This is a genomic window from Staphylococcus pseudintermedius (genome assembly GCF_001792775.2).
Lineage (GTDB): Bacteria > Bacillota > Bacilli > Staphylococcales > Staphylococcaceae > Staphylococcus > Staphylococcus pseudintermedius.
In genome coordinates this window covers 1-57,671 of record NZ_MLGE02000004.1, presented here as the reverse complement: position 1 = coordinate 57,671, position 57,671 = coordinate 1, and the positions used below count along the sequence as shown (strand labels likewise).

Annotated in this window: 49 protein-coding genes (1 of these 49 running past the window's edge); 44 read left to right on the top strand and 5 right to left on the bottom strand. The window is 38.5% G+C overall.

Annotated features, from left to right (window positions below):
* The 24 genes from BJK46_RS04290 to rny form a co-directional block, all read left to right on the top strand.
* Positions 1-2,074, top strand: partial view of a PolC-type DNA polymerase III gene (locus tag BJK46_RS04290; protein WP_103263434.1) — the final stretch only. It extends 2,234 nt beyond the left edge of the window; the window shows 2,074 of its 4,308 coding nt (coding positions 2,235-4,308); the start codon falls outside the window, past its left edge; its stop codon occupies positions 2,072-2,074.
* Positions 2,075-2,198: 124 nt separating this feature from the next.
* Positions 2,199-2,666, top strand: coding sequence for a ribosome maturation factor RimP (gene rimP, locus BJK46_RS04285; RefSeq protein ID WP_014614071.1), 468 nt, complete (start codon positions 2,199-2,201; stop codon positions 2,664-2,666).
* 20 nt (positions 2,667-2,686) lie between these two features.
* On the top strand, positions 2,687-3,865 hold the full coding sequence (gene nusA, locus BJK46_RS04280; RefSeq protein ID WP_014614070.1) for a transcription termination factor NusA: 1,179 nt from the start codon (positions 2,687-2,689) through the stop codon (positions 3,863-3,865).
* An 11-nt stretch (positions 3,866-3,876) separates the two neighbouring features.
* Complete coding sequence (rnpM, locus tag BJK46_RS04275) at positions 3,877-4,164, top strand: RNase P modulator RnpM (protein ID WP_014614069.1); 288 nt, start codon at positions 3,877-3,879, stop codon at positions 4,162-4,164.
* A complete protein-coding gene (locus BJK46_RS04270; protein WP_014614068.1) occupies positions 4,161-4,466 on the top strand; it encodes a YlxQ family RNA-binding protein in 306 nt (101 codons plus the stop codon). Before rnpM ends, BJK46_RS04270 begins: the two co-directional genes overlap by 4 nt.
* Positions 4,467-4,482: 16 nt before the next feature.
* Positions 4,483-6,621, top strand: a complete 2,139-nt coding sequence (infB, locus tag BJK46_RS04265) for a translation initiation factor IF-2 (RefSeq protein ID WP_014614067.1) — start codon at positions 4,483-4,485, stop codon at positions 6,619-6,621.
* Between the two features lie 214 nt (positions 6,622-6,835).
* Positions 6,836-7,075 (top strand): hypothetical protein, encoded by a 240-nt coding sequence (locus BJK46_RS04260; protein ID WP_014614066.1) that lies wholly within the window; start codon positions 6,836-6,838, stop codon positions 7,073-7,075.
* A gap of 744 nt (positions 7,076-7,819) precedes the next feature.
* Positions 7,820-8,164 carry a 30S ribosome-binding factor RbfA gene (gene rbfA, locus BJK46_RS04255; RefSeq protein WP_014614065.1) on the top strand — a complete coding sequence of 115 codons (345 nt, stop codon included), beginning with the start codon at positions 7,820-7,822 and terminating at the stop codon, positions 8,162-8,164.
* An 84-nt stretch (positions 8,165-8,248) separates the two neighbouring features.
* A complete protein-coding gene (gene truB / locus BJK46_RS04250) occupies positions 8,249-9,166 on the top strand; it encodes a tRNA pseudouridine(55) synthase TruB (RefSeq protein WP_014614064.1) in 918 nt (305 codons plus the stop codon).
* 14 nt (positions 9,167-9,180) lie between these two features.
* A complete protein-coding gene (locus BJK46_RS04245; RefSeq protein WP_014614063.1) occupies positions 9,181-10,152 on the top strand; it encodes a bifunctional riboflavin kinase/FAD synthetase in 972 nt (323 codons plus the stop codon).
* A gap of 100 nt (positions 10,153-10,252) precedes the next feature.
* Positions 10,253-10,522, top strand: a complete 270-nt coding sequence (gene rpsO, locus BJK46_RS04240) for a 30S ribosomal protein S15 (RefSeq protein ID WP_014614062.1) — start codon at positions 10,253-10,255, stop codon at positions 10,520-10,522.
* 158 nt (positions 10,523-10,680) lie between these two features.
* On the top strand, positions 10,681-12,774 hold the full coding sequence (pnp, locus tag BJK46_RS04235; protein ID WP_015729052.1) for a polyribonucleotide nucleotidyltransferase: 2,094 nt from the start codon (positions 10,681-10,683) through the stop codon (positions 12,772-12,774).
* Positions 12,775-13,283: 509 nt separating this feature from the next.
* Positions 13,284-14,957, top strand: coding sequence for a ribonuclease J2 (gene rnjB / locus BJK46_RS04225; RefSeq protein ID WP_014614059.1), 1,674 nt, complete (start codon positions 13,284-13,286; stop codon positions 14,955-14,957).
* A 138-nt stretch (positions 14,958-15,095) separates the two neighbouring features.
* Positions 15,096-17,459 (top strand): DNA translocase FtsK, encoded by a 2,364-nt coding sequence (locus BJK46_RS04220; RefSeq protein ID WP_015729054.1) that lies wholly within the window; start codon positions 15,096-15,098, stop codon positions 17,457-17,459.
* Positions 17,460-17,464: 5 nt separating this feature from the next.
* Positions 17,465-18,181 (top strand): GntR family transcriptional regulator, encoded by a 717-nt coding sequence (locus BJK46_RS04215; RefSeq protein WP_014614057.1) that lies wholly within the window; start codon positions 17,465-17,467, stop codon positions 18,179-18,181.
* Between the two features lie 33 nt (positions 18,182-18,214).
* Positions 18,215-19,489, top strand: coding sequence for an EF-P 5-aminopentanol modification-associated protein YfmF (gene yfmF / locus BJK46_RS04210; RefSeq protein ID WP_015729055.1), 1,275 nt, complete (start codon positions 18,215-18,217; stop codon positions 19,487-19,489).
* Positions 19,482-20,771: an EF-P 5-aminopentanol modification-associated protein YfmH gene (yfmH, locus tag BJK46_RS04205; protein ID WP_015729056.1), complete on the top strand. Its 1,290-nt coding sequence runs from the start codon at positions 19,482-19,484 to the stop codon at positions 20,769-20,771. The genes yfmF and yfmH overlap by 8 nt, the downstream gene beginning before the upstream one ends.
* Complete coding sequence (gene ymfI / locus BJK46_RS04200; protein ID WP_015729057.1) at positions 20,768-21,472, top strand: elongation factor P 5-aminopentanone reductase; 705 nt, start codon at positions 20,768-20,770, stop codon at positions 21,470-21,472. Before yfmH ends, ymfI begins: the two co-directional genes overlap by 4 nt.
* Before the next feature lie 56 nt (positions 21,473-21,528).
* A complete protein-coding gene (locus BJK46_RS04195; protein ID WP_014614053.1) occupies positions 21,529-22,374 on the top strand; it encodes a DUF3388 domain-containing protein in 846 nt (281 codons plus the stop codon).
* An 18-nt stretch (positions 22,375-22,392) separates the two neighbouring features.
* Complete coding sequence (locus BJK46_RS04190; protein ID WP_014614052.1) at positions 22,393-22,788, top strand: helix-turn-helix domain-containing protein; 396 nt, start codon at positions 22,393-22,395, stop codon at positions 22,786-22,788.
* A 41-nt stretch (positions 22,789-22,829) separates the two neighbouring features.
* Positions 22,830-23,414: a CDP-diacylglycerol--glycerol-3-phosphate 3-phosphatidyltransferase gene (gene pgsA / locus BJK46_RS04185; RefSeq protein WP_014614051.1), complete on the top strand. Its 585-nt coding sequence runs from the start codon at positions 22,830-22,832 to the stop codon at positions 23,412-23,414.
* Positions 23,415-23,633: 219 nt separating this feature from the next.
* Entirely contained in the window at positions 23,634-24,809 is a 1,176-nt protein-coding gene (locus BJK46_RS04180; protein WP_103263435.1) for a CinA family nicotinamide mononucleotide deamidase-related protein, read from the top strand.
* A 138-nt stretch (positions 24,810-24,947) separates the two neighbouring features.
* A complete protein-coding gene (recA, locus tag BJK46_RS04175; RefSeq protein WP_014614049.1) occupies positions 24,948-25,991 on the top strand; it encodes a recombinase RecA in 1,044 nt (347 codons plus the stop codon).
* Between the two features lie 226 nt (positions 25,992-26,217).
* Entirely contained in the window at positions 26,218-27,777 is a 1,560-nt protein-coding gene (rny, locus tag BJK46_RS04170; protein WP_014614047.1) for a ribonuclease Y, read from the top strand.
* A gap of 122 nt (positions 27,778-27,899) precedes the next feature.
* Here the strand turns inward: rny and BJK46_RS04165 are convergent, their stop codons facing one another.
* Positions 27,900-28,118: a hypothetical protein gene (locus tag BJK46_RS04165; RefSeq protein ID WP_014614046.1), complete on the bottom strand. Its 219-nt coding sequence runs from the start codon at positions 28,116-28,118 to the stop codon at positions 27,900-27,902.
* A 197-nt stretch (positions 28,119-28,315) separates the two neighbouring features.
* Between BJK46_RS04165 and BJK46_RS04160 the strand changes: the two genes are divergently transcribed.
* From BJK46_RS04160 to BJK46_RS04085, 16 genes are all read left to right on the top strand, one after another.
* Positions 28,316-28,696, top strand: coding sequence for an ArsR/SmtB family transcription factor (locus BJK46_RS04160; RefSeq protein ID WP_014614045.1), 381 nt, complete (start codon positions 28,316-28,318; stop codon positions 28,694-28,696).
* Entirely contained in the window at positions 28,680-30,854 is a 2,175-nt protein-coding gene (locus BJK46_RS04155; protein ID WP_015729059.1) for a heavy metal translocating P-type ATPase, read from the top strand. The genes BJK46_RS04160 and BJK46_RS04155 overlap by 17 nt, the downstream gene beginning before the upstream one ends.
* A 329-nt stretch (positions 30,855-31,183) precedes the next feature.
* Positions 31,184-31,978 carry a TIGR00282 family metallophosphoesterase gene (locus BJK46_RS04150; RefSeq protein WP_014614042.1) on the top strand — a complete coding sequence of 265 codons (795 nt, stop codon included), beginning with the start codon at positions 31,184-31,186 and terminating at the stop codon, positions 31,976-31,978.
* Between the two features lie 152 nt (positions 31,979-32,130).
* Positions 32,131-33,891: a 2-oxoacid:acceptor oxidoreductase subunit alpha gene (locus tag BJK46_RS04145; RefSeq protein WP_014614041.1), complete on the top strand. Its 1,761-nt coding sequence runs from the start codon at positions 32,131-32,133 to the stop codon at positions 33,889-33,891.
* Positions 33,892-34,758, top strand: a complete 867-nt coding sequence (locus BJK46_RS04140) for a 2-oxoacid:ferredoxin oxidoreductase subunit beta (protein WP_014614040.1) — start codon at positions 33,892-33,894, stop codon at positions 34,756-34,758.
* Between the two features lie 258 nt (positions 34,759-35,016).
* A complete protein-coding gene (locus BJK46_RS04135) occupies positions 35,017-35,316 on the top strand; it encodes a thiamine-binding protein (protein ID WP_014614039.1) in 300 nt (99 codons plus the stop codon).
* 103 nt (positions 35,317-35,419) lie between these two features.
* Positions 35,420-36,970, top strand: coding sequence for a tRNA (N6-isopentenyl adenosine(37)-C2)-methylthiotransferase MiaB (miaB, locus tag BJK46_RS04130; protein WP_014614038.1), 1,551 nt, complete (start codon positions 35,420-35,422; stop codon positions 36,968-36,970).
* Positions 36,971-37,348 (top strand): YlbF family regulator, encoded by a 378-nt coding sequence (locus BJK46_RS04125; RefSeq protein ID WP_063284345.1) that lies wholly within the window; start codon positions 36,971-36,973, stop codon positions 37,346-37,348.
* A 54-nt stretch (positions 37,349-37,402) separates the two neighbouring features.
* Complete coding sequence (thiW, locus tag BJK46_RS04120; RefSeq protein WP_014614036.1) at positions 37,403-37,912, top strand: energy coupling factor transporter S component ThiW; 510 nt, start codon at positions 37,403-37,405, stop codon at positions 37,910-37,912.
* Positions 37,913-38,566: 654 nt separating this feature from the next.
* Positions 38,567-41,164, top strand: a complete 2,598-nt coding sequence (gene mutS, locus BJK46_RS04115; RefSeq protein ID WP_099997416.1) for a DNA mismatch repair protein MutS — start codon at positions 38,567-38,569, stop codon at positions 41,162-41,164.
* Positions 41,165-41,178: 14 nt separating this feature from the next.
* The gene (mutL, locus tag BJK46_RS04110; RefSeq protein ID WP_065520512.1) at positions 41,179-43,119 is read left to right on the top strand and encodes a DNA mismatch repair endonuclease MutL; all 1,941 of its coding nucleotides are present in this window, start codon (positions 41,179-41,181) and stop codon (positions 43,117-43,119) included.
* An 11-nt stretch (positions 43,120-43,130) separates the two neighbouring features.
* Positions 43,131-43,664 (top strand): glycerol-3-phosphate responsive antiterminator, encoded by a 534-nt coding sequence (locus tag BJK46_RS04105; protein ID WP_103263436.1) that lies wholly within the window; start codon positions 43,131-43,133, stop codon positions 43,662-43,664.
* Positions 43,665-43,691: 27 nt separating this feature from the next.
* Positions 43,692-44,720: a S66 family peptidase gene (locus BJK46_RS04100; protein ID WP_103263437.1), complete on the top strand. Its 1,029-nt coding sequence runs from the start codon at positions 43,692-43,694 to the stop codon at positions 44,718-44,720.
* A 238-nt stretch (positions 44,721-44,958) separates the two neighbouring features.
* Positions 44,959-45,774 (top strand): MIP/aquaporin family protein, encoded by an 816-nt coding sequence (locus BJK46_RS04095; RefSeq protein WP_014614031.1) that lies wholly within the window; start codon positions 44,959-44,961, stop codon positions 45,772-45,774.
* 295 nt (positions 45,775-46,069) lie between these two features.
* Positions 46,070-47,572, top strand: a complete 1,503-nt coding sequence (gene glpK, locus BJK46_RS04090; protein ID WP_014614030.1) for a glycerol kinase GlpK — start codon at positions 46,070-46,072, stop codon at positions 47,570-47,572.
* Positions 47,573-47,698: 126 nt separating this feature from the next.
* Positions 47,699-49,369 (top strand): glycerol-3-phosphate dehydrogenase/oxidase, encoded by a 1,671-nt coding sequence (locus BJK46_RS04085; protein WP_015729065.1) that lies wholly within the window; start codon positions 47,699-47,701, stop codon positions 49,367-49,369.
* A 292-nt stretch (positions 49,370-49,661) separates the two neighbouring features.
* Here the strand turns inward: BJK46_RS04085 and hfq are convergent, their stop codons facing one another.
* The 4 genes from hfq to BJK46_RS04065 form a co-directional block, all read right to left on the bottom strand.
* Positions 49,662-49,868: an RNA chaperone Hfq gene (gene hfq, locus BJK46_RS04080; protein ID WP_014614028.1), complete on the bottom strand. Its 207-nt coding sequence runs from the start codon at positions 49,866-49,868 to the stop codon at positions 49,662-49,664.
* The gene (gene miaA, locus BJK46_RS04075; protein ID WP_014614027.1) at positions 49,861-50,817 is read right to left on the bottom strand and encodes a tRNA (adenosine(37)-N6)-dimethylallyltransferase MiaA; all 957 of its coding nucleotides are present in this window, start codon (positions 50,815-50,817) and stop codon (positions 49,861-49,863) included. The genes hfq and miaA overlap by 8 nt, the downstream gene beginning before the upstream one ends.
* Entirely contained in the window at positions 50,804-51,757 is a 954-nt protein-coding gene (locus BJK46_RS04070) for an alpha/beta hydrolase (RefSeq protein WP_015729067.1), read from the bottom strand. Before BJK46_RS04070 ends, miaA begins: the two co-directional genes overlap by 14 nt.
* Before the next feature lie 757 nt (positions 51,758-52,514).
* Positions 52,515-52,988, bottom strand: a complete 474-nt coding sequence (locus tag BJK46_RS04065) for a glutathione peroxidase (RefSeq protein ID WP_103263438.1) — start codon at positions 52,986-52,988, stop codon at positions 52,515-52,517.
* Positions 52,989-53,093: 105 nt separating this feature from the next.
* Here BJK46_RS04065 and hflX point away from each other — a divergent pair, with 105 nt between their 5' ends.
* From hflX to glnA, 4 genes are all read left to right on the top strand, one after another.
* Entirely contained in the window at positions 53,094-54,326 is a 1,233-nt protein-coding gene (hflX, locus tag BJK46_RS04060; RefSeq protein ID WP_063279113.1) for a GTPase HflX, read from the top strand.
* 17 nt (positions 54,327-54,343) lie between these two features.
* A complete protein-coding gene (locus BJK46_RS04055) occupies positions 54,344-55,591 on the top strand; it encodes a methionine gamma-lyase family protein (RefSeq protein WP_103263439.1) in 1,248 nt (415 codons plus the stop codon).
* A 175-nt stretch (positions 55,592-55,766) separates the two neighbouring features.
* Positions 55,767-56,135: a MerR family transcriptional regulator gene (locus BJK46_RS04050; RefSeq protein ID WP_014614020.1), complete on the top strand. Its 369-nt coding sequence runs from the start codon at positions 55,767-55,769 to the stop codon at positions 56,133-56,135.
* Positions 56,136-56,158: 23 nt separating this feature from the next.
* Entirely contained in the window at positions 56,159-57,499 is a 1,341-nt protein-coding gene (glnA, locus tag BJK46_RS04045) for a type I glutamate--ammonia ligase (RefSeq protein ID WP_014614019.1), read from the top strand.
* Positions 57,500-57,671: the final 172 nt, after the last annotated feature.

The window sequence follows — 57,671 nt, the reverse complement described above, 5'->3', positions numbered from 1 at the left end:
ACGTCGTATTTTAATTGCCGCTCAACCTGGTAACCCGTTGAACCGTTCGACGTTACCAGAAGCACATTTTAGAACGACGGATGAAATGTTAGATGCTTTTCATTTCTTAGGTGAAGAACGTGCGCACCAAATCGTCGTTGAAAATACGCGTGCGTTGGCAGAGCGCATTGAAAAGGTCGTTCCAATTAAAGATAAACTGTATACGCCCAATATGGAAGGCGCAAATGAAGAAATTCGTGAAATGAGTTATCGTCATGCGAAACAGTTGTACGGTGAAGAATTACCACAGATTGTGATTGACCGTCTAGAGAAAGAGCTAGAAAGTATTATCGGTAACGGATTTGCGGTTATTTATTTAATTTCGCAAAGACTCGTTAAAAAGTCATTAGAAGATGGCTATTTAGTAGGTTCTCGTGGTTCGGTCGGGTCAAGCTTTGTTGCGACAATGACGGAAATTACAGAAGTGAACCCACTGCCACCGCATTACATTTGTCCAAGTTGTAAAAAGAGTGAGTTTTTCGATGATGGTTCAGTCGGTTCAGGCTTTGACTTACCTGATAAAACGTGTGAATGTGGCACAGAGATGATCAAAGAAGGACAAGATATTCCGTTCGAAACGTTCTTAGGCTTTAAAGGGGATAAAGTCCCCGATATCGACCTGAACTTTAGTGGTGAATATCAACCGAAAGCACATAACTATACAAAAGTCTTGTTCGGTGAAGAATATGTTTATCGTGCCGGAACAATTGGTACTGTCGCTGAAAAAACGGCATTTGGTTTCGTGAAAGGGTATTTAAATGATCAAGGCATTCATAAACGTGGTGCTGAAGTGGATCGTCTCGTGAAAGGTTGCACAGGTGTTAAACGTACAACTGGTCAGCACCCAGGTGGGATTATCGTCGTTCCAGATTATATGGACATTTTTGACTTTACACCGATTCAATATCCAGCAGACGATCAAAGTTCAAGTTGGATGACGACGCACTTTGACTTCCATTCGATTCATGATAACGTTCTGAAACTTGATATTCTCGGGCACGATGATCCAACGATGATTCGGATGTTGCAAGACTTGTCAGGTATCGATCCAAAAACGATTCCTGTTGACGATCAACAAACGATGCGGATTTTCAGTTCTCCAGAAGCGCTTGGTGTAACAGAAGAGGAAATTTTAGCGAAAACCGGAACGTTCGGTGTGCCAGAATTTGGGACAGGTTTCGTACGTCAAATGTTAGAAGACACGAAACCGACGACATTTTCAGAGCTTGTACAAATTTCAGGACTGTCACATGGTACCGATGTATGGTTGGGTAATGCACAAGAACTGATTCGTAGTGGAACTTGTACGTTATCGAGCTGTATCGGTTGTCGTGACGATATTATGGTGTACTTAATGTACGCTGGTTTAGAACCGTCACTCGCCTTTAAAATTATGGAAGCAGTACGTAAAGGTAAAGGCTTAACAGAGGAATTTGAACAAGTGATGAAAGAAAATAACGTGCCAGATTGGTATATGGATTCATGTAAGAAAATTAAATACATGTTCCCGAAAGCGCACGCAGCAGCTTATGTGCTAATGGCTGTACGTATCGCTTATTTCAAAGTGCATCATCCACTTTATTATTATGCAAGTTACTTTACTGTCCGTGCGTCAGACTTTGATTTAATTACGATGGTGAAAGACAAAGACAGTATTCGTCAAACTGTAAAAGATATGTATGCACGTTACATGGATTTAGGTAAAAAAGAAAAAGATGTATTGACCGTGCTAGAAATTATGAATGAAATGGCGCATCGTGGTTACCGGATGCAACCTGTCAACTTAGAGAAAAGTCAGGCATATGAGTTCATTATTGAAGGTGATACATTAATTCCGCCATTCGTTGCTGTGCCGGGTCTTGGTGAAAACGTAGCGAAACGTATTGTTGAAACGCGTGAAGAAGGACCGTTCTTATCGAAAGAAGATTTGAACAAAAAAGCTGGTGTGTCACAAAAAATCATTGAATACCTCGATAGTTTAGGCTCATTACCGAATATGCCTGACAAAGCACAGTTGTCCATCTTTGATATGTAGAGATAAATTTGTCGGAAGATGCAATCTATGGTATAATGATGTTGCTTATAAAATTAGACTCAAGTGGGAAGAGTGGGTGTTACCCGCTCTTTTCTATTTGTTTGTCAGTCATAAGGGGGCTCGTATGAGTAAAGTTACAGAGCAAGTTGAAACCATAATACAACCTGTCCTTGACGAATTGAACTTTGAATTAGTAGACGTTGAGTTTGCTAAAGAAGGTCGCGATCATTATTTGCGTATCGCCATTGATAAACCGGGTGGCGTCGATTTGAATGATTGTACACTCGCATCAGAACGCATTAGTGAAGTGATGGATGAACAAGATCCGATTCCACAAGCGTATTATTTAGACGTGTCATCACCAGGTGCAGAACGTCCAATTAAAAATGAAAAAGGCTTTCAAAATGCGATTGAACAACCGATCTTTGTATCGTTATATGCACCGATTGAAGGTGACAAAGAATGGTTAGGTCATTTGAAATCAGTCACTGAAGATGCCATTACTATGGAAGTGAAAGTCAAAGCAAAGACGAAAACCATCACGATTCCACGTGATAAAATCGCTAAAGCACGTCACGCAGTTATGCTTTAAAGACGTAAGGAGGAAAATGAGTGGAAAGTAACGAATTATTATTAGCAACGGAATATTTAGAAAAAGAGAAAAAAATTCCTAGAGAAGTTTTAGTTGATGCAATTGAAGCAGCTTTAATTACGGCATATAAGAAAAACTACGACAGCGCACGTAATGTCCGTGTTGAATTAAATTTAGACAGCGGGACATTCCGAGTGATTTCTCGTAAAGAGGTTGTCGAAGAAGTGTTTGATCACCGTGAAGAAATTGATTTATCGACAGCATTAGTAAAGAACCCAGCGTACGAAATTGGGGATATTTATGAAGAAGATGTGACACCGAAAGACTTTGGTCGTGTCGGTGCACAAGCAGCTAAACAAGCTGTCATGCAACGTTTACGTGATGCAGAACGTGAAATTTTATACGAAGAGTTCATCGATAAAGAAGATGACATTATGACAGGTGTGATCGACCGTGTGGACCATCGTTATGTTTATGTGAATTTAGGACGTACAGAAGCAGTATTATCTGAAGCAGAACGTAGCCCGAATGAAACGTATCTTCCAAATGAACGCATCAAAGTGTATGTGAATAAAGTGGAACAAACGACAAAAGGGCCTCAAATTTTTGTATCACGTAGCCATCCAGGTTTATTAAAACGCCTTTTTGAACAAGAAGTGCCTGAAATTTTTGAAGGTACTGTGGAAGTGAAATCTGTTGCGCGTGAAGCGGGAGACCGTTCGAAAATTAGTGTGTACTCAGAAAATCCAGATATTGATGCAGTTGGCGCATGTGTGGGTGCGAAAGGTGCACGTGTAGAAGCGGTTGTGGCTGAATTAGGTGGCGAAAAAATCGATATCGTTCAATGGAGTGAAGATCCGAAAGTATTCGTACGTAATGCATTGAGCCCGTCACAAGTGATTGATGTGATTGTAGACGAAGAAAATCAATCGACGACTGTAATCGTTCCAGATTATCAACTGTCATTAGCAATCGGCAAACGTGGTCAAAACGCACGTCTTGCTGCAAAATTAACAGGTTGGAAAATCGATATTAAATCAGAAACAGATGCAAAAGCGTTAGGTATCGGTGAAAAAGAAACAACAACTGTTGAAACTGAACCTGTAGCGATGACAGCTGAAGAGCTGGATTTAGAAGCAACGACGGATGAACACATTGAAGACAATGCAAGCTTAGAGGATGAAAGTAAAGAGAATTAGGAGGGATTTTTATGAAAAAGAAAAAAATTCCTATGCGAAAATGTATTTTATCTAATGAGATGAAACCTAAAAAAGAGATGATTCGTGTTGTCAAAAATAAAGAAGGCGAAATTTCAGCTGACGTAACAGGAAAGATGCCGGGACGCGGGGCTTACGTTTCAAAAGACATCGCTTTAATTGAAAGGGCACAACAGGCGCACAAATTAGAGGATTATTTTAAAGCGTCAGAAGAATCACTTGAACCTGTTTACAAAGAAATTATACGTCTGATCTATAGAGAAGAGATTCCGACAAAATGAATGAACAACAATTTTTAAACTTTTTAGGTTTGGCGATGCGTGCGGGAAAAGTGAAGACAGGCGAATCTGTCATCCTTACTGAAGTGAAAAAGCGTCGTTTAAAACTTGTGCTCATCGCAAGTGACGCGTCTGAGAGTACGAAAAATAATATCATCAATAAATGTAACAGTTATCAAACACCTTATCGCATTGTTAGTAACCGTAACGATTTAGGAGATGCATTAGGTAAAGGTGCACGCGTCAATGTCGGTATTACTGATCAAGGGTTTGCAAAAAAGTTGATGTCAATGATAGATGAATAATGTTAGGAGTGGTTTAATGAGTAAACAAAGAATTTATGAGTATGCCAAAGATTTAAATATTAAAAGTAAAGATGTAATTGATGAGTTAAAGAAAACGGGAATCGAAGTGTCCAACCACATGCAAACTTTAGAAGATGACCAAGTGAAAGCGTTGGATAAAGTATTCAAAAAAAACCAAGCTCCGAAACAACAAAAAGAGCAAAAAAATACTCAATCAAATCACAAAAACCAAAAACAAGGTAAAAACCAAAAACAAGGTAACAACCAAAAACAAGGCAACAATCAGCAACAAAAGGGTAAAAATAACGGCCCTAAACAAAACAAGAAAAACAACAAAGGCAATAAAAACAAAAAGCAAAACAAGAAAAATGCACCACAACAACCAAGTGAACCTAAAGAACTGCCATCAAAAATCACTTACACTGAAGGTATTACAGTGGGTGAATTATCAGACAAACTCGGCGTAGATTCATCAGAAATTATTAAAAAGTTATTCTTGCTTGGCATTATGGCGAACATCAACCAATCTTTAGATATTGAAGCACTTGAATTAGTTGCATCTGATTACGGTGTGGAACTTGAAGAAGAAGTGGTCATTGATGATAACGACTTGTCAATTTATTTTGAAGACGTTGAAGAAGATGAAGACGCGATCGTACGTCCAGCAGTTGTGACTATCATGGGACACGTTGACCATGGTAAAACGACATTGCTTGACTCAATTCGTAATACACGTGTTACTGAAGGAGAAGCAGGCGGTATCACACAACATATCGGTGCTTACCAAATTACGAACAATGGCAAAAAAATCACGTTCTTAGATACGCCAGGACACGCCGCTTTTACAACAATGCGTGCGCGTGGTGCTCAAGTGACGGACATTACCATTTTAGTTGTCGCTGCTGATGATGGTGTGATGCCTCAAACAATTGAAGCAATCAACCATGCGAAAGAAGCAGATGTGCCAATTATCGTTGCAGTCAACAAAATTGATAAACCAACAGCGAACCCTGACCGTGTGATGCAAGAACTAGCGGAATACAATCTCATCCCTGAAGACTGGGGTGGCGATACGATTTTCGTACCACTATCAGCGTTAAGTGGTGAAGGTATTGACGATTTACTTGAAATGCTTATCTTAGTTTCTGAAGTACAAGAATTAAAAGCGAACCCGAATAAAGCAGCAGTCGGTACAGTCATCGAAGCTGAATTAGACAAATCACGTGGTCCTGCCGCTTCATTACTTGTGCAAAACGGTACATTAAATGTCGGCGATGCACTTGTAGTCGGTAACACACATGGTAAAGTCCGAGCAATGGTGAACGACCTCGGTAAACGTATTAAAACTGCAGGTCCATCAACACCAGTTGAAATCACTGGTTTAAGCGACGTACCTCAAGCAGGTGACCGCTTCGTCGTATTCAAAGACGAGAAAAAAGCACGTCGTATCGGTGAAGCACGTGAACAAGAAAATATTATTCAACAACGTCAAGAAAGCAAAAACGTAACATTGGATAACTTGTTCGAACAAATGAAACAAGGTGAAATGAAAGACTTGAATGTCATCATCAAAGGTGACGTACAAGGTTCAGTGGAAGCATTAGCCGCGTCATTAATGAAAATTGATGTTGAGGGCGTAAACGTGCGTATTATTCATACAGCAACAGGTGCAATCAACGAATCTGACGTGACATTAGCACATGCGTCAAACGGTATCATTATCGGCTTTAACGTCCGTCCAGATGCAGGGGCAAAACGTGCAGCAGACGCTGAAAATGTCGATATGCGTTTACACCGTGTCATTTATAACGTGATTGAAGAAATCGAATCCGCAATGAAAGGCATGCTTGATCCTGAATTTGAAGAAAAAGTCATCGGTCAAGCAGAAGTACGTCAAACATTCAAAGTATCGAAAGTCGGTACAATCGCCGGTAGTTATGTCACTGAAGGTAAAATCACACGTGACGCAGGTGTCCGTGTTATCCGTGATGGTGTCGTATTATTTGAAGGCGAATTAGATACATTGAAACGTTTCAAAGACGATGTGAAAGAAGTTGCACAAGGTTACGAATGTGGTATCACAGTAGCGAAATTCAATGATATTAAAGAAGGCGATATTATTGAAGCATTTGTCATGGTAGAAGTAGAAAGATAATGAACTGAATGAAACCTCCTTGAGTCTATGATGGGTTGAAGGAGGTTTTGTTATGTAAAAAATGGCGCATGAATTTTAAATTGTTTTTCATTCACTTGCTTATTGTTGTTACTTTAGCGTTTATATGCACCTTTTAAAAGTAGCAAAAAACTAAAACTTTATTCCTTTAAATTTTAAACTTTTGTATAATAAAGACAAACAAAGGAGGACGTTGATGGAAAAGTTATTAAAAGATTTTTTCATCACTTTTATCATCGGTGTGGCTGGCATATTATTAATGTACTGGATCGGTTACGTGCCACCGAATCCGCGCATATTCAATGTTGTAGATAAGATTACTGTAACGCATTTCTTTGAGAATCGCATTTATGACAATTGGCTCATGATTGCATTTTTATTTGCCCTTGTTGTCACTGTGTTTGATGTAGGGAGTTCAAAGAAAGAGGATAAGTAAATAAAGCGTCAGGATCCGGTAATGACTTTACATATGTAGAATGAGTTAGAAGGTGTAGAAATACATCTGTTTTGATAGTACGTTGCAAAACTGACAAAGATTCGAGACTTGGATATTAAGTGATCCGAGTCTTTTAATGGTTATTGTATATATAAAATTACACTGTGGCCCTCAATATACTTTCAAAATAAATGCAATGCGCGTATAATACATCTATAAAAACATAGGAGCCTATGAGTCATATGTTTTCACCTACAGCTTGCTAAATTTGTAATAGTAGGGGGTGATACATATGGTGACGATAATTATACACTTAGATATATCTATCTGTTTAAGTATCATTGTCTATTTTTTGGTAAGATATCATCATAAAAAGACAAAAAAACAACCCCCGTTACCGCAATTAACGAGGGTACCCTAATAATAGGCTGTAATAGTAAAACATATGTTGAGCTCGAACTCACTTATATGTTGCTATGTTTTTAGCTCCTAATCTACTCTCATAAAGACGGTTAGGAGTTTTTTCTTTTTTTAATCATAGCATGTGCTTGACATAAATACAAGCACCACGCAGGTAGAATTACAATTGACAACAATCAAAAATAATTTCAACCACGTCTTTTGAAAATAAATGAAAACCAATCATCTTTTCTACTCTGTTTCATTGACGCCTCTTCCTACTCTCCTTTATAATGATTTATTGAGGATAACGCTACGATATTTTATCGAAAGGAGGCACTTTTTATGAATATGCGTGCAGAACGTGTTGGCGAACAAATGAAAAAAGAATTAATGGATATTATTAATAACAAATTAAAAGATCCAAGAGTCGGTTTTCTAACGATTACAGATGTACAGCCAACAAACGATTTATCATTAGCAAAGGTTTATTTAACAGTACTTGGTAGTGATAAAGAACGCGAAAATACATTCAAAGGTCTTGAAAAGGCAAAAGGATTCATTAAATCAGAAATTGGTCAGCGTATGCGACTTAGAATTGTCCCTGATTTGCAATTTGAATATGATGAATCGATTGAATATGGCAACCGTATTGAACGATTGATTCAAGATTTAAATCATAATGACTAACAATGTGCGCTAGAGTGCGTGAGATGATCTGCAATTGTGGAGTCCACGTAGTCTAGCTTATTTTATGAAAAGGAGTGTTGGTGGATGTATCATGGTATTTTACCGGTCTATAAAGAACGAGGGTTGACAAGTCACGATGTCGTTTTTAAATTGCGCAAAATTTTAAAGACGAAAAAAGTCGGCCATACCGGGACATTAGATCCTGAAGTAGATGGCGTCCTTCCTATTTGTATCGGTCAAGCGACAAAAGTGAGCGATTATGTGATGGAAATGGGAAAAACGTATCGCGCTGAAGTGACATTAGGTTTTTCAACGACGACAGAGGATCAAACGGGTGACGTCTTGGCACGTGAAATCGTTACGGTTGACCAATTCGATGCCAATCAAGTTGATGCAGTGTTACACTCATTTAAAGGGTGGACGACACAAATTCCACCAATGTATTCGTCTGTGAAAGTAAATGGCAAAAAATTGTATGAATACGCACGCAATGGTGAAACGGTAGAGCGCCCTAAACGTCAAATTCATATTTCGCATATTGCACGGATTTCGGACTTAATTTTTGAAAATGACATCGTACGTTTTTCAATAGAAGTGACTTGTGGCAAAGGGACATATATTCGAACACTCGCAACGGATATTGGTCGAGCACTCCATGTACCAGCGCATATGTCATTGTTGACACGGACGATGAGTGGTGGCTTCAGTTTAGACCAAGCACTCACTTTAGCATTGATTGAACAGTCGCATCATGACGACACACTCCAAAATCAATTATTACCACTTGCATACGGCTTGAAAGGACTTCCATCTTTCCATGTTCAAAATGAAAGTGATAAAATGAAGATAAAGAATGGACAAAAGTTTGCTAAAGGTTATTTTAATGTGCCATTTGAGCAGCAACTTGTCATGGTTGATAGTGACAATGATGATGTATTAGCAATTTATGAAGTGCATCCATCACGACAAGATGAAATTAAACCGAAAAAGGTATTTAATTAAAAGGAGACTTGGTTATGGAAGTTATTGAGATTACACATCCTATTCAAGCTGAACAATATATTCAAGAGGATGTAGCAATGGCGCTTGGCTTTTTCGATGGGCTACACAGAGGGCATCAAGCATTATTTGATGAATTAGATCGTGTGGCAAAGGAAAAGGATCTGAAGAAAGCGGTCATGACTTTTGATCCACATCCGTCAGTCGTTTTAAATCCTAAACAAAAACGCACGACTTATATTACGCCGTTAGATGATAAAATTGAATTATTAGGCGAACAAAATATTGATTATTGTCTTGTTGTGAATTTTTCTTCACGATTTGCGGAAGTGACACCTGATGAATTTGTTCAAGACTATTTAGTGAAAAATCATGCTCGTGTTATTATTGCTGGATTTGATTTTACATTTGGTAAGTATGGTAAAGGGAATATGGCGATGCTTCAAGAATATCAAGCGCAATTTGAAAGTATTACAATTGGTAAGCAAGATTTGAACCGTGAAAAAATTTCAACGACAGCGATTCGTGAAGCATTGAAAACGGGTCATCTTGCGAAGGCGAATGAGCAATTAGGTTACCGTTATCGAATGAAAGGAACCGTCGTGCAAGGTGAAAAGCGCGGCCGTACGATTGGTTTCCCAACAGCGAATATTGAACCAAGTGATGACTATGTTTGGCCAACGCTCGGTGTTTATGCGGTCAGTATGACGATTGGTTCAAGTGATCAAATTTACCGTGGTGTTGCTAACATTGGTGTGAAGCCGACGTTCCACGATGATTTACCTCAAGCTGTCATTGAAGTGAATATTTTTGATTTTACGGAAAACATTTATGGCGAACGTGTTACGATTTATTGGCACCACTACATCCGACCAGAGTTGAAATTCGATGGGATTGACCCACTCGTTGCGCAAATGAACGATGACAAAGCACGTGCCAAACATTTATTAGCGGTTGATTTTGGTGACGATGTATCATATAATGTATAAGTCTAATAAAGATTAGCACACGACCTTTATCTTGGTAGGTTGAAACTCCGACGCCTGACTCAGATAAAGGCACGAAAAATTTAAAGGAGGAAATTGACAAATGGCAATTTCACAAGAACGTAAAAACGAATTAATCAAAGAATACCGTACACACGAAACAGACACTGGTTCACCAGAAGTTCAAATCGCTGTGTTAACTGCAGAAATCACTGCATTAAACGATCACTTACGTATTCACAAAAAAGACCACCATTCACGTCGTGGTTTATTAAAAATGGTAGGACGTCGTCGTCACTTATTAAACTACTTACGTGACAAAGACATCCAACGTTACCGTGAATTAATCAAGTCATTAGGTATCCGTCGTTAATTTTAATCATTGCGCACGTGCTAGTGGCATTACAGGAAGGAGCTGGGACATTTATCGTATCCGGCTCCTTTTTTAACTATTAAAAGATGTTTATGTAAGATATAATTGAAATGTAAAAGGCTACGAAATGTTTAAAGAGGTAGGAGAGGAGATTTATAATGTCTCAAGAAAAGAAGGTTTTTAAGACGGAATGGGCAAACCAGCCGTTAACAATAGAAACAGGACAACTCGCAAAACAAGCGAATGGTGCTGTACTCGTACGCTACGGGGACACAGTTGTTTTGTCTACAGCGACAGCATCAAAAGAACCACGCGATGGCGACTTTTTCCCATTAACTGTCAATTATGAGGAAAAAATGTATGCCGCGGGTAAAATTCCAGGTGGCTTCAAAAAGCGTGAAGGACGTCCAGGTGACGAAGCGACATTGACTGCACGTTTAATCGACCGTCCTATCCGTCCATTATTCCCAGATGGCTATCGTCATGATGTCCAAATCATTAATACTGTATTGAGTGCGGATCCTAACTGTTCACCTGAAATGGCAGCGATGATCGGATCGTCAATGGCGTTAAGTGTATCAGATATTCCATTCCAAGGCCCAATTGCGGGTGTGAATGTAGGCTATGTTGATGGCGAATATGTCATTAACCCGAATTTAGAACAACGCGAAAAGTCACGTCTTGATCTAGAAGTAGCCGGTCATAAAGACGCGGTGAACATGGTTGAAGCGGGTGCGAGTGAAATTACTGAAGCAGAAATGTTAGAAGCAATTTTATTTGGCCATGAAGAAATCAAACGTTTATGTGCATTCCAAGAAGAAATTATTGCGCATTTACAACCTGAAAAACGTGAATTTATTCCTGAAGAGAAAAATCAAACGCTCATCGATTCAGTGACGCAAATGACAAAAGATGAGAATTTAAATGGTGCGATTCAAACGTTCGACAAACAAGAGCGTGACGCGAATCTTGATGCAATTAAAGAACGTATTTTAGCGAACTTTGAAAACGAAGAAGATCCTGAAAATGAAGCATTATTAAAAGAAGTTGGCACAATTATTAATACTTTAATTAAAGATGAAGTACGCCGTTTAATTGCAGATGAAAAAATTCGTCCAGACGGTCGTAAACCTGACGAAATCCGTCCATTATCATCAGAAGTGGGCTTATTACCACGTGCACATGGTTCAGGATTATTTACACGTGGACAAACGCAAGCATTGTCAGTGTTAACGTTAGGCTCTATTTCTGAATATCAAATTATCGATGGTTTAGGTGAAGAAGAGCACAAACGTTTTATGCACCACTACAACTTCCCGAACTTCTCGGTAGGTGAGACAGGTCCAGTACGTGCACCAGGGCGTCGTGAAATTGGTCATGGTGCGTTAGGTGAACGTGCATTAAGATATATTATTCCAGATGAGAAGACGTTCCCTTATACAGTGCGTATCGTAAGTGAAGTGTTAGAGTCTAACGGTTCTTCATCACAAGCGTCTATCTGTGGTTCAACTTTAGCGTTAATGGACGCGGGTGTGCCGATTAAAGCACCAGTTGCAGGGATTGCGATGGGTCTTGTTACGCGCGAAGAAAGCTACACGATTTTAACGGATATTCAAGGTATGGAAGACGCACTGGGTGATATGGACTTCAAAGTTGCAGGTACGACTGAAGGGATTACTGCGATTCAAATGGACATTAAAATCGACGGCTTAACGAAAGAGGTCATTGAAGAAGCGTTAGAACAAGCGCGTAAAGGTCGTTTAGCCATTTTAGAGCATATGATGCAAACGATTGACCAACCAAGAAAAGAATTAAGTGCTTATGCGCCTAAAGTAGAAATCATGCAAATTAAACCTGAAAAAATCCGTGATGTCATCGGACCAGGTGGTAAACAAATCAACGAAATTATTGATGCGACGGGTGTTAAACTTGATATCGAACAAGATGGTACAGTTTTCATCGGTTCAACTGAGCAAGACATGATCAATCAAGCACGTGCATGGATTGAAAGTATCGTGCGTGAAGCAGAAGTCGGTCAAGTGTATGATGCAAAAGTAAAGCGCATTGAAAAATTCGGTGCGTTTGTGGAACTGTTCCCAGGTAAAGATGCATTAGTTCATATTTCACAAATTTCGAACGAACGCATTAACAAAGTGGAAGATGTATTGAACATGGGTGATACACTGAAAGTGAAAGTGACTGAGATTGACAAACAAGGTCGTGTGAACGCTTCTCATAAAGTGTTGCTTTAAAATTAACAAAGCATGACATTTAAATAGATGAACTTAAAAAACAGAAGTAGATGTGACATATGAGCATTGACTTCTGTTTTTTGCATAGTGAGAGACAATTCTAAGGAGTGCGGTATATTTGAGGAAAATAAACATTTTGTCAGGTATAATCATTCTTGTACTATTACTCGGTGGGATTTTGCTGGATTTTTTACACCACTCTGAACTGATTGTGGTGATGTATAACCTGATTGCCTTTGTCATTATGATGTTACTTTTTTTAAATGCATCTCGGAATTGAGGATTGTTTAGAAATAGTTACCAATGCTTAAGACTAATTATAATACGTTGATACATATTTTTTAATGTAGGAGGATCATTTGTAAAGCAACATCAATCATTTATTGTGTATACAAAATCCTCAACCTGTCGTCCGAGAAACACTTTAATAGTGTACAGAGTTTCCATTATCCACTATAATAAAATATGAATGTAAAATGGACGGGCTATATTTATTAGGAGGTAAAATTTTGAATTTAGTAAAGAAGAAAAATAAAGACATACGCATTATCCCTCTCGGTGGCGTAGGAGAAATCGCCAAAAACATGTATATCGTCGAAGTAGATGATGAAATGTTTATGCTTGATGCAGGGTTAAAGTTCCCTGAAGATGAAATGTTAGGGATTGATATCGTTATTCCTGACATCCAATACGTATTAGAAAACAAACATAAATTAAAAGGGATTTTCTTAACACACGGTCATGAACATGCGATTGGTGCAGTTTCATACATTTTAGAACAAGTTGAAGCGCCGGTTTATGGTTCTAAATTAACGATTGGTTTAGTGAAAGAAAACTTAAAAGCACGTCAAATTAATAAGAAAATCCGTTATTATGTGGTCAATAACGAATCTGTCATGCGTTTTAAAGGTGTGAATATTACATTCTTTAATACGACGCACAGTATTCCTGATAGTTTAGGTGTATGTATTCATACGTCATATGGTGCCATCGTTTATACAGGTGAGTTTAAATTCGACCAAAGTTTACACGGTCATTATGCACCTGACATGAAGAAGATGGCTGAATTAGGCGAGGAAGGTGTGTTCGCATTATTAAGTGATTCCACTGAAGCTGAAAAACCAGGCTACAACACACCTGAAAACGTCATTGAAAGTCATATGTTTGATGCGTTTGCGAAGGTGACTGGACGTCTTATCGTGTCATGTTATGCATCGAACTTTATTCGCATTCAACAAGTGTTAAATATCGCAAATAGACTAAATAGAAAAGTATCATTTTTAGGCCGTTCATTAGAAAGTTCATTTAGTATTGCACGTAAGATGGGCTATTTCAACATTCCAAAAGATCTATTAATTCCTATGAGCGAAGTTGAAAATTATCCGAAAAATGAAGTGATTATCATTGCGACAGGGATGCAAGGTGAACCTGTTGAAGCATTAAGCCAAATGGCACGTCAAAAACATAAAATTATGAACATCCAAAAAGGGGATTCTGTATTTCTTGCGATTACCGCTTCAGCCAATATGGAAGTCATTATTGGTAATACTTTGAATGAACTTGTACGTGCGGGTGCCCATATTATACCAAACAACAAAAAAATTCATGCATCAAGTCATGGTTGTATGGAAGAGTTGAAATTAATGCTCAATATGATGAAACCTGAATACTTCATTCCAATTCAAGGTGAGTTTAAGATGCAAATCGCGCATGCAAAACTTGCGAGTGAAGCAGGTGTAAATCCTGAAAAAATCTTCTTAGCTGAAGCAGGCGACGTTATTCATTACGATGGTGAAGATATGAGCTTGAATGAAAAAGTGAATGCAGGGAATGTGCTGATCGATGGTATTGGTGTCGGTGATGTCGGTAATATTGTATTACGTGATCGTCATTTACTTGCAGAAGATGGTATTTTTATCGCTGTCGTTACGCTTGATCCAAAGAACAGAAGAATTGCGGCGGGTCCTGAAATTCAATCAAGAGGCTTTGTTTACGTACGTGAAAGTGAAGCGTTATTGAAAGAAGCTGAGGAGAAAGTCCGTGAAATTGTAGAAGCTGGTTTACAAGAAAAGCGTATTGAATGGTCTGAAATGAAACAAAATATGCGTGATCAAGTGAGTAAATTACTCTTTGAAAGTACACGTAGACGACCAATGATTATTCCAGTGATTTCAGAAATATAGTTTTAAAATCAGTGTGAAGTTCAAACAAGAAAACGAATCTTACTCTTTGAAAGCCACGCCATTTTTAAAGAGGAGATTCGCTTTTTTCATCATACAGGTTAATGACATCATTTTTTAGAAAGTAGAAGGTGACGAAGCATGGCGCAAACCAAGAAACGGAAATCCCAAACGACGCGCAATAGAAAGCGTACTTCGAAAAAGAAACAAAATGATACGCCTATGCGATTTACACTCGTTATTGTGATGGCGATTGTCATCATGTTAGGCGTGTTTCAACTCGGACTCGTTGGAATTGCCATTGATAGCTTTTTTAATTACTTATTTGGTTTAACACGTTATCTTACATACTTTTTACTCTTAATAGCGCTTGGTTTTATCGCATATAACGGCAAATTACCTAAAACGCGTCGATTGACTGGTTCGATTGTCTTACAAATTGCGCTGTTATTTGTTGCGCAATTATACTTCATGGCAACTGGCGGTATGAGAGCGAAACGTGAGCCTGTGTTATCTTATGTGTTCCAAAGTTATGATGCGGCTGAGCATATGCAATTTGGCGGCGGGTTATTCGGTTTTTATTTGATGCATGTGGTGTTGCCACTCATTTCGCTTGCTGGTGTCGTTTTACTTACACTTGTGTTACTCGTTTCAAGTGGCATTTTATTACTGAAAAAGCGCCATCGTGATGTGGCAAAAGTGTGGTTGGAACAATTTAAACAATCAACAGCCTCGTCATATGAAAAGGTGAAGGCACATCAATCTGAACGACGTGTGACAAGAAAAGAAAAAAAAGAACAGAAGCGACTCGAGCGCGAACAACAACGTGCAGCAGAGCCGAAAGATGTGTCGGATTTTCCTGAAGTCGACATTCCAGAAGAGGAACCGACTGATTATCCTTCGATTCCTATTTTCGGTCATCATTCTGTAGAAGTGGATGCACCAAGTCAGCCAGTGCAAAATGAGATGACACCACCGACGCAACCCGATATACCAAAGCGTCATAAAGCTGAGACAGAAACACACAGTGAAGTAGAGAGAAGCGGCTCAGAAGGTAGTATTACTGAAGCGGGTGCAGCAGAAAATCTACAATACGAAATCCCACCACTGTCGCTACTAAAAGAACCGAAACGTCAACAAACGACTTCTAAAACTGAAGTTCAACGTAAAGGAAAGTTACTCGAAACGACATTAAAAAACTTTGGTGTCGATGCGAAAGTGACGCAAATTAAAATTGGACCGGCAGTGACGCAATATGAAGTTCAACCGGCACAAGGTGTTAAAGTAAGTCGTATCGTCAATTTACATAACGATATTGCACTCGCACTTGCCGCTAAAGATATTCGAATTGAAGCGCCTATTCCAGGTAAATCGGCTGTAGGGATTGAAGTGCCTAATCAAAAAGTAGCGATTGTTACGTTAAAAGAAGTATTGGATGAAAAATTCCCAGCTAAAAATAAATTAGAAGTGGCATTAGGTCGAGATATTTCAGGTGAACCGATTACAGCAGAACTGAATAAAATGCCGCACTTATTAGTCGCAGGTTCGACGGGGAGTGGTAAATCAGTTTGTATTAACGGTATCATTACGAGTATTTTGTTGAATGCCAAGCCACATGAAGTCAAGCTCATGATGATTGACCCTAAAATGGTAGAATTAAATGTGTACAACGGTATTCCGCACTTATTAACACCAGTTGTCACAAATCCACATAAAGCTGCACAAGCACTTGAAAAAGTTGTGGCAGAAATGGAAAGACGCTATGATTTATTCCAACATTCTGGTACGCGAAATATCGAAGGGTATAATGACTTTATTACGCGAAAAAATAAAGAGCTTGAAGAAAAAGAGGCGTTATTACCGTATATTGTCGTCATTGTCGATGAGTTAGCTGACTTAATGATGGTAGCAGGTAAAGATGTTGAAACTGCCATTACACGTATTACACAAATGGCACGTGCTGCAGGGATTCATTTGATTATCGCAACACAACGTCCGTCAGTCGATGTCATTACCGGCTTGATTAAAAATAATATCCCATCTCGTATCGCATTTGCGGTGAGTTCGCAAACAGACTCTCGTACAATCATTGATAGTGGTGGTGCTGAGAAACTGTTAGGTAAAGGGGACATGCTCTTTATTAAAAATGGCGGTTCGACGAGAACACGTGTCCAAGGTGCCTTTTTAAGTGACCAAGAAGTACAAACGATCGTTGATTACGTCGTGGCACAACAAAAAGCGAACTATGTAAAAGAGATGGAACCAGATGCGGTAACAGAAGGTAGTACAGCAAGCGAAAGTGATGATCCGCTTTACAAAGAAGCTTATTTATTCGTACTTGAACAACAAAAGGCGAGTACGTCACTGCTTCAACGCCAGTTTAGAATTGGTTATAATCGTGCATCAAGAATTATGGATGATTTAGAACGTAATCAAGTGATTGGCCCGCAAAAAGGTAGTAAACCGAGACAGATTTTAGTTGATTTAAATGGTGGAGAGGTGTAACGCATATGTCTGTAAATCCTGATGTGAATATTGTAAAAGAATGGATTCTTAAAGAAATAGAGGCAGAAAACATTAAACCTGGCGAATCGTTACCAGGTTTATTGGCCATTGCACGTCAACTCGATGTCACAACGGATAATGTACAAGTAGCCATTCATGAGCTTGTGACCGAACAAATTATTACACAAAATTTTGAAGAGGGTGCACGTGTTAAAATTCCGCAACCGTTTTTCTACCCTTTAGATGAATTGATGAGCATTGGCCGGATGATTTCTGATAAAGGTTATGAAAGCGGAACGGTATTTTTAAGTCTTGATGAAGAAATCGCTTCTCTCGACGACTGTAAAGTGATGCAATTAGAACCGAATTCACCGATTACAGTGATTGAACGTATACGCACAGCTAATAGTCAGCCTGTTGTATATTGTTTGGATAAGGTGACAACAAACGTATTGGCTCATTTTGGGACACATAATCAACAAACGTCCATTTTAAAAGCGATTGAAGCTGAGAGTCACCAAACGATTGCTTATGCTGAAACTGAAATGGAAGCCATTAGTTATGAACCTTATATTTCAGACGCACTAGAAGCTGACCCCCAAGACGGGCTCATGTTATTGAGACAAGTCCATTACACAGAAGATGGCACGCCGATACTCTATTCTTTAAATTATTTTAAAAGTAGCCTAGTGAAGTTTCGAACAATTCGAAAACGTCTATAACTATATCAAAACCATTGTTAAAGGAGGAGTTGCATGAAACAACTTCAAGATTACCCGGATCAACGTATATCCGTTTTATCAACAAACAAATTTAAAACGACGACGATGACATTTAAATTCATGGCCCCATTAGATAAAAAAACGATGACTCAACGTTCTTTGTTAAGTAAATTACTCGTCCGTGCCACACAACAATTTCCAACAGATAAAGTATTCAATCAATATCTCTCTGAATTGTATGGTGCTTATGTTAATAGTTACGTGTCGAAGTACAAAGACCGCCACGTCATTACTGTTACACTTGAAATTGTAAATGAACGTTATTTGTTAGATGATGAATCATTGTTTGACAAAGGGATCGCATTATTAAAAGAGGTCATTCTGAATCCACTTGTTAAAAATGGTGCCTTTGATGAAACGTTTGTTGCACAAGAGAAAAGTTTATTGAAGAAAAAACTGACAGCGATTGAAGATAATAAATCACAAATTGCGTATTTACGTTTACTTAAGCATATGTTTGGTGAGCATCCTTACCGTTATATGGCAGCAGGCGACCTAGATGAAATTGATAGCATTACAGCGACAGACTTATATGATACATATCGTTCGATGTTAAATGATGACTACTGTTCAGTATACGTGGTAGGCAATGTTGAGGAAGAAGCTACAATTCAACATATACAATCAGAATTTAATATTCAACCTTTTACATATCAAGCGACACAATTCGGTCAACATATTCAGCATGATGCACCTGTTAATGAAGTGATTGAACAAGACAGTGTAGATCAGGCAAAATTAAACATGGGTTTTCGTTTTCCTACCCAATATGGTGAAAAAGATTTTTATGCATTTCTTGTGTTCAATATGATGTTTGGTGGAGATCCTTCATCAGTGTTATTCAATGAAGTCCGAGAACAAAAGAGTCTTGCTTACTCAATTCATTCACAAATTGATGGCAAAAATGGTTTCCTATTCGTCATGAGCGGCGTTTCAGCCAAAGATTACCAATTAGCCAAAGAAACGATTATTGAGGCATTTAACCGTTTTAAATCAGGTGACTTTACAGAGGACAAAATGGCATTAGCGAAGAAAATCATTTTATCGGGACGTAAGGAATCGAAAGACCGTCCGAAAAATATGATTGAAATGATGCATAATCAATTGTTGCTCGAAGTTCCAGAAACGGATGACCAATATGAAGCACGTATACAAGCCGTTAAACATGAAGACATTCAACGTCTCTGTCAAAATGCGCATCTTGATACGATTTATATTTTGACAAAGGAGGATGATACAGATGAATAAAACATACTATCAACAAATTGATGAAACGGTCTATCATTCTACTTTGGCGAACGGCTTGAACATGTTCATTATTCCAAAGAAGGATTTTCAAAAAACGTTTGTGACATATACAACGCAGTTTGGTTCATTAGACCATCGTTTTAAACCACATGGTGCAGATGAATTCGTTTCAGTCCCAGATGGTGTTGCTCATTTCTTAGAGCACAAGTTGTTTGAAAAGGAAGAAGGCGACTTATTTACAGAATTTGCCGAACATGATGCGCAAGTGAACGCATTTACAAGCTTCGACCGTACGAGTTATTTATTTAGCGCAACAAACCATATTGACGACAACATTTTACGTTTATTAAAAATGGTAGAGTCACCTTATTTTTCAGAAGCATCAGTAGAAAAAGAAAAAGGCATTATTGCAGAAGAAATTAAAATGTATCAAGAGCAGCCGGGATACCGTTTGATGTTTAATACGTTACGTGCGATGTATCAAGATCATCCCGTACGTGTCGATATTGCAGGGTCAGTTGAGAGCATTTATGAAATTACGAAAGACGATTTATATTTATGCTATGAAACGTTTTACCACCCTTCTAATATGGTGCTATTTGTTGTTGGTGATGTTGATCCTGAGCATATTGAAAATTTAGTTCGTACACATGAAGATGCACGCGGAATCGTGGCACAACCAGAGATTGAACGTGATCCACTCAATGAACCTATCGAAGTGATTGAGCACCAAGTCGTTGAATCGATGGCCCTTCAATCGCCAAGAATCATGCTCGGCTTGAAACATCCGGTCTATGATTTGTCTCGCCGTCAAGGTGTCAAAGAAGATATCGAAATGTCATTTTTCTTTGAGATGATCTATGGTGAAGAAACGAATTTTTATCAGTCGTTATTGAGCCAAGATTTAATTGATGATACGTTCAGCTATCAAACAGTCATTGAGCCGACATACAGTTTTTCATTAATCACATCGGCAACGACAGAACCTGAAGAGTTAAAAACGTTACTATTAGACGAATTACGTGCACGAATCGGTACCTTAGATGACCAACACGCGTTCGATTTGTTAAAACGTCAATTTATTGGTGAATATATCTCGAGCTTAAATGCACCAGAATATATCGCGAATCAATCCACGAAGTTTTATTTTGATGGTGTGAGTTTATTTGAATTATTGAATGTGATCGATAGTATTACGTTAGATACGATGAATGAAACCGTTCGCCGTCGTATCGATATGAATGCACTTGTCGATAGTCGTTTGGAGATTAAAAAGCCATGAAAGCAATCGTCATCGGTGGTTCTGGAACAATAGGTCGTGCAATAACGCATGATCTTCTTTCAAATGGTTATGAAGTGATTGTGACATATCATCACACTCCGTTAGCAACTTTGATGGATGAATTTCAAGGGCAACCTGTGCAATTTGTGCAACTGGATTTGTCTCAACCTGTAAAACTCGAGGAAAAATTAGGTTTTGTGCGCAATTTAGATGCACTCATTTATGCGAGTGGTCATAGTTTATTTGGCATGCTACAAGATATGACAGATACCGATATTCATGAAGCGTATCAAGTCCATGTTTTTCATTTCATTAAAATGACACAATATTTTGTTAGCCAACTCATTCAAAGTCCACACGGCAGAATTGTAGCGATTTCGTCTATTTGGGGTGAAACGGGGGCTAGCTTTGAAACGATTTATTCTAGTATGAAAGCGGCACAAATTGGTTTTGTAAAATCGTTGGCCAAAGAATTAGCTCGTACATCAGTGACCGTCAATGCGATTGCCCCTGGTGTCGTCGCGGGTTCAATGACGGATGGTCTCGATCATGCAGCACGTACAGCATTGTTAGAGGAAGTGCCTCAAAATCGTTGGGTTGACCCAAATGAAATTGCACACGCCACGCGCTTTTTATTATCGCCATTATCGCAAAGTGTAACCGGTACAGTTCAACGTATCAATGGTGGTTGGTATTGCTAGTTTGATATAATGGGGATTAAAGATAAAAGCCACTGTTGACATTAAGGGGGATTTTAATGATTACACGAGAAAAACGCGAATGGTACTTAGAATATCAAATTAATGTGAATCGTGCAGGGTTATTAGGTGACGTTTCGAGTTTATTAGGGATGATGGGCATAAATATCGGAACGATTAACGGTATCGATCAGTCCATTCGTGCCTTTATTATTAAATCAGATAGCGAAGAAAAGATTAAACGTTTTGAGACATTGTTAAAAGAAATTGATGACATTTCGTTAAGAGTGTTACGCGAGCCTGAATTGAAAGATAGACTTGCAGTAAGACACGGACGATATGTAAAACAAGACGAACATGACAAAAAAATATTCCGTTTTGAAAGAGATGATTTAGGGTTACTCGTTGACTTTATGGCAGAGTTATTTAAAGAAGAAGGACACAAATTGATCGGTATTCGAGGCATGCCACGTGTCGGTAAAACAGAATCTATCGTTGCGGGCAGTGTTTCAGCGCATAAAAAATGGTTGTTTATCAGTTCGACACTTATTAAACAAACGGTGCGAAGTTCTTTAATTAAAGGTGAATACGATAAAGATCATGTGTACATTATCGATGGTGCTGTGACAGCAAGAGAAACGAATCCGAAACATCAGGAACTCGTGAAAGAAGTCATGACCTTACCATCTGTCAAAGTAGTGGAACATCCGGATTTATTTGTTGAAGCGAGTGACTATATTATGGATGATTTTGATTATATTATCGAATTGCGTGCCGAAGAAAACCAAGAAATTGAATATGAAGAAATGAAAAAGAAAACAGTCAGAAGTAAAAATAATTTAGATTTTGGTGATACTTTTGGTGGCTTTGGTGACGGTTTTGGTGATGGATTCGGTTCATTGTAACGATGGAGGGAATAACAGATGCGGACCATTGGAGAAGTATTACAAAGCAAAAGAGAACGTTTAGGTATGACGTTAACTGAACTAGAAAAAAGAACGCAAATTCAACGAGAGACCCTCGTGGATATCGAACAAAATCGTTTTGATCAGTTCAAACATCCGAACCACATTCGTGGGTTTATTCAAAAATATGCACAATCTGTCAATATCGATGGACGTATACTCATGGAAAAACATCATGAAGAACTCCCTGCAGTCCAACATCAAGCCCACGTGATATTAGAACAAATCGCCCAGCAAAAAGAGGTGCTAACTTTTACACAAACAGATCAACAACCTAAAAAAGTGGCGATTTTAATCGGTTTATTGACAGCTGTTACAGCGGTACTTTGGGTGCTCATGACCCTTATGTTATAATAAGCGTATCAGATATAGATTGAGTGAAAAGAGGAGCAAACATGAATATACCGAATCAGATTACCGTCTTTCGTGTTATTTTAATCCCTATTTTTATGTTATTTGCACTTGTAGATTTTGGGATGGGGCAAGTGACATTTTTGGGAGGACAGCCGATTCGTATTGAATTTTTAATTAGTGGAATCATCTTTATTTTGGCGTCGTTAAGTGACTTTTTAGATGGTTATTTAGCACGTAAATGGCAAATTGTTACGAATATGGGGAAATTTTTAGACCCACTTGCAGACAAACTACTCGTTTCTGCTGCACTGATTGTTCTCGTCGAACTTGGTTTAACGAATTCAGTCGTTGCAGTCATTATTATTGCCCGTGAATTTGCAGTGACAGGATTACGTTTATTGCAAATTGAACAAGGTTTTGTCAGTGCTGCGGGTCAATTAGGCAAGATTAAAACGGCAGTGACGATGGTTGCATTGATTTTAATTTTATTAGGAGAACCTTTCAGCCAGTGGATTGGTTTCAGCTTAGGACAGGTGTTATTATACATCGGTGTCTTTTTCACAGTACTTTCTGGTATTGAGTATTTTTACAAAGGCCGCGACGTATTTTTACAAGATAAAAAATAAGCAATGCACCTATTTAAAAATGATGATGACAATGAAGCAACCATCATTTTTTGTAACAATATTTCATTGATTAATAACAAACATGAATGGCTAGGGTCAGTTTCCTAGTCATTTTTTATTCTTTTTAGCGTTTTTCTTTTTTATAAAATAGTGATGTAAGATAAAATGAAATGTAATGAATACGACAATCCACACGAACGAGATATGGGAGACGAAAATATGAAAGTATGTATTATCGCAGTGGGATCAGAACTGCTACTAGGCCAAATTGTGAATACGAATGCGCAATTCGTATCGCAAAAATTTAATGAAGTGGGACATCATGTGTTAGAACATATTGTAGTTGGAGATAATGCGCAACGTCTTGAAAATGTGACAAGACGTGCTTTACAACAATATGATGTGCTCATATTTACAGGGGGACTTGGTCCGACGAAAGATGATTTAACGAAACAAACAGTAGCAGAAGTGTTGAACAAAGACCTTGTCATGAATCAAGAAGCAATGGATTATATAGAAGATTACTTCAAACAACATGGTAAAGTTATGACACCGAACAATAAACAACAGGCTTTAGTCATTGAAGGTGCAGAAGTTTTAGCAAATCAAGTTGGCATGGCGCCAGGTATTTACGTTCGGCATGACAATCAACATATCGTGATGTTGCCTGGACCACCTAAAGAACTTCAGCCAATGGTCGAAAATGAATTGATGCCACACTTCTCTCAAGGTGGTCAAACGATTGAATCAGAAGTTTTACGTTTTTGCGGTATTGGCGAATCACAAGTTGAAACGGAACTGATGGACTTGATTGATGCACAGTCCAACCCGACGATTGCGCCATTAGCAGGAACGCATGAAGTGACAATTCGTCTTACAGCAAGTGGTGAGAGTAAGGAAGTAACAAAGCAGTTGATTGCACCGATAAAACAAGAAATATTAAAACGTATCGGATTGTATTACTATGGCTCGGATGACATGACTCCTGAGCGTGCGGTTTTACAATTACAACATCAAACGTTTACGGTATATGACCAAGTGACAGATGGGTTATTACATGCCCGTTTGAAGCAAGAAGATTCACAACATTTATTGAAAGGGTATATGCTACATCACCCGCAATTTTTAGATGCATCTGTTGCAATTGAAGATCAGCTCTATTCAGCGGCGTTGTTTGTGCAAGCACTTTATGACAGCGAACAGGCCATCAGCATACTGTCACAAGATAACACAGTTTATATTGGATTATTAGCTGGCGATTCATTTCAAGTTAAAACTATTAAAATGACGCAAATGAGGCATCTGCAACGTGACAGAAGTCAAAATTATATTTTAATTACGTGGTTAAATTGGTTAAAATATCCTGAAAACCAGTCATTAATTGATCAAATATAAGTACATGCGTTCTATTTTGGAGAAAATGCAGTCCAAAAATAACGAACAAACATTCGCAAAACACTTGTAATTTGATTTAATACCATGTATAGTAGAGTTAAATTAAAAGGAAATTTCGATCAAGTAGGGGGTCCTAAATTGGATAATGAACGTCAAAAAGCGCTAGATACAGTAATTAAAAACATGGAAAAATCATTTGGTAAAGGTGCCGTAATGAAACTGGGCGAGAATAAAGATCGCCGTGTTTCAAGTGTTTCAAGTGGTTCGGTAACGCTAGACCATGCATTAGGGGTTGGCGGCTATCCTAAAGGTCGTATCATCGAAGTTTATGGCCCCGAAAGTTCTGGTAAAACAACGGTTGCTTTACATGCCATTGCTGAAGTACAAAAAAATGGCGGTGTTGCCGCATTTATTGATGCCGAACACGCACTCGATCCAGTTTACGCTGAAGCATTAGGTGTAGATATTGATAACTTATACCTTTCACAACCAGACCACGGGGAACAAGGTCTTGAAATTGCAGAGGCGTTTGTCAGAAGTGGCGCAGTGGATATTATCATTGTTGACTCAGTTGCGGCATTGACTCCTAAAGCTGAAATTGAAGGTGAAATGGGTGATACGCATGTTGGTTTACAAGCGCGTTTAATGTCTCAAGCATTGCGTAAACTTTCTGCAGCCATTTCAAAATCAAAAACAACAGCTATCTTTATTAACCAAATTCGTGAAAAAGTAGGCGTTATGTTCGGTAACCCTGAAACGACACCAGGGGGCCGAGCTCTGAAATTCTACAGCTCAGTTCGTTTAGAAGTGCGTCGTGCTGAACAATTGAAACAAGGTCAAGATATTGTAGGTAACCGTACTAAAATTAAAGTGGTTAAAAATAAAGTCGCACCACCATTCAAAGTTGCAGAAGTGGATATCATGTATGGTAAAGGGATTTCACGCGAAGGAGAATTGATTGATTTAGGTGTACAATACGACATCGTTGATAAATCAGGTGCTTGGTATTCATATAACGGTGAGCGTATGGGTCAAGGTAAAGAGAATGTAAAACAATTTCTACTTGAAAACCCTAAACTTGAAGATGAAATTGACCGTAAATTACGTGAAAAACTCGGCATTTATGATGGTGATGTAGAAGAATCTGAACAAGAAGAAACACAAACGCTTTTTGATGAATAACAATGTCTAAAATTCATTTGAAAAGTACTGTGTTCAATAAAAAAGCGATGTTGGCAGGATTCATTCATTCTGTGTTCATCGCTTTTTATTTGTAATCACGACAGAAACCTTGATTTTTCGTTGTTCAAAACGTACAATTGAACTTGTATGATTCTTATTTTTATCCATATAATCATATAGATTTATTAACATACAGAACGAAATCCTAGAAAAAGGAGGTGTTTGTGTGAATTTATTAAGCCTCTTACTCATTTTGCTGGGTATCATTCTAGGAGTTGTTGTAGGGTATTTTATCGCCCAAAACTTGATTTACCAAAAGCAGTTGCAAGCGAAGCAAACTGCGAAAGATATTCTTGAACAAGCAAACAAAGAAGCAGAAAACCTTAAAAAAGAGAAGTTAATCGAAGCGAAAGAAGAAAACCAAATTCTCCGAGAACGTGTTGAAAACGAACTTAGAGAACGACGTACTGAGCTTCAAAGGCAAGAATCCCGACTTCTTCAAAAAGAGGAAAACTTGGAGCGAAAATCTGATCTACTTGATAAGAAGGATGAGATTTTAGAGCAAAAAGAATCTAAACTTGAAGAAAGACAACAACAAGTAGATGCAAAAGAGAGTAGTGTTCAATCGATAATAATGAAGCACGAACAAGAACTAGAACGCATCTCCGGTCTCACACAAGAAGAAGCACGTAAAGAACAATTATCGCGTGTAGAAGATGAGTTGTCACAAGATATTGCAGTACTTGTTAAAGAAAAAGAAAATGAAGCAAAAGAAAAAGTAAACCAAAATGCTAAAGAGTTGCTCGCTACAGTAGTGCAACGTTTTGCTGCAGATCATACTTCTGAATCAACAGTTTCAGTAGTAAACTTGCCTAATGATGAAATGAAAGGGCGAATTATTGGTCGTGAAGGTCGAAACATTCGTACATTAGAAACGCTTACAGGTATTGATTTGATTATTGATGATACGCCAGAAGCAGTTATTTTATCAGGTTTTGACCCGATACGTCGAGAAATTGCGAAAACAGCATTAATTAATCTAGTATCAGATGGGCGTATTCATCCTGGACGCATAGAAGATATGGTTGAAAAATCAAGACGTGAAGTAGACGAAATTATTCGTGACGCTGGTGAACATGCAACATTCGAATTAAATGTTCATAATATGCATCCAGATTTAATTAAAATATTAGGTCGTATGCATTACCGTACAAGTTACGGTCAAAATGTTTTGAAACATTCTATTGAAGTTGCACATTTGTCAGGTATGCTCGCTGCAGAACTGAATGAAGATGTGACATTAGCGAAACGTGCAGGTTTATTACATGATATTGGTAAGGCCATTGACCATGAAGTGGAAGGCAGTCACGTAGAAATTGGTGTGGAGTTAGCTAAAAAATATGGCGAGCCTGAAACAGTGATTAATGCGATACACTCTCATCATGGTGATGTGGAGCCAACTTCTATCATTTCAATTTTAGTTGCTGCAGCTGATGCATTATCTGCTGCAAGACCAGGGGCAAGAAAAGAAACATTAGAGAATTACATCAAGCGTTTAGAGCGTTTAGAAGAAATCTCTGAGAATTATGAAGGTGTTGAAAAGGCCTTTGCGATTCAAGCAGGTCGAGAAATTCGTGTTATTGTAGAACCTGATACGATTGATGATTTAAAATCTCACCGTTTAGCGCGAGATATTAAAAATCAAATTGAAGGTGAATTGCAATATCCGGGTCATATCAAAGTGACAGTCGTTCGTGAGACGAGAGCAATTGAATATGCGAAATAATTGCGTATGAAAACGAAAAGCAAGTTTCTTTATTAAAGGGTATAAAGAAACTTGCTTTTTTCTGTGCGTTAAGTATTGCTTGTTGTTCGCATTAAAGGCTCATTTCAAAATCATATGATGTCTTATCTATAAAGATTTAATTCTGTCTCTTTCAACGCTTCCAATGCACTTGCGGTATCATAGCAATTTGAAGAAATATTCGTGTAGCGTTCTGCCATACGATAGGCGTGAATATACAAATCAATACTTTCTTTTGCGATTTCTTCAGGTTTTAACTTTTTAGACGGATTTGCGCTCACTACAAGTTCTGCAAATTTTTCTGGATCAATATGAATTGACATAAATGATAAAACATCTCCTCGTTTTTGTCTTATACCTCACTTATGATTGAATCGAACCATAAGTCTTCCTAAAAGTGCATTACCCTCTTCGTTATCAATTAATCATATTTTTCATTCAAACGAATGCTTGAATGTTCTGTGAAAAGAAGTTATAATTTAAATATAAAAATAATATATAAGGAGGATATGAAGATGTTATGACTCAAAAAATTGCAACTTGTGATACTTTTAGTATTGACGTTGAAGCTGTACAACAGTCAAAAGAGGAGATTGCCGCTTCGAATATTGAACAGGTGAGTCAAATGTTTAAGAGTATTGCCGACATTAACCGCTCTAAAATTGTCCTCGTGCTTTGTCATCATAATGAATTGTGTGTTTGTGATATTGCGGAAATTTTAAATGTAACCGTTGCTAATGCGTCTCACCACCTGAGATCTCTTTATAAAAACGGCATTGTGACTTTTCGCAAATCAGGCAAACGTGCATTTTATCGTTTGTATGATGAACATATTCGACAATTGATGATGATATCTATTGAACATAAGAAAGAAGTGGATGATGATGATTCAAAGTCGTAAAACTTACAGAATAGAAGGTTTATCATGCGCCAATTGTGCTGGGAAATTTGAAAGAAATGTCCGGGGTCTTGCGTCAGTTGAAGAGGCACAAGTCAATTTTGGTGCTTCGAAAATTTATGTAACGGGCGACCCAACTGTAGAAGAATTAGAAGGGGCGGGCGCATTTGAAAATTTAAAATTGACATTAGATGAGCGGAAAAAGATTAGTGCGAACGCTGACCGAAGCACAATGGCGCAACCGACCTCTTGGTTTGATAAGGTCAAACAGTTTTATAAAGCGCATCAATCTATATGTGTAGCGACGTTGTTCATGCTACTTGGTTACATTTCACATTTGATGAGCGGCGAAAACCATTTGATGACAATTTTACTATTCGCTTGTTCGATATTATTAAGTGGAAGCGCGCTACTCATCCGTGGTGTTAAAAATTTAGTGCATGTTGAATTTGATATGCATACATTGATGACGATTGCGGTTATCGGTGGTGCAATCATTGGTCAATGGGGAGAAGTTGCAGTGGTCGTCATTTTATTTGCGATGAGTGAGGCACTTGAAACGTTTTCTATGGATAAAGCACGTCAGTCGATGCAATCTTTAATGGATATCGCGCCAGATGAAGCGACAGTTTTAAGGGACGGTCAACATGTAAAGGTACCTGTGGATGACATTGTAATCGGTGAAAAGTTATATATTAAACCGGGACAAAAAATTGCGTTAGACGGTGTTGTCGTTGAGGGCCGTGCTGCAGTGAATCAGGCCGCGATTACTGGTGAGTCGATGCCGGTTGAAAAAGTGGGAGGTGCAGAAGTTTTTGCTGGGACATTGAATGAAGATGGCATCCTTGAAGTGCGTGTCACGAAAACAGCAGCACATACGACATTAGCGAAAATGATTCAACTCGTTGAAGAAGCACAATTAAATCAAACACCAGCACAAGCATTCATTGAAAAGTTTGCGCGTTATTATACTCCTGCCATTATGGTTATCGCGTTACTCGTTGCGATAGTGCCGCCAGTAGTGTTACATCAATCGTTTTTAACATGGGTTTATCAAGGTTTGGCCGTGCTTGTTGTCGGCTGCCCTTGTGCGTTAGTCATTGCAACTCCAATTTCTATCGTATCAAGTATTGGTAATGCAGCAAAAAATGGTGTGCTCATTAAAGGGGGCATCCACCTAGAACAAATCAGTCGTGTTCGTGCGTTAGCTTTTGATAAAACAGGGACACTGACGAAGGGGCACCCTGAAGTGACCACTGTTCTGCCATTAACAGAGATGCGTGATGACACCGAGCTGATTGGTCAAATTGCAGCTATCGAAAGTCGTTCGGATCATCCGTTAGCACGGGCAATTGTTCGTTATGCCGAAACAAAGCATCACCATTTTGATTCATATGATGTGACAGATTTTCATTCACAAACAGGCCAAGGGGTGAGGGCGAACGTTGAAGGGCGTCAATTCATCATTGGACAACCGCAAATGTTTAAAATGGCGCAATCGACGATGAAAACGCAAATTCAACAATTACAAGAGCAAGGAAATACAGTCATTATCGTGTCAGTGGATGATGTGTTACGTCTATTAATTGCAGTGCGAGATGAAGTGCGTGAACAGTCTCAAAAAGCGATACAGACGCTTCATGAGCTTGGCATTCAACATACCGTTATGTTGACAGGAGACAATGAGAAAACAGCACGAGCAATTGCGCAAACACTTCACATGTCAGATGTTAAAGCAGATTTGATGCCTGTTGATAAATTAAATGAAATTGAACAGCTTAAACAGCAATATGGGACAGTTGCGATGGTCGGTGACGGGGTGAATGACGCACCAGCACTGGCGAGCGCATCAGTGGGTATTGCGATGGGGGGTGCGAGTACAGATACCGCACTTGAAACTGCGGACATTGCACTCCTTAGTGACGATATGTCGAAGTTACCTTTTACATATCGTTTGAGTCAAAAAACAATGCGTATGATTAAGGCAAATATTACGTTTGCAATTGCGATTAAATTATTAGCGTTGTTACTTGTGATTCCAGGTTGGTTAACGTTGTGGATTGCGGTATTTTCTGATATGGGTGCAACATTGATTGTCGCTTTAAATGCAATTCGTCTCCTGTATGTTAAAGCAGATAATACTGAGGTGACGACAGAGTAAATGATATAGCCGTAATGACTAAAAATCTTCAAAATGGAGTTAGCGCTGCCTTGATGAAGTATGATAAAAAGGTTCGCGTCAACTGGCGACGACAATTTTACGCGCATACATTGACATCGATGGTGAGAACGGTACAATAAAACGTATCAACATACATGTAAAATCGTGATGTCAAGCAGTTCAAACATGACGATGAACAAGGGACGTGTCATGACAAAAATGTTGATGAGACGTCTCTTTTATAATGTTTTGCATCTCCCCAATGATAAGGTTGCTATTTAAAAAACGATAAAGAATAGCGATTAAGGGGATTAGAGAGGACGAAAAATATGAGGATTTTATTTATAGGTGATATTGTTGGAAAGGTCGGTCGCCAAACGATTTCAGAGCTGTTACCGAAACTCAAACAACATTATCGTCCTACGTTAACGATTGTGAATGCTGAAAACGCAGCACACGGCAAAGGGTTAACTGAAAAAATATATAAGCAGTTGTTACGTGAAGGTGTCGATTTTATGACGATGGGCAATCACACGTATGGACAACGTGAAATTTATGATTTTATTCATGAGGCGACACGTCTTGTGCGACCAGCCAATTTCCCAGATGAAGCACCAGGCGTTGGGATGCGTATCCTTCAACTTAACGCTAAAAAATTGGCAGTCATCAACCTGCAAGGGCGTAGTTTTATGCCAATGATTGACGATCCATTTAAAAAAGCAGATCAACTGATTGCAGAAGCTGAAAAAGAAGCGGATTATATTTTTGTCGATTTTCATGCTGAGACGACTTCAGAAAAAAATGCGATGGCGTGGTATTTAGATGGGCGTGTGAGTGCAATTGTAGGTACGCATACCCATATACAAACGTCAGATAATCGCGTTTTGCCACAAGGAACGGCATATATTACAGATGTCGGGATGACGGGGTATTATGACGGTATATTAGGCATTAACCGCGATGAAGTCATTAAGCGTTTTATTACGAGTTTACCGCAACGCCATGTTGTGCCGGATGAAGGACGAAGCGTATTGTCAGGTGTCATTATTGATTTAAAAGAAGATGGCACAGCGAAGAAAATTGATCGCATTTTAATTAATGAAGATCATCCATTTGAAGCGTAATCATATAAATACGTTCAAAAAGTGGCTGAATTGTGATATATCCCTATCCGCCATTAGTATGAATTTTTTTCAAACCCACTATTTTGTAAAGCAAATGGTGGGTTATTTTGATAAAATATTGAGTGAATTCAAACGTGTAGGAGGCTAAATCTATGAAATCTCAATTATCATGGAAAGTGGGAGGTCAGCAAGGCGAAGGTATCGAATCAACGGGTGAAATTTTCGCTACTGCTATGAACCGCAAAGGCTATTATTTATACGGTTATCGTCATTTCTCAAGCCGTATTAAAGGTGGTCATACTAATAATAAAATCCGTGTTTCGACAACACCTGTGCATGCCATTAGTGATGATTTAGATATTCTGGTAGCGTTCGACCAAGAAACAATTGTGTTGAACCATCACGAAATGCGTGAAGATAGCGTCATTTTGGCAGATAGTAAAGCAAAACCAGAGAAGCCAGAAGATAGTAAGGCGCAACTTATCGTCCTACCATTTACAGAAGTGGCTAAAGAATTAGGGACGACTTTAATGAAAAACATGGTAGCGATTGGTGCAACTGCGGCATTAATGCACTTAAATACGGATACTTTTGAATCGTTAATTACGAATATGTTCGAGAAAAAAGGTGAAAAAGTAGTCGACTTAAATATTCAAGCATTAAATGAAGGCTATCGTTTAATGCAAGAACAAATGGGTGAAGTGAACGGAGACTTTGAATTAGAAGAAAGTAGCGGCGTACCTCACCTTTATATGATTGGGAATGATGCGATTGGTTTAGGTGCCATTTCAGCGGGCTCAAGATTTATGGCAGCGTATCCTATCACACCAGCTTCAGAAGTCATGGAGTATATGATTGACAATTTACCTAAAGTAGGCGGTTCAGTCATTCAAACAGAAGATGAAATTGCAGCTGCAACGATGGCGATTGGTGCAAACTACGGCGGTGTACGTGCCTTTACAGCATCAGCGGGTCCAGGTTTATCATTAATGATGGAAGCAATAGGTTTATCAGGGATGACTGAAACACCATTTGTAGTCATTAATACGCAACGTGGTGGCCCATCGACAGGTTTACCGACAAAACAAGAACAGTCTGACTTAATGCAAATGATTTACGGTACACATGGTGATATTCCGAAAATTGTGCTTGCGCCAACAGATGCAGAAGACGCATTTTACCTAACTGTAGAGGCATTTAACTTAGCTGAAGAATATCAATGTCCAGTCATCTTATTAAGTGACTTACAACTGTCATTAGGTAAGCAAACTGTGAAAGCACTCGATCATTCAAAAATTGAAATTCGTCGAGGTGCAACGATTACGGAAGACATTGAAAGAGATGAGGACGACAAAGACTACTTCAAACGTTATGCCGTTACAGAATCTGGCGTATCACCACGTCCAATTCCGGGTGTTAAGGGTGGCATTCACCACGTGACAGGCGTCGAGCATAACGAAGAAGGTAAGCCGAGTGAAGCAGCAGAAAATCGTCAAAATCAAATGGATAAACGTATGCGCAAGACAGAAAAATTAGTCATTCCAAAACCGGTAGAAGGTACAACAACACATGATGATGCGGATATTTTATACCTTGGATTTATTTCAACAAAAGGTGCAATCCAAGAAGGGACTTTACGTTTAGAACAACAAGGCTACCACATTAACCATTTACAAATTCGACAATTACATCCATTCCCAACAGAAGTCATTCAAGATGCTGTGGATAAAGCGAAAAAAGTCGTTGTTGTTGAACATAACTATCAAGGTCAACTGGCAAATATTATTAAAATGAACGTGAACTTAGGTGACAAACTCATCAAACAAACCAAATATGATGGTACACCATTTTTACCACACGAAATTGAGGATAAAGGTTTAGAAATTTTGAATGCATTAAAGGAGAGAGTGTAATTGGCTACGTTTAAAGATTTTAGAAATAATGTGAAACCCAATTGGTGTCCAGGCTGTGGTGACTTCTCAGTACAAGCGGCTATCCAAAAAGCAGCTGCAAACGTTGGATTAGAACCAGATGAAGTAGCACTCATTACAGGGATTGGTTGTTCAGGACGTCTTTCAGGTTATGTGAACTCATACGGAGTCCATTCCATTCATGGTCGTGCATTACCACTTGCTCAAGGTGTGAAAATGGCCAATCGTGATCTTACTGTTATTGCTTCTGGTGGTGACGGTGATGGTTACGCTATCGGTATGGGGCATACAATTCATGCGTTACGCCGAAATATGAATATCACTTACATCGTGATGGACAACCAAATTTACGGCCTGACTAAAGGACAAACATCACCTTCATCAGCACCAGGTTTCGTAACTAAAACAACGCCTAAAGGTAACATCGAACAAAACGTGGCACCGTTAGAGTTGGCATTATCTTCAGGAGCGACATTTGTTGCGCAAGGTTTCTCTAGTGATATTAAAGCGTTAACGAAGATCATTGAAGATGCGATTAATCACGATGGTTTTTCATTTGTCAACGTTTTTTCACCATGTGTCACATACAATAAAATCAATACGTATGACTGGTTCAAAGAGAATTTAACTGCTATTGATGATATTGAAAATTATGATGTCAGCAATAAACAAGCTGCACTACAAACTGTGATTGAGCATGATTCATTAGTGAAAGGGATTGTCTACCAAGATACGACAACACCTTCATATGAGTCACAAATTGATGGCTTAGCAGAAACCCCATTAGCACATCAAGACTTGAATTTAACAGAAGAGCAGTTTGAGTCATTTACAAAGCAATTTATATAAAAAGTTTCATATATTTAAGCGTATTCACGCACACTAAATATCGTACTAATAATAAGGCTAGGGTCGCACATGTGCCTAGTCTTATTTTTTTGCATCACTTTCAACCATTAAATGAAAGTTAAGAAAATTATAGTCTTTTCGTAGCTTAAAAATAGAAGTCAAATCAATGGCAAATGCAAACCTACCAACTGAAAGACCTTTATTTTTGCAACGTGATGTAATCAAAGTCATAATAAAATGTGTTAAGGAGGTTTTCATATGATAGATACGTTAATGAGCATTCAAATTATCCCACAAACACCTCATGGAGAAGATGTGATCCCTTTTGTGGATGAAGCGATCAAAGTGATAGATGAATCAGGCTTAAATTATCGCGTCGGACCATTAGAAACAACGATTGAAGGCGAAATGAGTAGTTTATTAATCTTAATTCAAAAAATGAACGAGCGTATGGTTGAACTCGAATCACCAAGCATTATTAGCCAAGTGAAGTTTTATCATGTGACTGAAGGTATTAGTATCGAAACGTTAACGGGCAAGTATGACGAAATGGCTTAATCAATTGCACAACTTCAATTGAATTTACAAGATATCATTTTGCACTTTCTCTAGATTTTTAATATAATGAACTAATGATATATGGGCAGAAAGGGTTTTGCATGTGAATGAAGAACAAAGAAAAGCTGGAACGATTGATGTCTTAGCGCAACGTGACAGTAAAGAAGAAAAAGATTATAGTAAATATTTTAATTTTGAACACGTTTATCAACCACCAAGTCTTAAAGACGCGAAAAAACGTGGGAAAGAAACTGTGCAATATAACCGTGATTTCCAAATTGATGAGAAATTTCGCGGTATGGGGAAAGGTCGGACATTTTTAATTAAAACATATGGTTGTCAAATGAATGCGCATGATACAGAAGTCATGGCAGGGATTTTGACAGCTTTAGGTTATACACCGACAGAAGATGTGAATACGGCCGACGTTATTTTATTAAACACGTGTGCTATTCGTGAAAATGCGGAAAATAAAGTGTTTGGTGAGATTGGGAACTTAAAGCATATTAAGCAAGAGCGCCCAGATTGCTTAATTGGTGTTTGTGGATGTATGTCACAAGAAGAATCTGTTGTGAATAAAATTTTAAAATCATACCAAAATGTCGATATGATTTTTGGTACGCATAATATTCACCGCTTACCACAAATTTTAGAAGAAGCTTATTTATCTAAAGCAATGGTGGTAGAAGTATGGTCTAAAGAAGGCGATGTCATTGAGAACTTACCTAAAGTGCGTCAAGGCCGTATTAAAGCATGGGTGAATATTATGTACGGTTGCGACAAATTTTGTACATATTGTATTGTGCCGTTTACACGTGGTAAAGAGCGTAGTCGTCGCCCAGAAGATATTATTGAAGAAGTGCGTGATCTAGCACGTCAAGGCTATCAAGAAATTACATTACTCGGCCAAAACGTGAATGCATACGGGAAAGACATCGAAGATCTTGAGTATGGTTTAGGCGATTTATTGGCGGACATTTCAAAAATTGATATTCCGCGTGTTCGCTTTACAACAAGCCATCCATGGGACTTTACAGACCGTATGATTGAAGTCATTGCTGAAGGTGGTAATATTGTGCCGCATATTCACTTGCCGGTGCAATCAGGTAATGACCAAGTGTTGAAAATTATGGGGCGTAAATACACGCGTGAAAGCTATCTTGATCTCGTAGCACGTATTAAAGCAGCAATGCCAGATGTTGCTTTAACAACAGACATCATTGTAGGTTACCCGAATGAAACAGAAGCACAATTTGAAGAAACGTTATCTTTATATGAAGCAGTCGGCTTTGAACATGCTTATACGTATCTTTATTCACAACGTGACGGTACACCTGCTGCTAAAATGAAAGACAATGTACCGACTGATGTAAAGAAAGAGCGTTTGCAGCGTTTAAACCGTCTTGTCGGTGAATATTCTTCACGTGCATTAAAAGCGTATGAAGGTGAAACAGTTCGCGTATTATGTGAAGGTGCAAGTAAGAAAGATGAAGCAGTTTTAGCGGGGTACACTGAAAAGAACAAATTAGTCAACTTCCGTGCGCCAAAATCTGTTATCGGTAAAATTGTAGATGTCAAAATTGTTGAAGCGAAACAATATTCATTAAATGGTGAATTTGTAGGTGTGAGTGAAACAACGATGGTGACGGTATAGATGTATTTACGTGAAATGATTTTGGAATCGGCTCAAAAGTTAAGTGCATCCATTCAATCATTAGAAACGATACAACATTACCAACGGATTGAAACACAAATTCATCAAAATGAGCAAATTGCGCAATATATGGCAGAGTTAAAGCAAAATCAAAAGCAATCCGTTAATCTACAAAATTACGATAAGCCTGTCGCTTTTGCGCGCTCTGAAGAAAAAATTGAAGAAATACAAACCAAAATCGATGGAATCCCAATTGTGAATGAATTTAAAAAGGCACAACATGAAGCGAACGAACTGTTACATGTTGTGATTGGGACTTTATCAGCTAGAATTCAACAAGAAAATATCGAGGCTGAGGACGATCAAACGCACGAATGATATAAGTGGATAGAGTGGATAAATTGCCCTCAGCTCTGTCGGAGAGTGATAAGTTTGAACACACGTAAACTAACACTGACCGCTCTCTTTATTGCAGTCAATGTTGTATTAAGCACAGTGATTGTCATACCATTAGGGGCGATTAAAGCAGCACCTGTACAGCATTTCGTGAATGTACTCAGCGTCGTCATTCTTGGACCATGGTATGGACTCGCGCAGGCATTTTTATCGTCGTGCATACGCGTAATGTTTGGTACGGGTACACCATTTGCCTTTCCAGGAAGCATGATTGGGGTCTTACTCGGAAGTTTATTTTACTATGTGAACCGACACCTGTTTGTCGCTGCTATTGGTGAAGTGATTGGCACAGGAATTATTGGCAGTTTAGTTTGTATTCCACTCGCTTGGATTTTAAATGTCGATCACTTTTTAATTAAGCCTTTAATGGCAGCGTTTATCGTTTCAAGCATGATCGGCGCATCCATAAGTTACGCGTTGCTCATTTTGTTGAAACGACGAGGCGTATTAAAGCATTTAGATTTAAATCGAAAGTATCGAAAATAACAATTGAACGATGAAAGCAGTGTGTGGGTAGGATTGACTTAGAAGTAGAACACATGAAAGATGAGGGGCTGGGGGCTTAAACAACGCGTTTATACTCTCAGCCTTTTATGCTTAATTTGCTTGTTGGTTTTAAGCTTGCATTATTTCAGTTTGCAGAATCGTGCCTCGCGTTCCTAAGGGCTGTGCGTCAATTCAATTTGGCTTGATTGATGTTTACATTCGAAGGACGCTAAATTAAATTTTCGGGAGCAGTATAGAAATCTGACGTGCAACAAAGATTTCGTCATACTCCCCCGCTAGGCTGACTCGACTTCTCAAAAGCATAGGCATTGAGCAGTCAGGCAGCTACTGCGTTAAACAACTACCGCTCAAAAAATGAAGAGACAATAATATGATTTAAACACTAGGCCCTCAGAAGTCGTGTATGGTTCTTGCAATCAAATACTTAGTTAAAGTCTGAGCGGATTTTGAATGGTACGAAAATGAGCACTGCTAGATTACTTAAAAGTGATTCAATGGTCTAGAACGGAGATCCATCAATTGTTTTTTTGATGAAATGCAAGTTTTTTATGATCATTATTAATATTCATACATAGAGGGCTGCTTTTGTAGCAAAGTATTACATAAACTCAAATAAAGGAATGTGAGAAATATATGTCAAATGTCACGCCAATGATGAAGCAATACTTGAGTATTAAAGCACAACATCAAGATGCTTTACTGTTTTTTAGACTTGGTGATTTTTATGAGATGTTTTATGACGATGCGATTACGGCGTCTCGTGTGCTTGAAATTACATTGACGAAACGCGACGCTAAAAAAGATAATCCGATTCCAATGGCGGGTGTGCCTTATCATTCTGCAGATAGTTATATTGAAACGTTAATTCAGAATGGGTATAAAGTTGCGATTTGTGAACAAATGGAAGATCCGCGCCAAGTGAAAGGGATGGTGAAACGTGAAGTCGTTCGTATCATTACGCCAGGTACAGTGATGGAAAAAGGTGGCGTGGATGATACACAAAACAACTATATTTTAAGTTTTGTGAAGGCGGATGGTTATGCGCTAAGTTATTGTGATGTGTCCACCGGAGAATTAAAGGTGACGCATTTTGAAGATGAAAGTACGCTTATTAATGAAATTACGACAATTCGCCCAAATGAAATTGTCGTGACTGAACCATTATCAGAAACGCTACAACGTCAACTGAATATGATTACAGAAACGATTACTGTCGTTGAACAAGTCTCAGATCAAAATTATTCTGTGAACAGTTTGTCACATCCTTTAATGCATCAAGCGATACAAATTGTGTTAGATTATATTTATGATACGCAAAAAAGAGATATGTCTCATATTGAAGCGGCTGTTGAATACAAGGCACTCGATTATATGAAAATGGATTACTATGCGAAACGTAATCTTGAGTTAACAGAAAGTATTCGTTTGAAGTCGAAAAAAGGGACGTTACTTTGGTTAATGGACAAGACGAAAACACCTATGGGCGCAAGAAGGTTGAAACAGTGGATTGATCGTCCACTTATTCAACAAGCTGAAATTGCGAAACGACATGATGCTGTCGATCAATTTTTACATTATTTCATTGAGCGTGACACGTTACGTGACTATTTAACGGAAGTATACGACATTGAAAGACTTGTCGGTCGTGTCAGTTTTGGAAATGTCAATGCGAAAGATTTAGTGCAACTCAAACATTCAATTGCACAAATTCCAGCGATTAAAGCGTTATTGCAATCAATTGAACATGAAGCTATTGCTCACTTTAATGCTTTAGAACCGTTGGATGACTTACTGCAAGTGTTGTCGGACAGTCTTGTCGATGAACCACCGCTTTCAGTGAAAGAAGGCGGTTTGTTTAAAGCAGGATTTAATGAAGAACTCGATCAATATTTGGATGCTTCGAAAAATGGTAAACAGTGGTTGGCAGAATTACAAGCACAAGAACGTGAACGCACAGGCATTAAATCTTTAAAAATTAGTTTTAATAAAGTATTCGGTTATTATATCGAAGTTACACGTGCCAATTTATCACAATTTGATCCGAGTGCATTTGGTTATGAGCGAAAACAAACATTATCCAATGCAGAGCGTTTCATTACGGATGAATTGAAAGAAAAAGAAGCAATTATTCTCGGTGCGCAAGACAAATCGATTGAACTCGAGTATCAATTGTTCGTGGCGTTACGTGAACAGGTAAAAACGTATATTGAACGTTTGCAACAACAAGCAAAAATCATTTCAGAAATTGACTGTTTACAAAGTTTTGCAGAAATTGCGCAACAGTATAATTACGTGCGACCACAATTTAGTGAAGATAAAACGTTAAAGTTAGTCGACTCTCGTCATCCGGTTGTTGAACGTGTGATGGACTATAATGATTATGTGCCGAATGATTGTCTATTAAATACAGAGCAGTTCATTTATTTAATTACTGGACCGAATATGTCAGGTAAATCAACGTATATGCGTCAAGTGGCGATTATTAGTATTATGGCACAGATGGGCGCTTTTGTTCCTTGTCAATCCGCAACGTTACCGATTTTCGATCAAATTTTTACACGTATCGGTGCGGCCGATGATTTAGTATCTGGTAAAAGTACGTTTATGGTCGAAATGTTAGAAGCACAAAAAGCATTAAAATATGCGACGGCTGACAGTTTAATCATTTTTGATGAAATTGGACGTGGCACTTCAACATATGACGGCTTAGCACTCGCACAAGCGATGATTGAATATGTTGCAGAAACGTCACAAGCAAAGACGTTATTTTCAACGCATTATCATGAATTGACAGAGCTTGAACAACATTTGCCAAGCTTGAAAAATGTACACGTGGCGGCGGATGAATATCAAGGTGAACTCATTTTCTTGCATAAAGTGAAAGACGGTGCAGTTGCGAATAGTTACGGCATTCAAGTTGCACAACTCGCAGACTTACCAGAACAAGTCATTGCACGTGCACAAGTGATTTTGGATACGTTTGAAGCGCATGAAAAAGCACAAGTGATGTATACATCGACCGTGGACCAAAATTCGGTCAGCCCGACAAGTGTAAAAGCATCGACTGTTGCTGAAGAGCCGCCACAATTTGAACAGCCGACGTTTGATTTATTTATGTCTGAAGCGGAAGTAAGTGAAATTGAGTTCGAAATTAAGCAACTGAATCTCTCTCAAATGACACCGATTGAAGCATTAGTGAAATTAAGCGAACTCCAAAATAGATTACAATAGAAGGTGAAGAGCTTATGGGTAAAATTAAAACGTTACACACCTCATTAGCAAATAAAATTGCAGCCGGTGAAGTGGTCGAACGTCCAAGTTCTGTCGTAAAAGAGCTGTTAGAAAATAGTATAGATGCGGGTGCGACTGAAATTAATATTGAAGTGATGGAATCAGGAATTGCCTCCATTCGTGTGGTCGATAACGGCTCGGGTATTTTACAAGATGATCTAGGTCTTGTATTTCATCGGCATGCGACGAGTAAATTAGTAGAAGATGATGACCTGTTCCATATTCGTACTTTAGGTTTTCGTGGTGAGGCACTGGCGAGTATTGCTTCTGTCGCTAAGGTGACGCTACAAACATCCACGGATGGTGTGGCCGGTTATGAAGTGTATGCTGAAGAGGGCGAAATCGTTTCTGAAAAGCCTGCCAAAGCGCGAAAAGGGACTGACATTCGTGTAGATGCACTATTTTATAATACGCCAGCACGCTTAAAATATATTAAAAGTTTATATACGGAACTAGGCAAAATTACAGATATTGTCAACCGTATGGCCATGAGTCATCCAGACATTCGTATTGCCTTATCGAATGATGGGAAGAAGATTTTACAGACGAATGGTTCAGGACGCACGAATGAAGTGATGGCTGAAATCTACGGCATGAAAGTCGCGCGTGATTTAATTCGCATTGAAGGAGATACGAGTGACTATCATTTAACAGGTTATGTCGCAAAACCGGAACATTCAAGAAGTAACCGTCATTACATTTCATTGTTCATTAATGGGCGCTATATTAAAAACTTTTTGTTAAACAAAGCGGTACAAGAAGGCTATCACACATTAATGATGATTGGCCGTTATCCAATAGTCTATTTAAATATTGAAATGGACCCGGTTTTAGTTGATGTGAATGTGCATCCGACGAAATTAGAAGTAAGGTTGTCGAAAGAAGATCAGTTGTTTGATTTAATTGTAGCGAAAATTCGTGAAGCGTTTAAAGACCAATTGCTCATTCCGAAAAATGATTTAAAATCAAAATATGAGCCGAAAAAAGTGCTAAACCAATTTGAACAACAAAAAATGGCATTTGATCAAATACAAGCAGCACAAACACAGACATCGCATTCAAACAAAGAAATGACGATTGACGAAGAACCCGCACCATACACAGATGTAACAGAACCGTCAGACACGGCTAAAACACCAACAACATCAGAAACAAACGATGATTACGCTGAACGTCAACGTGCATTGTTAAATGATATGGTGGAGGCGCCATCACCTATAAATGAAGTGAACTCGACTGACGACAGTTCAGACGGAGCAACCGTTTCTGAAATACAACAAAATCATCCACAACCATCCGACAAACCAAAGCGACGTGTGCCCTACATGGAAGTGGTAGGTCAAGTTCATGGCACCTATATTATTGCACAAAACGATGAAGGGATGTATTTGATTGACCAACATGCAGCACAAGAGCGGATTAAATATGAATATTATCGAGATAAAATTGGTGAAGTCAACAATGAAAACCAAAGTTTGCTCATTCCATTAACGTTTAACTTTACGAAAGATGAGCAACTGATTATTGAGCAACACCTTGACCCGTTACGAGAAGCAGGCATCTTTTTAGAACCATTCGGCGGTCATGATTACATTGTAGACAGTTATCCTGTATGGTTCCCACAAGAAAACGTCGAAGAGATGATTAAAGACATGATCGAGTATGTCATTCGTCATAAAAAGGTCGACATTGCGAAGTTTAGAGAGGAAGCAGCGATTATGATGAGTTGTAAAAGATCGATTAAAGCTAATCACTACCTTAAACCAAACGAAATGGCAGACTTAATCGATCAATTAGGCGAAATGGAAGATCCGTTCACTTGCCCACATGGCAGACCGGTCATTATCAATTTTTCAAATTATGAATTAGAGCGGTTATTTAAACGGATTCAATAAAGGAGGGCATCATGAAGCCACATATTTTACCAGCCATACGATCAACAAAAGATTTAGAAAAGTTATTGAAAACAGATTATGAAACGTGTGTCCTACTCGATACGCATATCGGACATCTCAATGGCATCATGAAATTAATTAGCCAATATGAGTTAAAACCGTTTATGCATATCGATTTAATTAAAGGTATGAGTCATGACGAACATGCTTGTGAATATATTATCCAAACTTATCGTCCACGTGGTATTGTGTCGACAAAAACAAAAGTGATTAAAAAGGCAAAAGCATTAGGTGTTGTAACAATTTTTCGTGTGTTTATTATTGATAGTCACGCATTAGAGCGCAGTATCGAACTGATTCAGCGGATTGAACCGGACTATGTCGAAGTGTTGCCGGGTATTGCAGATAAAGTGATTCAAGAGATTCACCAAAAAACAGGGACACCCGTTATTGCAGGCGGCTTAATTAACACGCCAGAAGAAGTTGAACGTGCTGTCAGTAGTGGCGCTGCTTACATTACGACAAGCGATAAATCATTATGGTAAATGTCATAAAAACAAGGGGGAATTGTGATGATAAAACCGCAGAAATTAAAAAAAGGGGATACGATTGCGATTGTTTCTCCTTCGTCAGGATTGGCTGGTGAACCTCAAGTTTGTTGGCGGACGGAACAAGGGATTGAGAATATTCAAACACTCGGTTATCATGTCAAAGTGATGGATAATAGTTTGAATGGCATCGCGTGGAATTTTGAACATCCGAAAGAACGGGCCGAAATACTTACAGCGGCATTTGTTGATTCTGAAGTACAAGCGATTTTATGTACAATTGGTGGTTATGAGTCGGTGCGCATTATTCCGTTTTTAGACGATGAAGTGATACGTCAACATCCCAAAATTTTCATCGGTTATTCCGACATTACACCTCTTCATTTACACATGTACAAACTGGGGATTACCTCTTTTTATGGACCGGCATTACTCACTGATTTTGCAGAAAATGTTGAATTGGATGCATATACAGTAGATCATCTATTTTCGGCGATAGGCGACACACAACCGATTGGCAATATTCCGACTTCTGATGAGGTGCGCGTGTTCGGATTGCGTTGGGAGGAAGACAAGCGTCATATTGCACGTGAAAAGATGCCTAATGGTGATTATATCCACATTAGCGGTTATGGTACAGTGCAAGGCCAGCTCATCGGTGGATGTTTCGAGTCGTTAGATAAACTGAGAGGCACACCCTATTTTCCGGAGCTCGAACAGTTCAAAGGGAAGATTTTATTTTTGGAAACGTCAGAAGTGCAAGTGGACCCTATGAGTTTTGAGGAAACATTACGTGCATTCGGCTTAATGGGTATTTATGATGTTGTCTCTGGAATTGTGTTGGGACGCCCTCAAAATGGTGTCCATCAAGAGGCGTATCATGACAAACTCCGTCTCATTATGAAAGAGTTTCATCAAGAAACACTGCCTATTATAGGTAATGCAAGTTTTGGACATAACGAACCGAAATGTACATTACCTTATGGCGTTCAAGCCACATTATCAGCAGATACGTTATCGTTAAGTATTGACGAAGCTGCGGTAGTGAATTAAACCTTCAATCGTTGTCACATTTAAATCAAAACTAAAAATAATTGCGAAAGTACATTGTCACAGTATAAAAAATATTAATAAATTTGTTAATAGGCTCTAGAGTGTTGACAACGCTTTCACGTCATTGTAATATTATCTCAAGTTGATATTTAGCTAGAGACTAGGAGACTTCTGCTCGCGTTTGAATGTTTTTTCATGCGGATTGGAGTCTCTTTCTATTTAAAGGGAGGAAAAAAGAATGAACGTCTATTTAGCCGAATTTATCGGAACAGCATTGCTCTTACTCATGGGTGGCGGTGTTGTTGCAAACGTCGCTTTGAAAAAAACAAATGGTAACGGTGCAGATTGGATTGTCATCACTGTTGGATGGGGGCTTGGTGTAACTTTAGGCGTGTATGCTGTTGGGCAAATTTCTGGCGCGCACTTAAACCCTGCTGTAACATTAGCGTTAGCCATGAACGGTGACTTTGCATGGGCACAAGTACCAGGATATATCATTGCACAATTAATCGGGGGTGTGTTCGGCGGGATGCTCACTTGGTTAATGTATTTACCACATTGGCGCGCAACTGAAGATAAAGCGACAAAATTAGGTGTTTTCGCTACAGGACCAGCTTTAAAAAACTACACAGCAAACTTTATTTCTGAAATTATCGGTACAGCGGTATTAACTTCTGGCTTATTATACATTGGTGCCAATAAATTTACTGACGGTTTAAACCCACTTATTGTAGGTGCGTTGATTGTTGCGATTGGTCTAAGTTTAGGTGGTACAACGGGTTATGCGATTAACCCTGCACGTGACTTAGGTCCTCGTATTGCACATGCCATCTTGCCAATCACTGGTAAAGGCGGTAGCGGTTGGGGTTATGCGATTGTACCTATTCTTGGACCAATGGTAGGTGGTATGTTAGGTGCTGTTCTTTATCGCCTGGCATTTAAAGGTATTTTTGATGTATGGACAATCGTAACATTGATTGCTTTAGTTCTAACATTGTTATTAGGTGTCGCTATGAATAAAAAAGCACCTAAAGACGAAATTGCTAAAATTTAACGCAATGCAACATTTCAAAATGATTTAGAAAGAATTGGAATGACGAGGTTTCTATCGCTTTTCGATTATTGATGGAGACCTGGTCATTCTTGTGGAATTGAGAAACAACCGTGTGCCTTATGAGATGTTAAAATGAAGCATACGATGATGTGATCAATTGACACAGAGCCGAATGTTTAAAGAAGGACTGATAACGGCTAAATATATAAAGAACTTTTACTGAAAAACACATCATGAATGACATATAACAAGTTAATAATGACATAGAGATGAAGAGTTGAGAGGAGACAATATTATGGGAAATTACATCTTATCTATTGACCAAGGTACAACAAGCTCAAGAGCGATTCTATTTAATGAGGAAGGGGAAATCGTTGGTGTTGCACAACGTGAATTTAAACAACATTTCCCAAAATCAGGGTGGGTAGAACATGATGCGAATGAAATTTGGTCATCAGTTTTATCAGTCATGGCGTCTGTATTGACTGAAAATAATGTATCTGCAAATGAAGTTAAAGGGATCGGTATTACGAACCAACGTGAAACAACGGTAGTTTGGGATAAAGAAACAGGTCGTCCGATTTATAACGCAATCGTATGGCAATCTCGTCAAACACAATCGATTTGTGACGCTTTAAAACAGGAAGGTCATGAACAAACATTTAGAGATAAAACAGGTTTACTACTTGATCCATACTTCTCAGGTACAAAAGTTAAATGGATTCTTGACAAAGTTGACGGTGCCCGTGAAAAAGCTGCAAAAGGCGAAATCTTATTCGGTACAATCGATACTTGGCTTGTTTGGAAGTTATCAGGTGGTCGTGCGCATGTAACAGACTATTCTAATGCGAGTCGTACGTTAATGTACAACATCCATGAATTAAAATGGGATGACGAATTACTTGAATTGTTAGATGTTCCTAAAGCGATGTTACCTGAAGTGAAACCATCAAGTGAAGTTTATTGTGAAACGATTGATTATCACTTCTTCGGTCAAAACGTACCGATTGCAGGTATTGCTGGTGACCAACAAGCCGCATTATTCGGCCAAGCATGTTTTGAACGTGGTGACGTGAAAAACACTTATGGTACAGGTGGCTTTATGTTAATGAACACAGGTGAAGAAGCGGTTAAATCTGGTAACGGTTTATTAACAACGATTGCTTACGGTATCGATGGTAAAGTGAACTATGCGCTTGAAGGTTCAATTTTCGTGTCAGGTTCTGCTATTCAATGGTTAAGAGATGGTCTCCGTATGATTAACTCAGCACCACAATCTGAAGACTATGCAATACGTGTTGATTCAACGGAAGGTGTATATGTCGTGCCAGCATTTGTTGGTTTAGGTACACCATATTGGGATTCTGACGCACGTGGCGCTATTTTCGGTTTAACACGTGGTACTGAAAAAGAACACTTTATCCGTGCAACATTAGAATCATTATGTTATCAAACACGTGACGTTATCGAAGCGATGGCACAAGACTCAGGCATCGAAGTGAATAGTTTACGTGTTGACGGTGGCGCAGTGAAAAACAATTTCTTAATGCAGTTCCAATCAGACTTATTAAACATTGAAGTTGAGCGTCCAGAAATCAATGAAACGACAGCACTTGGCGCAGCTTATTTGGCAGGTATTGCGACAGGCTTCTGGAAGGATAAATCTGAAATTCAAAGACGTTGGAAATTAGAAAAATCATTCGAACCAGAAATGGATCAAAAAGAAAGCAACCGTCTATACAAAGGTTGGAAAAAAGCAGTAGAAGCAACGCAAGTTTTTAAATTAGACGAAGAATAAGTCGTGTGATATACTTGAGTTAAGTTAATAACTTCACGCGAGATAGTGAGAGACTTTGTTCGTACAACTTGATGAAAGTATGTAGGCGGAGTCTCTCTTTTTTATGAAATTAGGAGGCGAAAGTATATGAGATTATCAACTTTGAAAAGAGATACGGTTAAAAAACGTATGCAAAATGAAGCATATGACCTGATCGTTGTCGGGGGCGGCATTACAGGTGCAGGAATCGCTTTAGACGCAACTGCTAGAGGTATGAAAGTTGCATTAGTGGAAATGCAAGACTTTGCACAAGGGACAAGTTCCCGTTCAACAAAATTAGTACATGGTGGACTTCGTTATTTAAAACAATTGCAAGTCGGCGTAGTAGCTGAAACAGGTAAAGAACGTGCGATTGTATATGAAAATGGACCACACGTAACGACACCTGAATGGATGTTATTGCCAATGCATAAAGGTGGTACTTTCGGTAAGTTCTCAACTTCTATTGGTTTAGCAATGTATGACCGTTTAGCTGGTGTTAAAAAATCCGAACGTAAAAAAATGTTAAGCAAAAAAGAAACTTCTGCTAAAGAACCACTTGTAAAACAAGACGGCTTAAAAGGTGGCGGTTACTATGTGGAATACCGTACTGACGATGCACGTTTAACAATCGAAGTAATGAAAAAAGCGGCAGAACAAGGCGCTGACATTATGAACTACGCGAAAGTGACAAACTTCTTATATGACAATAAAGAAAAAGTAAATGGTGTTGCTGTCGTGGATCGACTTGGTAACGAAACATTCGAAATTAAAGGTAAAAAAGTCGTTAACGCTACAGGCCCTTGGGTAGACGAAGTGCGCAGTGCAGACTACTCTAAAAACAACAAACAATTACGTTTAACTAAAGGGGTTCATGTTGTTATCGATCAATCTAAATTCCCATTACGTCAAGCGGTGTACTTTGATACAGAAAAAGACGGTCGTATGATTTTTGCGATTCCACGTGAAGGTAAAGCATATGTCGGAACAACTGACACATTCTACAACAACGACAAATCAAAACCACTTGTTAACCAAGAAGACCGTGATTATTTAGTGGATGCGATTAACTACATGTTCCCAACAGTTCATATTACAGATGCAGATATCGAATCAACATGGGCTGGTGTACGACCACTTATTTTTGAAGAAGGTAAAGACCCTTCAGAAATTTCACGTAAAGACGAAATCTGGGAAGGTAAATCAGGCTTACTTACAATTGCAGGTGGTAAGTTAACAGGTTACCGTCACATGGCGCTTGAAATTGTAGATTTAGTTGAAAAACGTCTTAAACAAGAATATAAATTAAAATTTAAAGAAGTTGACACGAAACATATCCCAATTTCTGGTGGTGATGTAGGTGGTAGCGCAAACTTCGAACAATTTATTGAAGATAAAGTGGCAGCAGCAAAAGCGATGAACTTAGATACAGATTTAGCACGTCGTCTTGCTACGAAATATGGTTCAAACGTAGATGACTTATTCGCAATTGCACAAGCAGCACAACATCAAAACACAGGTTTACCATTAGAACTTTATGTTGAACTAGTCTATGGTGTACAAAACGAATTAGTTGTTAAACCAACTGACTTTTTAGTACGTCGTATCGGCGCATTATACTTCGATATCGATACAGTACTTCGCCATAAAGACACTGTTGTTGATGTATTGGCTGACTTACTTGGTTACGATGCTAACGTTAAAGCTGTGTATAAACAAGAATTAGAAGAAGCAATTCAAGAAGCAAGACATGGTCAACATCAACCAGCTGAAAAATAATTGAAAATCAAATAAAAAAGCGTCTGAGGTGGGATGATCATCTTAGGCGCTTTTTCTGTAAAAACAAAAGAAAACGGTCGATATGATAAACATCAACCGTTGTTCTATATTGAATACTCTTAAGATAGTAATGACTTTCTTATGCGAGCGAAGAAATGAATGAAAAGTTGAAGTGGAACAGACTTGTACATCTCTTCCTAATTTGTGCTTGATGCATCAAAATATGTAAAATGATGCCCTCACATCAATTACACATCGTGAGTCAAGCCTGCTCCACTTCGATTAACATGTTTTAGTTAGTACCTTCTAAAAACGTACTAATCGCATGTTTGTAAATTAAATGATGACGCCCCTGAGAGAGTATATCAATTACATATTGGTCAAAATCAACAATTGTACCGCGTAATTGGAAACCATTCGTTAAAAATACCGTCAGTTCTTTACCCTCATTTTTAAATTTTTCTAGGTACTCATCTTGAATGTTACGTTTCTCAATCATGTTCATTTCTCCTTTTATTTATTAGGGGTTTAAGCTCAGATAACATTGAAGTAAGTGACATCTTCTCTCTATCTAACCAATGAACATTAAGTTTATTTGTAAACCAAGTCATTTGTCTTTTTGCGTAATTACGAGAATGCTGTTTCAATAAGGTGATTGCTTCATCTAATGGCATTTCATTTTTAATCACCGGTATTATTTCTTTATAACCGATCGCTTGCATACTTTGACACGATTCATAACCTAATTCAATAAGTTCTTGCACTTCATCCAATAAACCATGAGACAACATCATGTCTACGCGACTATTTATTCTGGAATATAAGGTGTCACGCGACATTTTTATCCCTACTAATAATGTATCATAATTTTCAGTCAATTGGGTACTTTTCTTGCGATTACTTAAAACTTTTTTTGTACTTAAGTAATATGAAATGGCACGTTCCACTCTTTTACGGTTATTCGGATGGATTTCTCGCTGTGAAATTGGATCAAAAGTGCCTAGATAGTCATGTATGGCTTCATTTGTGTATGATTTCAATTTTGCCATTTGTTCAGCAACACGCTGTTCAGTTTCAGGAGAAATCGTTTCACCATCAAACTGATAATCGTAAATCACGGACTGAATATACAACCCTGTACCACCTACAATGATCGGTACTTTACCACGCGTTGTAATGTCCGTGATTAACTGTTGTGCTTGTTGTTGAAAATCATATGCTGAATACGTTTCATCTGGTTTTAAAATATCAATGAGATGGTGGGGGATACCATCCATTTCATCCGGAGTTACTTTGGCCGTTCCGATATCCATGCCTTGATAAACTTGCATTGAGTCCCCGCTAATCACTTCACCATCGATAGCTTTAGCGAGTGCGACACCGAGTTCCGTTTTGCCACTGGCGGTTGGACCTACAATGGCAACGATAAAGGGTTTATTTTGTGACACCCCGTTCACCTACTTTTTGCTTTTTAATAATTTGTCGACTCATCCAGTCTAACATATGTCGCCATACAGTTTCTTTATCTTTTTCAAATAAAACTTCATGTCTTTTATTTTTGTAAAGTTGTACCGTAATATGATGGATACCGCCTCTTTTTAAAATTTTGCCGAAACGACGAATGCCTTTCCCATTTGCGCCAAACGGATCATCTTTGCCAGAAATGAGTAAAATTGGTAATTCGAGATTCATATCCGCAATATTTTTCACACGTGACGTCCGCATCATCGTTTGGAGTACACTAAAAATAAGTTGATTAGAAACAAGAAAACCAGTGTGTGGATCTTGAATGAAATGATCGACTTCTGACTTATCAGAACTGAGCCAATCACTTGTCGTACGTGTCGGTTTGAAATTTTTATTAAAGCGTCCAGTCGTCATCTGATTGAGCCAGTTCATTCGACGCTTCTTACCACAGACGAGTGTAATGATTTTCAGTAAAGGTAAGTTGGTGATATAATACCACGTTGGAAAATAGCCTGTACCACTTAAAATAAGGCCTTGTGCGGCTTGCGGATATGTTTGTACAAATTGTCGTGCAATGATAGAGCCCATCGAATGACCAATTAAAATTAGAGGTAGATGAGGATTGAATTGGGCTTTCAACGTACTTTGAATTTCAAAAGCATCTTGAACGACTTGTGTCATTGAATCAAAATGACCACGAATACCATCGACATCATAGCCATGCCCTCGATGATTGTGACGAATGACATGGTAGCCTTGTTGATTTAACTTATCAACTAATGTCACGTAGCGATCCATATGTTCAGCCATACCGTGAAAAATATGTACGATACCAACTGCTTCATAATCAGTCCGATCCACTTTCGCTTCAATCATCGTCCCATCAGTCACTGCAATTTTCATAGCTTCTGATTTTACCATTTTTTTCACCTCTCTAGTTCAAATCACTTACTTCAACTTTACCACATCTATCAGTTTGAAACACATTAAAACACACTTGCAATATATAACTTCATGAACGAAATAATAATATACAATATAATGAAACTATCATAAGAAATAGAGGGGTTCAGTAGGCAATATCATGCAGTTGTAGATGGATATAAATTTTTATATTAACCATTGACAATAAGAGAGTAGGGCACCAATAATAAAAACTAAAGGGGCGATGGTGAGGCAAACATTAGCACGACATATTTTACATAGAGCGAGTGTCATTGAATGTCCGGTTACTAACATTCATCTTCAAAAGGGGTTATATTTTACGATAGGATTCAAATTGCAACATGATCGAAAACTTGCTAGAGATTGATTCAAACAAAATGAAATACAAGCGTGGCTGTATAGTCTTATTGTGCCAAATGTTTATGCACAATAGGAAGCATATCGCAAAAGAATGATTACAGACGAAGGAGAACTATGTGAAGTATTGAAAACTGACCGCATCAATAGGATGATCGATGTTTTAATTCAAGTGGATCCATTTAAACTTGTGAAAATTAGTCAACAACATCCCTTTTGGTAACAACTTGAAAGCGAAATAATAATCAATAATCAACGTTCGGTATATCAATTTTCCGATATTGAGAAAGTTTTTAGTACAGATACATGTATCAAACATTAAAAAACATCACTGCTTTCAACGTACATAACATGAAAGCGTGATGTTTTCTTCTGTCTATAATAAATGCTCGATATCTTGCTTTAAATGTTCTGGTGTTTTTTGTGGTGAAAAGCGTTTAACGACTTGACCGTCACGATCGACTAAAAACTTAGTAAAATTCCATTTAATTTTGTCGCCGAAGATGCCAGACTTTTGCGATTTAAGATAGTTATAAAGTGGATGAGCATTGTCGCCGTTCACTTCGATTTTTTCATGCATCGGAAATGTCACGCCATAGTTCAATTGGCAATTCGTCGATGCTTCTTTACCACTACCAGGTTCTTGCTTACCGAACTGATTACTTGGAAAACCTAAAATTGTAAATCCTTTGTCACGATAAGTATCATAAAGTTTTTGTAATCCTTCAAATTGTGGTGTCAATCCACATTCGCTTGCTGTATTCACAATGAGTAGGACATCACCTTTATATTGTGAGAGTGGGTATGTAGAACCATCAATTTTTGGGACTTCTATATCATATAAATGCATCGTCTTCACCTCTAAATCTAATATAGCACAATTAGCACGTATAGTCTTAATTCACACACTATGATAGAATACGTGAAGATATGTCAAATAGAAAACGGTGATAATATGCGGAAAACGGAACTTCACTCTACTGAAAAAATAAAAGAAACGGCGGTACTGATCGGTGTTGATTTGTATCAGTCGCATTATGATTTTGAAAGTACGATGAATGAATTGAATGCGTTAGCTTATACGTGTAATTTAGATGTTCAAGGGCAATGGATACAGCAGAAAAATCAAGTGGACCATAAATATTATGTCGGTAGTGGTAAGTTAGCAGAGATTCAAGATTTCATTGAATTTCATGATATTGATGTGATCGTAGCAAATGATGAATTGACAACAGCACAGTCAAAAAATTTAAATGCGCGACTCGGTGTGAAAATCATTGATCGAACACAACTTATTCTTGAAATTTTTGCGTTAAGAGCGAAAAGTAAAGAAGGGAAGCTCCAAGTCGAATATGCCCAACTAGACTATTTGTTACCACGCTTAACAGGGCATGGTAAAAGCTTATCCCGTCTCGGTGGGGGCATCGGGACGCGTGGTCCAGGTGAAACGAAACTCGAAACAGATCGTCGTCATATTCGAACACGGATGAATGAAATTAAGCGTAAATTAGCAGAAGTGGAAGCCCATCGAGAGCGTTATCGTAACCAGCGCGAACAAAATCGAGTGTTTCAAGTCGCGCTCATCGGCTACACAAACGCAGGAAAATCATCATGGTTTAATACGTTAACAGCAGCTGACACGTACGAACAAGATTTACTCTTTGCGACACTCGACCCCAAATCACGTCAACTTAAAATTAATGATGGATTTGAGATGGTCATTTCAGATACAGTCGGTTTTATTCAAAAGCTGCCGACGACGTTGATTGAAGCATTTAAGTCGACATTAGAAGAAGCGCGACAAGCAGATTTGCTCATTCATGTCGTTGATGCGAGTCATGCAGAATATAAAATTCAATACGATACAGTGAATGAAATCGTACAAGAGCTTGATATGCAAGATATACCTCAAATCGTCATCTTTAATAAAAAAGACTTATTTACAGGTACAACCACGCCTGTCACACAGTATCCATCTGTATTTGTCTCATCAAAAAATGAAGCAGATATTGAAAAAGTGAAAAACTTACTCTTTCAAGCGATTCAAAAACAATTTGACTTTTATACAGCACAATTGCCAAGCTCAGCAGCGGACCAATTGTATCATCTTAAACAACATACGTTAGTCACAAAATTAGATTACGATGAAGCAACAGATCAATATCACATTGAAGGTTATCAAAAATAATAGAAAGAAGCGGAATCATGACACAATTAACCAAACTTATTGAAGAAGTCGAAACAACTTTAGCCCCTTATTTTAAAGATATCGAAACACGTGCATTTGAAAATCAAGCGCGTGTCTTAGATGCTTTTCATAAAGTCAAAATAACGGAAGCCGATCTTGTTGGGTCTACAGGATATGGCTATGACGATTATGGACGTGACCATTTAGAAGCGGTGTATGCTGAGACTTTTAAAGCTGAAGATGCCCTCGTACGTCCACAGCTCATTTCAGGGACACATGCGATTACTGTGGCTTTACAAAGTACGCTTAAACCAGGTGACAGTTTGATGTACATTACAGGAAGTCCTTACGATACGTTATTAGAAGTGATTGGTATCAATGGTAACGGTGTTGAAAGCTTAAAAGAATATGACATTCACTATCAGGAGGTCTCATTAAAAGCAGGTCATATTGATGTGGAACGGGTTTTAGAGACTATTGATGACACTACGAAAGTGATCGCGATTCAACGTTCAAAAGGGTACGATCAGCGTCCGTCGATTAATGTTGATGAAATCGGTGATGCCATTCGACAGATCAAAGCGCAATATCCTGAAATGATTGTATTTGTAGATAACTGTTACGGTGAATTTGTCGAGACGAAAGAACCGATTGAAGTCGGCGCAGATTTAATGGCTGGGTCACTCATTAAAAATCCTGGCGGCGGTCTAGCAAAAATAGGGGGTTATATCGTCGGGCGTCGCGATCTAGTCGAACGTTGTGGTTATCGTTTAACTGCTCCGGGTATCGGTAAAGAAGCAGGTGCCTCACTGTATGCATTGCAAGAGATGTATCAAGGCTTTTTCTTAAGTCCGCATGTCGTGAGTCAAAGTTTAAAAGGGGCATTATTTACAAGTTTATTGTTGGAACGATTGAATATGCGTACATCCCCACGCTATGATGTGAAGCGAACAGATTTAATTCAAACCGTTTCATTTGATACAAAAGAACAAATGATTCAATTTTGCCAAAGCATTCAACACGCATCACCTATTAATGCCCACTTTAGTCCAGAACCAAGCTATATGCCGGGTTACGAAGATGATGTCATTATGGCAGCGGGGACTTTCATACAAGGTTCTTCAATTGAATTATCTGCTGATGGACCGATTCGCCCGCCATATGAAGCATACGTACAAGGTGGCTTAACATACGAACATGTAAAAATTGCCGTTACGCGTGCCGTTGAAAAATTAATTAAAGTCGGTCTCATCAAATTAAAATAGGTATATTTTACACTTTTGCTAAAATTGACACATCAAAATCGAGGTCTGAATTGTCAGAAATGTTGTGATTTTGGGCTTTGAAACACTCATGTCAGGTTTTCTGACACATTTTTGAAATGTCCATTCGGGTATGCTATGGTTATATCAAGTTCAAAAAGTCAAGGAGATGTAGGAGATGGATAACGATACAATTCGCCGCAACATGCCTGTATTTCCGATGAGTGTTGTCAGTCGTTTAACGGAACTGTCCGCGCGACAAATTCGTTATTATGAAACACATGAACTTGTAATACCTTCGCGCACAGAGGGGAACAAACGGCTTTTTTCTTTGAATGATTTAGAAACGTTACTTTCAATCAAGCATTTATTAGAAAAAGGGTTTAATATGAAAGCCATCAAAGAAATCATGTTAGAGGATAGCCAAAAAACGCTTAATGATGAAGAAGAGCGGTTAAGAAAGCAAATACTCGTAGATACGACGCAAAAACCGCAACGTGATTCGATACCATTGAATCGTGGAGATTTATCGCGCTTTTTTAAATAACTGATACTGGAGGACATTTTTCAATGCCAAAACAACACTTTACTAAAGATGATATTAGACGCTTTGCCAAAGAAGAAAATGTACGCTATTTACGTTTACAATTCACTGATATTTTAGGAACAATTAAAAACGTGGAAGTACCAGTAAGCCAATTAGAAAAAGTTTTAGACAACGAAATGATGTTTGACGGTTCTTCAATTGAAGGTTTCGTACGTATTGAAGAATCAGACATGTACTTATATCCAGACCTTGACACTTGGGTGATTTTCCCATGGACAGCTGGACAAGGGAAAGTCGCACGCTTAATTTGTGACGTTTATACAACAGATCATCAACCATTTTCAGGTGACCCTCGTAGTAACTTGAAGCGTGTATTAAAAGAAATGGAATCATTAGGTTATACAGATTTCAACTTAGGACCTGAACCAGAATTTTTCTTATTTAAGTTAGATGAAAAAGGCGAACCAACAATGGAATTAAACGATCACGGTGGTTATTTCGACTTAGCCCCAACAGATTTAGGTGAAAACTGTCGTCGTGACATCGTGTTAGAATTAGAAGATATGGGCTTTGACATCGAAGCTTCTCACCACGAAGTAGCACCAGGTCAACACGAGATTGACTTTAAATATGCAGACGCGATTACAGCATGTGACAACATTCAGACTTTCAAATTAGTCGTAAAAACAATTGCGCGTAAACATAACTTACACGCAACATTTATGCCAAAACCATTATTCGGTGTGAACGGAAGCGGGATGCATTTCAACGTTTCATTATTCAAAGGGAAAGAAAATGCCTTCTATGATGAAAAAGGCGACATGCAATTAACAGAAGATGCATGCCACTTCATCGCAGGCATTATGAAACATGCGCGTGGTTACACAGCAGTATGTAACCCACTTGTTAACTCATACAAACGTTTAGTACCAGGTTATGAAGCACCAAGTTATATCGCTTGGAGTGGTAAAAACCGTTCACCATTAGTACGTGTACCAAGCTCTCGTGGCTTATCTACACGTGTAGAAATCCGTTCAGTAGACCCAGCAGCAAATCCATACATGGCATTAGCAACAATCTTACAAGCAGGTCTTGACGGTATTAAAAACAAATTAGAAGTACCAGAACCAGTTAACCAAAACATCTATGAAATGAATCGTGAAGAACGTGAAGCAGTAGGTATTGAAGATTTACCATCAACACTTTACACAGCATTAAAAGCAATGCGTGAAAACCCAATCGTAAAAGACGCACTAGGTGAACACATCTATAACCAGTTCATCAACTCAAAATCTATCGAATGGGACTACTATCGCACGCAAGTAAGTGAATGGGAAGTTGAACAGTATATGAAGCAGTATTAATACGTAGAACCCTCGAGGCTATAGGCTTTGAGGGTTTTTCAGTGCGCCCGGCATGGGTAACATCTTGACGGTGAAAGTCCGTTACAGGCTTGGTAGTAGGAACTGTTAGCGAAAGACAAGGGTGTCCATTGCGAAGTGGAATCTGAAGGAAGTCGGACGCAAACACTCGCAC

Excerpts from the sequence above, each read along its gene's own strand:
- BJK46_RS04245 (WP_014614063.1), top strand. The coding sequence starts at position 9,181 with ATGGAAGTTATTGAGATTACACATCCTATTCAAGCTGAACAATATATT.
- BJK46_RS04160 (WP_014614045.1), top strand. The coding sequence starts at position 28,316 with ATGACTCAAAAAATTGCAACTTGTGATACTTTTAGTATTGACGTTGAA.
- yfmH (WP_015729056.1), top strand. The coding sequence starts at position 19,482 with ATGAATAAAACATACTATCAACAAATTGATGAAACGGTCTATCATTCT.
- BJK46_RS04220 (WP_015729054.1), top strand. The coding sequence starts at position 15,096 with ATGGCGCAAACCAAGAAACGGAAATCCCAAACGACGCGCAATAGAAAG.
- BJK46_RS04100 (WP_103263437.1), top strand. The coding sequence starts at position 43,692 with ATGATAAAACCGCAGAAATTAAAAAAAGGGGATACGATTGCGATTGTT.
- glpK (WP_014614030.1), top strand. The coding sequence starts at position 46,070 with ATGGGAAATTACATCTTATCTATTGACCAAGGTACAACAAGCTCAAGA.
- BJK46_RS04085 (WP_015729065.1), top strand. The coding sequence starts at position 47,699 with ATGAGATTATCAACTTTGAAAAGAGATACGGTTAAAAAACGTATGCAA.
- BJK46_RS04055 (WP_103263439.1), top strand. The coding sequence starts at position 54,344 with ATGACACAATTAACCAAACTTATTGAAGAAGTCGAAACAACTTTAGCC.
- BJK46_RS04270 (WP_014614068.1), top strand. The coding sequence starts at position 4,161 with ATGAATGAACAACAATTTTTAAACTTTTTAGGTTTGGCGATGCGTGCG.
- rpsO (WP_014614062.1), top strand. The coding sequence starts at position 10,253 with ATGGCAATTTCACAAGAACGTAAAAACGAATTAATCAAAGAATACCGT.
- BJK46_RS04050 (WP_014614020.1), top strand. The coding sequence starts at position 55,767 with ATGGATAACGATACAATTCGCCGCAACATGCCTGTATTTCCGATGAGT.
- ymfI (WP_015729057.1), top strand. The coding sequence starts at position 20,768 with ATGAAAGCAATCGTCATCGGTGGTTCTGGAACAATAGGTCGTGCAATA.
- glnA (WP_014614019.1), top strand. The coding sequence starts at position 56,159 with ATGCCAAAACAACACTTTACTAAAGATGATATTAGACGCTTTGCCAAA.
- yfmF (WP_015729055.1), top strand. The coding sequence starts at position 18,215 with ATGAAACAACTTCAAGATTACCCGGATCAACGTATATCCGTTTTATCA.
- BJK46_RS04195 (WP_014614053.1), top strand. The coding sequence starts at position 21,529 with ATGATTACACGAGAAAAACGCGAATGGTACTTAGAATATCAAATTAAT.
- BJK46_RS04145 (WP_014614041.1), top strand. The coding sequence starts at position 32,131 with ATGAAATCTCAATTATCATGGAAAGTGGGAGGTCAGCAAGGCGAAGGT.
- rbfA (WP_014614065.1), top strand. The coding sequence starts at position 7,820 with ATGAATATGCGTGCAGAACGTGTTGGCGAACAAATGAAAAAAGAATTA.
- BJK46_RS04135 (WP_014614039.1), top strand. The coding sequence starts at position 35,017 with ATGATAGATACGTTAATGAGCATTCAAATTATCCCACAAACACCTCAT.
- BJK46_RS04215 (WP_014614057.1), top strand. The coding sequence starts at position 17,465 with ATGTCTGTAAATCCTGATGTGAATATTGTAAAAGAATGGATTCTTAAA.
- BJK46_RS04150 (WP_014614042.1), top strand. The coding sequence starts at position 31,184 with ATGAGGATTTTATTTATAGGTGATATTGTTGGAAAGGTCGGTCGCCAA.
- BJK46_RS04180 (WP_103263435.1), top strand. The coding sequence starts at position 23,634 with ATGAAAGTATGTATTATCGCAGTGGGATCAGAACTGCTACTAGGCCAA.
- BJK46_RS04105 (WP_103263436.1), top strand. The coding sequence starts at position 43,131 with ATGAAGCCACATATTTTACCAGCCATACGATCAACAAAAGATTTAGAA.
- BJK46_RS04155 (WP_015729059.1), top strand. The coding sequence starts at position 28,680 with ATGATTCAAAGTCGTAAAACTTACAGAATAGAAGGTTTATCATGCGCC.
- hflX (WP_063279113.1), top strand. The coding sequence starts at position 53,094 with ATGCGGAAAACGGAACTTCACTCTACTGAAAAAATAAAAGAAACGGCG.
- truB (WP_014614064.1), top strand. The coding sequence starts at position 8,249 with ATGTATCATGGTATTTTACCGGTCTATAAAGAACGAGGGTTGACAAGT.
- BJK46_RS04260 (WP_014614066.1), top strand. The coding sequence starts at position 6,836 with ATGGAAAAGTTATTAAAAGATTTTTTCATCACTTTTATCATCGGTGTG.
- hfq (WP_014614028.1), bottom strand. The coding sequence starts at position 49,868 with ATGATTGAGAAACGTAACATTCAAGATGAGTACCTAGAAAAATTTAAA.
- infB (WP_014614067.1), top strand. The coding sequence starts at position 4,483 with ATGAGTAAACAAAGAATTTATGAGTATGCCAAAGATTTAAATATTAAA.
- rnpM (WP_014614069.1), top strand. The coding sequence starts at position 3,877 with ATGAAAAAGAAAAAAATTCCTATGCGAAAATGTATTTTATCTAATGAG.
- rimP (WP_014614071.1), top strand. The coding sequence starts at position 2,199 with ATGAGTAAAGTTACAGAGCAAGTTGAAACCATAATACAACCTGTCCTT.
- BJK46_RS04095 (WP_014614031.1), top strand. The coding sequence starts at position 44,959 with ATGAACGTCTATTTAGCCGAATTTATCGGAACAGCATTGCTCTTACTC.
- BJK46_RS04065 (WP_103263438.1), bottom strand. The coding sequence starts at position 52,988 with ATGCATTTATATGATATAGAAGTCCCAAAAATTGATGGTTCTACATAC.
- mutL (WP_065520512.1), top strand. The coding sequence starts at position 41,179 with ATGGGTAAAATTAAAACGTTACACACCTCATTAGCAAATAAAATTGCA.
- BJK46_RS04165 (WP_014614046.1), bottom strand. The coding sequence starts at position 28,118 with ATGTCAATTCATATTGATCCAGAAAAATTTGCAGAACTTGTAGTGAGC.
- BJK46_RS04125 (WP_063284345.1), top strand. The coding sequence starts at position 36,971 with ATGTATTTACGTGAAATGATTTTGGAATCGGCTCAAAAGTTAAGTGCA.
- BJK46_RS04190 (WP_014614052.1), top strand. The coding sequence starts at position 22,393 with ATGCGGACCATTGGAGAAGTATTACAAAGCAAAAGAGAACGTTTAGGT.
- mutS (WP_099997416.1), top strand. The coding sequence starts at position 38,567 with ATGTCAAATGTCACGCCAATGATGAAGCAATACTTGAGTATTAAAGCA.
- BJK46_RS04070 (WP_015729067.1), bottom strand. The coding sequence starts at position 51,757 with ATGGTAAAATCAGAAGCTATGAAAATTGCAGTGACTGATGGGACGATG.
- pnp (WP_015729052.1), top strand. The coding sequence starts at position 10,681 with ATGTCTCAAGAAAAGAAGGTTTTTAAGACGGAATGGGCAAACCAGCCG.
- pgsA (WP_014614051.1), top strand. The coding sequence starts at position 22,830 with ATGAATATACCGAATCAGATTACCGTCTTTCGTGTTATTTTAATCCCT.